The sequence below is a fragment of the Bifidobacterium sp. ESL0690 genome (genome assembly GCF_029392315.1).
GTDB lineage: Bacteria > Actinomycetota > Actinomycetes > Actinomycetales > Bifidobacteriaceae > Bifidobacterium.
In genome coordinates this window covers 1-57,671 of record NZ_CP113939.1, presented here as the reverse complement: position 1 = coordinate 57,671, position 57,671 = coordinate 1, and the positions used below count along the sequence as shown (strand labels likewise).

General features: G+C 54.9%; 41 protein-coding genes and 2 tRNA genes. 17 read left to right on the top strand and 26 right to left on the bottom strand.

All coding sequences use genetic code 11. From position 1 onward, the window contains the following. Nucleotides 1-432 precede the first annotated feature (432 nt). Nucleotides 433-930 carry a DNA starvation/stationary phase protection protein gene (locus tag OZX62_RS00215; protein WP_277176062.1) on the top strand — a complete coding sequence of 166 codons (498 nt, stop codon included), beginning with the start codon at nt 433-435 and terminating at the stop codon, nt 928-930. Between the two features lie 378 nt (nt 931-1,308). On the opposite strand, the gene OZX62_RS00210 is transcribed toward OZX62_RS00215, so the two are convergent. Both OZX62_RS00210 and OZX62_RS00205 read right to left on the bottom strand, forming a co-directional pair. Beyond that, a complete protein-coding gene (locus OZX62_RS00210; protein WP_277158475.1) occupies nt 1,309-2,136 on the bottom strand; it encodes an SDR family oxidoreductase in 828 nt (275 codons plus the stop codon). 159 nt (nt 2,137-2,295) lie between these two features. Beyond that, nucleotides 2,296-3,000 carry a SprT family zinc-dependent metalloprotease gene (locus tag OZX62_RS00205; RefSeq protein WP_277176060.1) on the bottom strand — a complete coding sequence of 235 codons (705 nt, stop codon included), beginning with the start codon at nt 2,998-3,000 and terminating at the stop codon, nt 2,296-2,298. A gap of 261 nt (nt 3,001-3,261) precedes the next feature. Between OZX62_RS00205 and OZX62_RS00200 the strand changes: the two genes are divergently transcribed. The 6 genes from OZX62_RS00200 to OZX62_RS00175 all read left to right on the top strand — a co-directional run bounded on the left by OZX62_RS00200 (nt 3,262) and on the right by OZX62_RS00175 (nt 7,703). Then, nucleotides 3,262-3,335 (top strand) — tRNA-Ile (locus OZX62_RS00200). A gap of 57 nt (nt 3,336-3,392) precedes the next feature. Further along, nucleotides 3,393-3,465: transfer RNA gene (locus OZX62_RS00195), tRNA-Ala, on the top strand. A 270-nt stretch (nt 3,466-3,735) separates the two neighbouring features. Then, a complete protein-coding gene (locus OZX62_RS00190; protein ID WP_277176059.1) occupies nt 3,736-4,257 on the top strand; it encodes a hypothetical protein in 522 nt (173 codons plus the stop codon). 243 nt (nt 4,258-4,500) lie between these two features. Further along, nucleotides 4,501-4,740, top strand: a complete 240-nt coding sequence (locus OZX62_RS00185; RefSeq protein WP_348519296.1) for a ferrous iron transport protein A — start codon at nt 4,501-4,503, stop codon at nt 4,738-4,740. Nucleotides 4,741-4,779: 39 nt separating this feature from the next. Next, nucleotides 4,780-7,332 (top strand): ferrous iron transport protein B, encoded by a 2,553-nt coding sequence (gene feoB, locus OZX62_RS00180; RefSeq protein WP_277176058.1) that lies wholly within the window; start codon nt 4,780-4,782, stop codon nt 7,330-7,332. Beyond that, on the top strand, nt 7,329-7,703 hold the full coding sequence (locus tag OZX62_RS00175) for a hypothetical protein (RefSeq protein ID WP_277176057.1): 375 nt from the start codon (nt 7,329-7,331) through the stop codon (nt 7,701-7,703). The genes feoB and OZX62_RS00175 overlap by 4 nt, the downstream gene beginning before the upstream one ends. A gap of 166 nt (nt 7,704-7,869) precedes the next feature. Here OZX62_RS00175 and yicI read toward each other — a convergent pair whose 3' ends face one another. The 11 genes from yicI to mscL form a co-directional block, all read right to left on the bottom strand. Beyond that, nucleotides 7,870-10,287, bottom strand: coding sequence for an alpha-xylosidase (gene yicI / locus OZX62_RS00170; RefSeq protein WP_277176056.1), 2,418 nt, complete (start codon nt 10,285-10,287; stop codon nt 7,870-7,872). Beyond that, the gene (locus OZX62_RS00165) at nt 10,288-11,157 is read right to left on the bottom strand and encodes a carbohydrate ABC transporter permease (RefSeq protein ID WP_277177098.1); all 870 of its coding nucleotides are present in this window, start codon (nt 11,155-11,157) and stop codon (nt 10,288-10,290) included. 23 nt (nt 11,158-11,180) lie between these two features. Further along, entirely contained in the window at nt 11,181-12,089 is a 909-nt protein-coding gene (locus OZX62_RS00160) for a sugar ABC transporter permease (RefSeq protein ID WP_277176055.1), read from the bottom strand. Between the two features lie 161 nt (nt 12,090-12,250). Further along, on the bottom strand, nt 12,251-13,567 hold the full coding sequence (locus OZX62_RS00155) for an extracellular solute-binding protein (RefSeq protein ID WP_277176054.1): 1,317 nt from the start codon (nt 13,565-13,567) through the stop codon (nt 12,251-12,253). A gap of 114 nt (nt 13,568-13,681) precedes the next feature. Continuing rightward, complete coding sequence (locus tag OZX62_RS00150) at nt 13,682-14,704, bottom strand: LacI family DNA-binding transcriptional regulator (RefSeq protein WP_277176053.1); 1,023 nt, start codon at nt 14,702-14,704, stop codon at nt 13,682-13,684. Between the two features lie 107 nt (nt 14,705-14,811). After that, nucleotides 14,812-16,212 carry a GH1 family beta-glucosidase gene (locus tag OZX62_RS00145; protein WP_277176052.1) on the bottom strand — a complete coding sequence of 467 codons (1,401 nt, stop codon included), beginning with the start codon at nt 16,210-16,212 and terminating at the stop codon, nt 14,812-14,814. A gap of 213 nt (nt 16,213-16,425) precedes the next feature. Further along, nucleotides 16,426-19,857, bottom strand: a complete 3,432-nt coding sequence (locus OZX62_RS00140; protein WP_277176051.1) for a CshA/CshB family fibrillar adhesin-related protein — start codon at nt 19,855-19,857, stop codon at nt 16,426-16,428. A gap of 228 nt (nt 19,858-20,085) precedes the next feature. Then, a complete protein-coding gene (locus tag OZX62_RS00135; protein ID WP_277176049.1) occupies nt 20,086-23,475 on the bottom strand; it encodes a CshA/CshB family fibrillar adhesin-related protein in 3,390 nt (1,129 codons plus the stop codon). 557 nt (nt 23,476-24,032) lie between these two features. Further along, the gene (locus tag OZX62_RS00130; protein ID WP_277176048.1) at nt 24,033-27,980 is read right to left on the bottom strand and encodes a CshA/CshB family fibrillar adhesin-related protein; all 3,948 of its coding nucleotides are present in this window, start codon (nt 27,978-27,980) and stop codon (nt 24,033-24,035) included. 420 nt (nt 27,981-28,400) lie between these two features. Beyond that, nucleotides 28,401-29,402, bottom strand: a complete 1,002-nt coding sequence (locus tag OZX62_RS00125; protein ID WP_277176047.1) for a helix-turn-helix domain-containing protein — start codon at nt 29,400-29,402, stop codon at nt 28,401-28,403. A 337-nt stretch (nt 29,403-29,739) separates the two neighbouring features. Then, nucleotides 29,740-30,243, bottom strand: a complete 504-nt coding sequence (gene mscL, locus OZX62_RS00120; RefSeq protein ID WP_277176046.1) for a large conductance mechanosensitive channel protein MscL — start codon at nt 30,241-30,243, stop codon at nt 29,740-29,742. A gap of 393 nt (nt 30,244-30,636) precedes the next feature. Between mscL and gdhA the strand changes: the two genes are divergently transcribed. The 10 genes from gdhA to OZX62_RS00070 all read left to right on the top strand — a co-directional run bounded on the left by gdhA (nt 30,637) and on the right by OZX62_RS00070 (nt 38,763). Beyond that, on the top strand, nt 30,637-31,983 hold the full coding sequence (gdhA, locus tag OZX62_RS00115) for an NADP-specific glutamate dehydrogenase (protein ID WP_277176045.1): 1,347 nt from the start codon (nt 30,637-30,639) through the stop codon (nt 31,981-31,983). A gap of 215 nt (nt 31,984-32,198) precedes the next feature. After that, nucleotides 32,199-32,681 (top strand): hypothetical protein, encoded by a 483-nt coding sequence (locus tag OZX62_RS00110; RefSeq protein WP_277176044.1) that lies wholly within the window; start codon nt 32,199-32,201, stop codon nt 32,679-32,681. Further along, entirely contained in the window at nt 32,681-32,986 is a 306-nt protein-coding gene (locus OZX62_RS00105) for a hypothetical protein (RefSeq protein ID WP_277176043.1), read from the top strand. Before OZX62_RS00110 ends, OZX62_RS00105 begins: the two co-directional genes overlap by 1 nt. Before the next feature lie 22 nt (nt 32,987-33,008). After that, nucleotides 33,009-33,278, top strand: coding sequence for a hypothetical protein (locus OZX62_RS00100; RefSeq protein ID WP_277176042.1), 270 nt, complete (start codon nt 33,009-33,011; stop codon nt 33,276-33,278). Between the two features lie 76 nt (nt 33,279-33,354). Beyond that, nucleotides 33,355-34,584 carry a hypothetical protein gene (locus OZX62_RS00095; protein ID WP_277176041.1) on the top strand — a complete coding sequence of 410 codons (1,230 nt, stop codon included), beginning with the start codon at nt 33,355-33,357 and terminating at the stop codon, nt 34,582-34,584. 113 nt (nt 34,585-34,697) lie between these two features. After that, the gene (locus tag OZX62_RS00090) at nt 34,698-35,369 is read left to right on the top strand and encodes a hypothetical protein (RefSeq protein WP_277176040.1); all 672 of its coding nucleotides are present in this window, start codon (nt 34,698-34,700) and stop codon (nt 35,367-35,369) included. Nucleotides 35,370-35,429: 60 nt separating this feature from the next. Beyond that, nucleotides 35,430-36,101 carry a hypothetical protein gene (locus OZX62_RS00085; RefSeq protein ID WP_277176039.1) on the top strand — a complete coding sequence of 224 codons (672 nt, stop codon included), beginning with the start codon at nt 35,430-35,432 and terminating at the stop codon, nt 36,099-36,101. Beyond that, nucleotides 36,098-36,778, top strand: coding sequence for a hypothetical protein (locus OZX62_RS00080; RefSeq protein ID WP_277176038.1), 681 nt, complete (start codon nt 36,098-36,100; stop codon nt 36,776-36,778). The genes OZX62_RS00085 and OZX62_RS00080 overlap by 4 nt, the downstream gene beginning before the upstream one ends. Nucleotides 36,779-36,809: 31 nt before the next feature. Then, a complete protein-coding gene (locus tag OZX62_RS00075) occupies nt 36,810-37,484 on the top strand; it encodes a hypothetical protein (RefSeq protein WP_277176037.1) in 675 nt (224 codons plus the stop codon). A 577-nt stretch (nt 37,485-38,061) separates the two neighbouring features. Continuing rightward, complete coding sequence (locus tag OZX62_RS00070; protein ID WP_277176036.1) at nt 38,062-38,763, top strand: hypothetical protein; 702 nt, start codon at nt 38,062-38,064, stop codon at nt 38,761-38,763. A 305-nt stretch (nt 38,764-39,068) separates the two neighbouring features. Here OZX62_RS00070 and OZX62_RS00065 read toward each other — a convergent pair whose 3' ends face one another. From OZX62_RS00065 to dnaA, 13 genes are all read right to left on the bottom strand, one after another. Further along, nucleotides 39,069-40,226, bottom strand: a complete 1,158-nt coding sequence (locus OZX62_RS00065; protein ID WP_277176035.1) for an ATP-binding protein — start codon at nt 40,224-40,226, stop codon at nt 39,069-39,071. Nucleotides 40,227-40,301: 75 nt separating this feature from the next. Then, a complete protein-coding gene (locus OZX62_RS00060) occupies nt 40,302-40,556 on the bottom strand; it encodes an ATP-binding protein (protein WP_277176034.1) in 255 nt (84 codons plus the stop codon). Nucleotides 40,557-41,096: 540 nt separating this feature from the next. Then, entirely contained in the window at nt 41,097-41,870 is a 774-nt protein-coding gene (locus tag OZX62_RS00055) for a hypothetical protein (protein WP_277176033.1), read from the bottom strand. A gap of 319 nt (nt 41,871-42,189) precedes the next feature. Continuing rightward, nucleotides 42,190-43,323, bottom strand: a complete 1,134-nt coding sequence (locus tag OZX62_RS00050) for a VanZ family protein (RefSeq protein ID WP_277176032.1) — start codon at nt 43,321-43,323, stop codon at nt 42,190-42,192. Between the two features lie 71 nt (nt 43,324-43,394). Beyond that, nucleotides 43,395-44,090: a signal peptidase I gene (gene lepB, locus OZX62_RS00045; protein WP_277176031.1), complete on the bottom strand. Its 696-nt coding sequence runs from the start codon at nt 44,088-44,090 to the stop codon at nt 43,395-43,397. Between the two features lie 61 nt (nt 44,091-44,151). Further along, entirely contained in the window at nt 44,152-44,700 is a 549-nt protein-coding gene (locus OZX62_RS00040) for a DUF3566 domain-containing protein (RefSeq protein WP_277176030.1), read from the bottom strand. A gap of 310 nt (nt 44,701-45,010) precedes the next feature. Further along, nucleotides 45,011-46,597: an SIR2 family protein gene (locus tag OZX62_RS00035; protein ID WP_277176029.1), complete on the bottom strand. Its 1,587-nt coding sequence runs from the start codon at nt 46,595-46,597 to the stop codon at nt 45,011-45,013. A gap of 307 nt (nt 46,598-46,904) precedes the next feature. Continuing rightward, on the bottom strand, nt 46,905-49,589 hold the full coding sequence (gene gyrA, locus OZX62_RS00030) for a DNA gyrase subunit A (protein WP_277176028.1): 2,685 nt from the start codon (nt 49,587-49,589) through the stop codon (nt 46,905-46,907). A gap of 72 nt (nt 49,590-49,661) precedes the next feature. Further along, a complete protein-coding gene (gene gyrB, locus OZX62_RS00025; protein ID WP_348519314.1) occupies nt 49,662-51,704 on the bottom strand; it encodes a DNA topoisomerase (ATP-hydrolyzing) subunit B in 2,043 nt (680 codons plus the stop codon). A gap of 252 nt (nt 51,705-51,956) precedes the next feature. After that, nucleotides 51,957-52,454 (bottom strand): DUF721 domain-containing protein, encoded by a 498-nt coding sequence (locus tag OZX62_RS00020; protein WP_277176027.1) that lies wholly within the window; start codon nt 52,452-52,454, stop codon nt 51,957-51,959. Further along, a complete protein-coding gene (recF, locus tag OZX62_RS00015; protein WP_277176026.1) occupies nt 52,451-53,869 on the bottom strand; it encodes a DNA replication and repair protein RecF in 1,419 nt (472 codons plus the stop codon). The genes OZX62_RS00020 and recF overlap by 4 nt, the downstream gene beginning before the upstream one ends. 111 nt (nt 53,870-53,980) lie before the next feature. Continuing rightward, nucleotides 53,981-55,102, bottom strand: coding sequence for a DNA polymerase III subunit beta (gene dnaN, locus OZX62_RS00010; RefSeq protein WP_277176025.1), 1,122 nt, complete (start codon nt 55,100-55,102; stop codon nt 53,981-53,983). Nucleotides 55,103-55,633: 531 nt separating this feature from the next. Continuing rightward, nucleotides 55,634-57,667, bottom strand: coding sequence for a chromosomal replication initiator protein DnaA (gene dnaA / locus OZX62_RS00005; protein WP_277176024.1), 2,034 nt, complete (start codon nt 57,665-57,667; stop codon nt 55,634-55,636). Between the last annotated feature and the right edge of the window lie 4 nt (nt 57,668-57,671).

The window sequence follows — 57,671 nt, the reverse complement described above, 5'->3', positions numbered from 1 at the left end:
GACGGCGCATAGCTGTCGACACGGCCTTGTGCAGAAAGGCTGAAACTGCATTTAGATAATTTTTACTTGAATCCAAAATTTTTGATGCAAACAAGTTGAGAAAATTTGTAACACATTCGACATAATTGAGATGCGGAACAAGGCGCCAAGACATCAGAACACCACGGAGCACAATCAAAACCCGTAAAAACGCAACACAAATCTGGACGTTGCTCAACATTTTGTACTACAAAATTGCAGATGGCGTGGCGAACCCTTCAATACACGCAAACTTTGGGCTCGATAACCCGCAATGACCCTGCTTTGTTACCTCAAAAACCGCGACATTTCAAGGCTTTCAACGATATTGGGCTAAAGACGAACCACTGAGACGCGCAACACAATTCATTAGAATAGGAACTAGCAATATTCGCAAAAGGAAGGAAAATTACCATGGCAAATGAATTTTTGAGCCCCGGCATTGATCAGGCAGCATCCGATAAGATCGTCTCGATCTTGCAGAACCGCTTGGCGCAGGAGGAAGAGGCTTCGCTGATCTTGAAGCACGCTCACTGGAACGTCGCGGGCCCGAGCTTCATCGGCGTGCACGAAATGATTGACCCTGAGGTCGACGCCGTGCGCAACATGGCCGACGAGACCGCAGAACGCATCGCCACCCTCGGCGGCAGCGCCCAAGGCACCCCGGAGTCCATCATCAGCAACCGCACTTGGTCCGAGTTCAAGCTCATGGGCCGTCAGAACACCCAGGATTACCTGAAGGCTCTGGTCGACTACTACAGCGACTTCATCGTCGCCGAGCGCAAGGCCTACGAGGAGCTCGACCCGATCGACGTCATCAGCTCCAACATCATGCAGGACCACGTGCAGGAACTCGAGCACTTCAACTGGTTCATGAACAGCCACCTGATCGAAGAGCAGGCCCACGCCTGAGCTTCAGGGCTGTCCCCAGTCGTTGGGTTTTCGGCAAATTTGCGACAAATTAATTCGTAAGTTTGCCGGAAACCGTACATTATCAATGCCTTGCCGTTCACTCTCATCCTGAACGGCAAGGCATTTTGCGTTGTATAGCGGCGCATAGCACCGTACAAGCGAAACCTCTATACGCAAGGGCTAGAATGAACTATTAGCTGCGCTCATCCTGATAATGAGTAGACGCCTGCATATTGATGCACGGAAGAACCGAAAAAACGCCGCATTTTGCAGTAGATAGCGCAACAAGCATTGTGCCTTCACCCAATGAATCTGGATGAAGGCACAATGCTGTATTTACGCTGTATTTACGCTGTATTTACGAAGTTTCACGCAAACTCAGTCTTCGCGATAAACCCGCTGAGCCGAGGCCTCCGCACGGGGCCGAACCACAAGCGAATCGATGTCGATATCATCGGGAAGATCAAGCGCCCATTCGATACACTCGGCGATATCATCGGCATTCAGCGGATTCGGCACGCCCTTATACACGGCATCGGCCTTGGCCTTGTCTCCATGGAAACGGTTGAGGGAGAACTCCTCGGTATGCACCATGCCCGGAGAAACGTCAATGACGCGCAGCGGTTCGCCGACCTCCTCGTAACGAAGCGTGCGGGCCAGCACACGCTCGGCGGACTTGACCCCGCAGTAACCGGCACCGTTCTCGTACGGTTCGATGCCGGCCGTCGAAGAAACGACAACGACCGTTCCGCCGCCGGTCGCCCTCTTCAGGGCCGGCAGCAGCTTCTGGGTGATACGCAACGTACCGAGCACATTGACGTCATACATCTTGCGCCAATTTTCGACATTGCAATCCTCAATCCGATCTTTGCCAATCGCACCTCCAGCACAATTGACCAGCGCCTTCACCGGCCCGCCGCGCAGAATCCTGGTGACCGCAGCCTGCGTCGAGTCCTCATTGGTCAAGTCGCAAACCACGTATTCGCAGGCGTCGCCAAGCTGGTCAGAAAGCTCGATAAGCTTGTTCTTACGCCGCGCAAGCGCCACGACCTTCCAACCGACCGAGGCCAACTGCAATGCCGTCGCGCGCCCGATGCCGCTGGATGCGCCCGTGACCACCGCCCGCTTGGACGTAATGGTGTTGCCGAGCCGAATCTCGGATTTTCCTTCATTTTCCGCCGTATTGCCGGCCAGTGTTCCCACCATCGAGAACCTCCTCGCTGCTCTTTCGAGCGCGTCATATGCCATGCCGCCGCGTCGCCGAGGTGGCCATACTTCAGTATTAACGCTACCGCAAAATGCGGCGTTTAACCCTCGGCAATACACGTAGAAACGTATAAATATTCCGAGAATTTTGCACGCTTTTTATCGCCAAACCATTTCGCGGTTCAAATCGCGACGCAGCGTCCGCCAGTTCGGCAGATATGTGTCCATAAGTCGCTGGAACTTCGCGCCGTGGCCGCTTGCCCACAGATGCGTCATTTCGTGGACCAGCACATATTCCAGGAACCGCGGATCCATCAGCCCAAGCTGCAAGTTGAGGCGAATCCGGCCGGTCGCGGGCGTGCACGAGCCCCAGCGTGAGGTCATCAGCCGCAGGGTGATATGGGTGGGTTTGCGACCGATAATTGGCTCCCAGTGTTGCAACAGAGCCGGCAATTGCGTGTCGAGATTGGACTTTGCTAAGCGTTTGCGCTCGTCCGTCCACTCGAATCCGATGCCACCGTTTTGCCCGGCAATATTGCCAGCAGAACCTGTATCGGAATCGCCTTCACGCCCCGATTGTGCACCGGAATGCTGCAAACCATCGAAGCCAACGGGGATGCGCTGCTGAGCTTCCTCTAATCTCCGGCGCTGCCGTTCAATCCAGTTCCGGCGCTCCCGTACGAAATCCGCGATTTTTTGATCGCTCATTCGTACCGGTGCACTCACTTCAACGTTGCCGGCTGGTGGCTTAATACGCAGATACATATTGCGCATAGCTTTCCGGGTCACGCTGACGTCCAGATCATCGACGCGCAGCATGGTGCGTGAAACGGTTCTGGCTTTCAAGCGGCGGCGATAAGGCATATCCGCATTGTCTCGCGTGCGATTGACCGGATTGGCTTGGCAGCAGTCTGCAGTGGAATATGCTTTATATCGTTATTGCACAATATCAGCAATCGCGAAGTACATAAATAAAACCAACCAAACCACATCGCAATTTGTACTTCTGCATGAACCACTCGCTTAATATCTTCAACAAACGTTCACGACACGCAATGCTGTCGGGTTGACTATCATCTCTCAACTGGTAAACTATCTCCTTGTACGTCTCAAGACGTGCTGATTGGGCCCGTAGCTCAGCTGGTTAGAGCGCATCCCTGATAAGGATGAGGTCGGAGGTTCAAGTCCTCCCGGGCCCACGCAAGGTTCTCAAGTTCAAATCCCAAAGATTTCCGCTTAAGAATCGTTGTGTTTCTGGGGCTATGGCGCAGCTGGTAGCGCATCTGCTTTGCAAGCAGAGGGTCGCCGGTTCGAACCCGGCTAGCTCCACTACGAAATCCGCAGAATATCAATGTTCTGTGGGTTTTTCTGTTTTTAATATCTCGGCAATTTTGACCAGCATTTCGCATATTTACGCAAGTCAAGAGATGCACAAGGGGTGCAAGGCCGAAGTACAAGCTGATATTGATCCTTGTATAACCCCGTCATCGCTCATACCACAATAGCCGCGCGGACTGGACCATAAGACTACGTATAATCCATATCCAGATAGTTACAATCGTTCTGTCTATTAACCAATCAAGAAATATGGGAGAAAGTATGCCTTCAAAGCACACTGAAAAAATCAACAACTGGATCAGGCAGCACAAAATCAAAGCCGCCCTGCTCACTTTGCTAACCGCTCTCGTTCTTACGTTCCTCCTTCTATGTCTTATCGGACAGCCAAACACCAAACCAACCGCCACAGCAAACGCCAAGACAAGTGCGGAAGCGAACACAGGCAAGACGCAAGCCAAATCCCAAAACGAAACCTCAACCTCTTCCAAGAGCGATGCAGGTCAGTCCAACACGGGTGAGTTCGTCACCAGCGGAGGCATCGACTATGGCAGCGCCGTGGTGGCCTGCGACGGGGCCGCGCAAAGCCGGCTCTTCAGTGGCAGAACATACAACAGCCACGCCATATGGGGACAACAGAAATGGCAGCAAGGTCTCGGGAAAGAACAAGGCCTGGCCGTCTACAATGCGAAAGTCGACGGCCAAAAGACCGGCGTAAGATGCCTCGTGGACGGGACGAAAGCAAACGTCAACGTCATCACTGTCAGTATGGGTGAATGGCGCTAGATCAGCTATTGATCATGGTTGAATCGTCGATTTATTAGAACCTTAGAACATGGCCTTAGCTCATTCAACGGGCTAAGGCCTATCGGTATCAATTCCCTGCGCTCACGAAGCGTGCTGGCATATAAGCTGACGACATCGCAATTTATACTTCTTAAACAACGTTCAATTATCAAATTTGAAAAATAATAAGATTTTAGGGAAAATCGCTTTACTCGACACGCACAATGAACTATTGTCCCAAGTATGGCCGAATCGTTACGAACCTGCCCGCTTGGTGTGGACGTGGAGATATGCAAGATGGATTTCGAGGCCCGAAGCCGCTTCAGGTTGAACGAGCTCGGGTTCCGTTTGCATGAGCCGATTCGCGTAATCCAAAAGGCAATGTTCGGCGGGTGCGTGGTAGCACACGGCGGCGAGCGCATCGCCATCGACGGCGCCACGGCTCGGCATATTTTTGTATCCCCTCGACCGCAACGTTTATAGTATCGAATAGTAATAACGACAAAACCTGGCGGGCAAATTATGGACAAAACAACTACGGCCACATCACCCGCAAAAACTCTCAATGACGACAATCCCAACGACCCTGATCTGATGCCGGAACCAGCGGATTGCTGCAGTTCAGGCGGTTCCGTCAGCGGGCCTGAAGGCGGTCACGGCGCAGGCAGCGCAGGCGACGCAAGTAGCGGAGACGAGGAGCACGCAGGGCACGGCGGCCATGGCGGACATCACCATCGTCGCGGGCTCGCGGTGCTGCTGCCGCAATCACACCACCATCACGGCGGAAAATCCGGCTCGATGTCCGGCATGGCCGGAATGGAAGGCATGAAGGGCATGGCCGATAAATCCGGCAAACCTATGCATGCCAACCCGCGCATTGTTTTCGTCGGCAATCCCAACGTAGGTAAATCCACACTGTTCAACGCAGTGCTCGGCGCGAGCGCGACTGTGATGAATGCGCCTGGCACCACGGTTTTGGTCGAGTCCGGCAGCTTGGAACGCGACGGCGAACGCTGGGACTTTATCGATACCCCAGGCACAGCGTCACTCGATGCCTACAGCCCGGACGAACAGGTTGCGGGGGAGGCGGCGATGGGTCGTCGCAGCTACGCGAAACCCGACATCATCGTTTTTACATTCAACGCGACCTCACCTTCGAAATCGTATTATCTTTTGAGCCAGCTGATGGATCTGGGATTCCCGATTATCATCGCGGTCACCATGCTGGATCTGGCGGAAAAGCAGGATTCGCCGGTAACGCTCAAACGGCTTCAGCGCACGCTTCCCGGCATTCCGATGATCCGCGTCGACGGTCGCACCAGCTATGGCAAGGCGGAATTATTAGACACTATCGCAGCGACCTTGACCGAGATCAAAGCGGAAGCGGGACAAAAACAAGAGACAAAGAAGCTGGACAGCATTGCCGATACGTCTCGAAAGGCAATCAAATCCGCCGACTCGGCCGCGCAGACCACGCCAGAAACAGCTAAAGAGGCCGTAAGCGAAGCTGCACACAAAGCCTCAGAAGTCGTCGAGACCACGTTGGAGAAAGCGGAAAATGCAACACCACCTTTGGACGGCGGCGGAGCCGATGTTTCCCGCGAGATTCATGTGCAGCTCACACCGACACCAGTCACCAGTATTCCCGCACCATCTACGAGCGCCACGCAGGAGGAAGTCTCGCAGTGGGTACGCGCGACTTCGGACGAGCGATTCGAATGGATTGCCAAGAAACTCAAGGAAATCAACAAAGGCCTTCCGCAAGGTGCCGTGACCACGGCGAACCGCGAGACCTTCTCCGACAAGCTCGACCGCGTGCTGCTGCATCCAGCGATCGGCCTCATCGTTTTCCTCATCACGATGTTCCTTGTTTTCGAGGCGACCACGACGCTCGCTGGCCCGCTGCAGGACTGGTTCGATGTCACGCTGCGCGGCTGGTGCACCGACGGCATCGCCTGGATCTTCACCGCTATCGCAGGCAAGGGCTCGCTTGACGGATGGCTCTATTCGCTTATCGTCGATGGGTTCCTCAACGGCGCGATCACGGTCTGCACGTTCATTCCGCCGATGGGCATCATGTTCATCATCCTTTCGTTGCTCGAGGATTCCGGCTATCTGGCGCGCGCAGCATTCGTAATGGATCGCGCGATGCGCATGGTCGGCCTCGACGGGCGGGCGTTCCTTCCGCTGGTGGTTGGCTTCGGCTGCAACCTGCCGGCACTGGCCTCAACACGTACGCTACCCGATTCACGGCAACGCTTATTGACAGGCCTGTTGATTCCGTTTACCTCCTGTTCGGCACGTCTAAGCGTCTACGTGGTACTGGCTTACGCGTTCTTCGGCAAATACGCCGGCCTCGCCATTTTCCTGATGTACGTCAGCTCCATCGCCATCATCCTCGCGGTCGGCTTCGCATTGCGCAAGACGCAGTTCAAGGACCTCAAAACCCAGCCGTTCGCCATGGAATTACCGCCGTACCAGATGCCACGGCTGCTGCAACTGTTGAAATCTGTGCTGCAGCGCCTCTGGTCGTTCATCACCGGCGCGAGCTCTGTGATCGTTACCATGCTCATCGTTGTGTGGGTGCTTTCCGCCATCCCGATTTCCGCAGGAGCGGCCGGCACCAATTCCTTCGGCCATGTCGACAAAGTCGAAAACTCCGTTTTCGGCGCGGTTTCGACGTCCATCGCACCGGTCTTCAAGCCGGCCGGGTTCGATGATTGGCACGCCTCGGCCGCGCTGGTCACCGGTTTCGTAGCCAAGGAAGTCGTGGTCGGCTCGCTTTCGCAGAGCTACGCCATCAATGATTCCGGCAACCAGTCCGAGCAGGCCGAAGGCCAGGGGAGCCTCGGTCAGGCGGTGCATAAGAGCTTCGAGAAGTCCAGCGACGGCCATCCGAATGCTGCGGCCGCAGCGTTCATGATCTTCATCCTCGCCTATACGCCGTGCCTGGCGACGGTGGCCGAAATGAAGCGACAATACGGCATGAAAACCGCGCTGCAATCGGTGGGCACGGGGCTGATAGTGGCTTATATTCTCGCCATTATCGTCTTCCAAGTCGGGCGATTATTATGACAACCAGGCTTATCAACAATGATGGTTTTCGCAAAATCTCCAGCAGTCCTACAAAACTATCAAACCCCGATAATCAAACCTCTGCATCGGTTTCTGAGAAAGTTATTTCCGGTCTCACCCGCGGCCAAACCCCACGTATGATTGCCGTTAATCTCAATCTGCCGCTGGATTTCGTCGACCTCGTCATCGAACAAGAACGCGCTGCGGGCCATATTAACATTTACGATCTGCGTTCGTGCAACTCCACCACAGGCGAAGGCTGCAACCCCGATCCGGATTCCCTGGTCTGCGCCGGTTGCCCGATTCTTCCAAAGGCCATCCGCCAACGTCAGTCTGTTTTCGGCCGTCTCAAGGCGAAGTTGAGCAAATAAAGTAACCCAAGATAAAGTAAGCCATTGCGACAGACAATATTCGCGAAAAACGTCGGTACGCCTAATCAGGCTGCATATATAAAAGTCGGGACGGCAAGAGTTTCAATTCTTGTCATCCCGAATTAAATTTAGCAATCTATGATTTTACTCAGAGATCACACTTCATTCAGCCACGCAGAACAACTACTCCATCTACGCTCGCAACGGAATCGCCGCTAGCCAACCGGGCAGTGAAGTCGCAGCCATCGGAACTCGTGACTTTGACGCCGTCGGCGGTCTTGACGGCATCAAACGTAACGCTCGAACCGTCTTCCTCCACGACCTCGACCGAAGCGCTGCCGACCTGATCGAGGTAGACGCGCACCTCCGGGTTCCTGCCGAACTCATACTCCGCCGATTCGGCTCCCGGATGGGTCACGATGACGCTGCCGTCGCGCACCCAAAGCGGTATCGAGTCGAAATCGTGACGTTCATGGCGCCATACCCCGGCATCCGTCCGCACCGTCTCGCCGGTGAACCAGTTGACCCAAGTCCCTTTCGGCAGATAGTAATCGACATCGCCGGAATAAGTGAAGACGGGCGCGACGAGCAGGCTCGGGCCGAACATATACTGCCGGTCGAGCGGACGTGCGGTCAGATCGTCAGGGAATTCCATGAACATGGAGCGCATGACCGGCGTGCCGTTGCGGTGCGGCTCAAGCCCGATGCGGTAGATATACGGCATCAGCGAGAGCTTGAGCTTCGTGAACTTGCGTACCACGTCGACGGCAGTCTCGCCGGGGCGCAGCGCGACGCCGTTCTTCTCGTCCTCTTCATCGAAGAGCCACGGCACACGGTATACGGTCGATCCGTGCATACGCGAGTGCGAGCCGAGCAACCCGAAGGCCGACCAGCGCTTGTACACCGCGGAATCGGGTTTCGCGCCCTCGAAACCGCCGATATCGTGGCTCCAGAAGCCGAAACCGGAGGATACCAGCGAAAGGCCGGCACGCAGCGATTGGGCCATGCCGTTGAACGTCGATTCGCAATCGCCGCCCCAGTGGCAAGGCTGTCTCTGGCCGCCGACGGTGGCGGAACGGGCGTAAAGCACGGCGTTGCCCTTGCCGCGTTCCTCTTCGATCGCCTTGAACACGGTCTGGTTGTATAGCTGGGTGTACCAATTATGCATCGAGAGCTTGTCGGAACCGTCGTACCAGACGACATCGCGGGGGATACGCTCGCCGAAATCGGTCTTGATGGCGTCCACGCCTTGCCGCAGCAGATGCTTCACCTTGTCGGCGAACCAATCGCAAGCCGCGGGGTTCGTGAAATCGACCAGGCCCATGCCGGCCTGCCACAAATCGGTCTGCCAGACGTCGCCGTTGGCCTTCTTGACGAGATATCCCTTCTGCTTGCCTTCCTCGAACATCTTGCCGCGTTGGCCGACGTACGGGTTGATCCAGGCGCAGATATGCAGGTGCTTCTCGTCGTGGAGACGCTTGAGCGTGGACTCGATGTCGCCGAAGAAACGCTTGTCCCACTCGAAATCGCACCATTGGAACTGACGCATCCAGTAACAGTCGTAATGGAACACGCTCAGCGGGATGCCGCGATCGGCCATGCCGTCGATGAACGAGTTGATGGTCTTCTCGTCGTATTTCGTGGTGAAGGAGGTCGTCAGCCACAGGCCGTAGCTCCACGCGGGAACGTTGGCCGGCCTGCCGACCAGCCCGGTGTAGCGCCGCAGGATCTCCTTGGGCGTCGGGCCATAGACGACGCAGAAATCAACTTCTTCGCCGGGCACGGAGAACTGAACGGCCTCCGTATCCTCGCTGCCGATCTCGAAGGAGACATGACCGCGGTTGTTGACCAAGACGCCATAGCCGTTCGAGGTCATATAGAAGGGGATGTCCTTGTATCCCTGCTCGCTGGCCGTGCCGCCGTCCTCGTTCCAGATATCGACGCTCTGACCGTTCTTGACGTACGCGCCGAAACGCTCGCCAAGGCCGAAGACCTGCTCGCCGACGCCCAACGAGAGCTTGACCGCGCTGAACACGTCCGACTCGTCGAAGGCGCTGCCGTCCGTGGTGACGCCGAATTCACCGACCGGCTGGGCCGAAACCGCAGACAGCTCGTTCAATTTGAACCTTCCGATACCTTTGTTGAGCGAATGGGTGATGGTCTTGCCGTCCGCTTCAAACGAAAGGTTCCACGGGCTGCCTTTGGTCACTTTCACCGAAAGCGGGCCGGAAGTCAGCGAAACGCTCGCGCCGTCCTCGCCCACTTCGCCGTCGCCGTTGCCTTGCGCGTCGGTTGAAACATACTCGCGATGCTTGTCGGCGTCGACATTCAGCGGGAAGCCATATGCCTGCGTGGCACCGTCCCAATGCCGGGCGACAACCCTGATGATGCCCTCCGCCGGCGTGGTGATGTGCACGTCGAACGTCGGCAGGTTCAGGATGTCGTTGCGCCCACCAACAGGTTTCGTGGTCGCGAGGATATCGAGGCTTTCCCCGTCGTCACCGACGCGAAGCTCATAGGCCTCGCGCGCGTAAAGCGCTTCGACGTTCGGACGGGTGAGCCAATAACCATTGGTAAATTTCATTTATTTCACAGCTCCTACAGTGATTCCGCGCGAAAGCGTGCGCTGGAAGATGAGATAGAAAATCAACGTCGGTACGATGCTGATAAGCGACGCTGCGGCGGTCGTCGTGACATCCATCAGGCGGTCTCCGGAAAGCGAGCTTACCGCAATCGGCACGGTTTGCGTGGCGTTGTCTACAAGGAATGCCATCGGGATCATGTATTCGTTCCAGGTCCAGATGAAGAAGAACACGAGCAGGACGCTCAATGTCGGCCTGGAGATCGGGAAGACAATGTCCTTGAAAATACGCCAGCGACTTGCACCGTCGATGGCCGCCGCCTCCAAAATAGCTTTGGGGAACGTACCGTAAACGGACGACAGCAGGTAAGTACCGAACGCGCTTTGTATTACGCTAAATATGATGACGATCGACCACTGGGAATTGTACAGCCCCATGGCCTTGAACATGATATAGAGCGGGTATAGCAAGGCTTCCTGCGGCATCATATTGGCCAGCATAATCAGCAGGGTGATCCAACGACGACCCTTTACGCGACCGATACCGAGCGCGAAGGAGTTGAACATCGAAAGCACCACGCCGATAATGGCGACCAAGCCGGAAATCCAGATGCTGTTCCACACCTTTTCCGGGAAGTTGACGCGGTTCCAGAACTTCATCAGACCGACGGTGCTGAATTCCTTCGGCCAGCTCAACGGGCCCGAGGAATTGTAGTCGATAGGGGTCTTGAATGCATTGAGTAACAGGACGATGAACGGGAAGAGCATGATCACACCGCCGATAATCAGCAGCGCAAGTATCACCCAGTCTCCGGGGGCACGGTTCTTTTTCCCTTGGGGGATACGGGACTTGGACTTATGACCAGTTTGCATTTCTACGGTTGCACTCGACATAATTACTCCTCGTCTTCCTTCTCAACCTTTTGCTGCACGGCAGTGAAAGCAATGGAAACGATAATGATCAGGATTGTCAGCGCAGTCGCGATGGCGGCACCATAACCAACTTGCTGCGACTGGAAGAACTGTGTATATGAATAGTAGGAAGGCACAATCGTCGACGTGCCAGGTCCACCCTTGGTCAACATATAAACCGGGCCGAACACCTTCAAGGCGGCGATGGTGCAGGTAAGCGCGACCACGAAGATCTCCGGCTTGATACTCGGCAACGTGATGGCCAGGAACCGCTGCCACCAATTCGCCCCGTCGAGGCTCGCCGCCTCGTAGAGTTCCGGATCGACGCGCTGCAGGCCAGACATGAAGATGATCAGCGGGTAGCCAAGCTGAATCCAGATCATGATGATCATCAGGAAAATCAAGGCCGTATCCGGAGCACCAAGCCAGTTGTGCTGGAATTTGCCGAGGCCGATATCCTTCAGCAACGCGTTCAAAGCACCGTTCTCAGGACGGAAAATCCATCCCATGACCAGAGACGCAACCGCGATTGGCAGCAACTGCGGGAAGTAATAAACGGCTCTCAGGGTCGATGCGGTCTTGGCGCCGAATTTTTTCTGCACAACGTCGAAAATCAGCGATGCCAGAATAAGACCGATCAAAATAGGAATAACCACCATCGCGATGATCATCCACACCGAATTGCGGAAGGACACCCAGAAGGTCGAGTCCTTCATCAGACGGGACCAGTTGGCCAGACCTGCCCATACCGGCGGCTTGATACCGCGATAATTCGTGAAACTCAGATAGATGTTCCAGCAGGCCGGGATGACGATGATCCACAGCAGCATTATCAGTCCAGGGACCAGATACAACCAGAAACGATTCGACGGATTGCCCGGTATCCTTGACATATTTTTCTCGTCCGTATGCTTCTCGGGACGATTTTTCGTATTTTTTCGCGAGCTCATCAGTAGGATTCCCCTCACTCGACAAATCTAAATCAAACAAATAAATGCCTGTGACTTTGTTCAGAGCCACATCAACAGAGCCACAGGCATAAAGAGGGCAGCTATCAGGACTTCACTCCGGCTGTCTGGACACCCTTGTCGTAATTCGCCTTCATCTGATCCAGAACGGCCTTCGGATCAGAGGTGCCATTGACCAGTTCCTGCAACGAAGCATTGAGCTCGTCGTAGAAGGTCGAAGTGGGCCAATCGGGATAGAAACCGAGCGCGTTGTCCTTGAGAACACCGTTGTAGGAGACAATCAGTTCCTTGGTCTTGGGATCGGTGATCGCATTGGGCTGGGCGGCAATCGGCAGACCGCCGGAATTGCCCATGAGGTTCTGGATTTCGGGGCTCAGCGTGATGTTGATGAACTTCGCGGCGAGATCCTTCTTCTTGGAACGATCCGGAATCACCCAGACGTTACCGGAGGAACCCACGACCTTCTTGGTCTCGGGGAAGAGGGAAGTCGTCCAGTTGACCTTCGGGATCTCCTGCTGGAAGCGGCCGAACCACCAAGTGCCCGAGAAGAACATCGGATAGGTGCCGTTCATGAAGCCCTGGCCCGCATCCTCGGCCTTGAGGCCGGTGCAGTCCTTGGAAATATAACCCTTCTTGACCCAATCCTGAATCGTCTGGGTGGCGTACGTCATGGCCGCTCCGTGCCAATCAACCTTGCCGTCATACATCTCATAAGCCTTGATAAGCTGGGGGCTCGCCTTTTGCAGAACCAGCTGCCACCACAGATGCTGCAGCGGATATTCCGCAACACCTTCGGAAAGCGGGGTCACGCCATTATCGACGAACTTCTGCATCGCCGCTTCAAGCTCGTCCATCGTCTTCGGGATGGCGATGCCGTACTTGTCGAACATGTCCTTGTTGTAGTACATCATGATGTCTTCGCCGTAATTGGTGATGCCATACCAATTACCGGAGCCCATGACGCCCTTATCGTTGTATTTGCCGGTATCGGCCAACGTGCCCTTGATCTTGCTGTCCCACTTATACTTCGAGACATAGCTGTCGAGGTTGGTCAGCAGCCCCTGGCTGGCAAGCAGGCCGGCCGTGGCGTTGCCCTTGTTGTATTCCATGACGTCCGGGGCCTGGTCGGAATTGAGGATCTGCGAGGCGTTCTGGCGAATCTGCTCGAAGGATTTCTTCTCGAACTTCACCTTGACGCCGGTCTGCTTCTCAAAGACCTTCATGGCCTGTTTCCAAGCCTTGCCCTGAGCGCCGTTGTCTTCCTCGTAATGCCAGATTTTGATGGTCTTGGGGTCCTTCTCTTGCGCGGAATCAGAACTATTCCCGCAGGCGGACAGGCCCAAAGTGCCAAGAGCCGTAGCAGCCGCAAGTGCCGCGGCCACAAAGCGATGTAGCGATTTCATCGTTCTCCCTTTCTTTATGCAACTTTGCAATACCGAGCCAACTTCGCTCGTAAGAGTTAGTTTATTCAACTTACTAAAGAGAACAGAATTATTTCGATACTTTTCGACAGTGCCTCAGCTTTTTCTGGCTTTAACCATCGACCCGCGCTTGAGATATTTAGGAGGAATCAGTTCAACTGCCCCAATATCGCTGCGTTTGCCGGAAAGCATGTCCATCAGCACATCGACGGAACGCCCGCATGAGACGAAAGGCATCATCGGAATCTCGTCGACGGGAATGGTCATCTTGGCCGTGTTGCCGAACGTACCAAGCGCGAGAATCGACATATCGCGCGGCACGTCGAGCCCACGCCGCTGAAACGAGCGAATCAGCATCTCGATCTGCTCGAGGTTGCACTGCGCAAAGACCACGCTGAGTTCAGGGTCCTGCCTGAAAGCGTCTTCCACGGACTGCTCGATATCCTCCATACTGCCACTGTGGATATAGTTATGAACGACATTCATGCCATGTTTCGCGGCGGTCTCATCGACGGATCTTTCCGTGCGAATCAGGAAATTCGAACCCTTCGCATAGGCCTCCTCGTTGGAACCCATCATCAGCACGTGCCGGTGGCCGAGTTTATAGGCCTTTTCCACCGCCCACTGACCCATCAACTTGAAGTCGAGATCAATCGAAATCACACCTGAACCGTTGTTTGAATAACCGATGGAGACCACGGGAATCCGGGCCATCTTGGCCTGTTCGACCCGCGGGTCGTCGAGTTCGACATCGAGCAGCAGCAGGCCATCGACCATGCCGGAATCCGAAATCCGCTTCAAATCGTCGTTTTCCTCTTCCCCCATCAGCAACAAAACGTCATAGCCGTAATGCTGTGCACGCTGGGCGACGCCGAAAAAGAACGCCGAATAATTCGTGTAATCCGTCCAATCATGCTCCGGAGAGCTCAACGCGAGCATGTTGGTACGGGTGCCGCGCAGGACGCGTGTGCCGCCTCGAGGAAAATAATTCAACTCACGGGCGGCTTGCAGCACACGGATTTTCGTTTCGACCTTGACCGAGCGCTTGCCGCTCATCACATACGAAACCGTGCTGATGGATACGCCGGCACGCTTGGCAACATCCTTGATTCCCGCCATTGGTGACCTCGACATCAAATCGACAGCAGATACTTCATCATATGACAAAAGAAGGAGACGTGCGTAATTGCGCGGCTCCTCCTTAAATCGGCCTGATTCAGATTGATTCAGATGGCATTCGCCTTGACGATCTGGGCATAACGCAGGCCGGAATCCTTCCAGATACGCTGCTGGTTGCTGTAATCGACACGAACGATGCCGAACCGTTTCGTATAGCCCAAGGCCCATTCGAAATTATCCAGCAGAGACCACGCGAAATAGCCGATGACATTGGCACCGGCCTCCATCGCGTCCGCCATTGCGCGAATGTGGGCGTTCAGATAGGCCACGCGATCGGGGTCGTGGACGATGGCCCCATTGGGCATCGACGCATCCGCCTCAACGGTGTCGTCCCAGGCGGAACCGTTTTCGGTAATCATCAGCGGGGTATCCGGAAAACGCTTGCTCAGCTCTACAAGCAGCTGCGTCAACGCGGCGGGTTCCTGATTCCAGCCCATCGCCGTCAATTGGCCTTCCGGCGGCAAAGTCTCGACCATCTGTTGCGCAGGCATGGCGCCAAAATGACGGTCGTCCTCATCAGCTTCGGGAACGCTTGCGGCGCGACGGACATGATTACTGGAGTAATAATTCACGCCCAGCGCGGCCAGCGGCTGACGTATCGTCTCCATGTCGCCGTCCCTGACGAAGTCCCAATCGATGATGTCGCTGGTGGCTTCAGCAATTTCCGGGTCATAGCGGCCTTCCAGCATCGGCCCCAAAAAGACCTCGTTGGCAAACAGGTCGGCACGACGTTTCGCGGCGATATCGTCCGCGCTGTCGGAAACGGCGATATTGGCCGCAAGATTCAGCGTCACGGAAACCTTGGCATCGTCTCCGAGCTCATGGTGCACGGCCTGAGCCGCCAATCCGTGGGCCAAATTGAGATGGTGCACAGCCTTCAGCGCCTGCTCGTAGTCCTGGATGCCGGGGGCGTGCGAGCCGTTTCCATAACCGAGATAAGCCGTGCACCAAGGCTCATTGAGCGTTGTCCAAGTGTCCACGCGGTCGCCAAAAGCCCGGGCAAGGGCCTGCGCATAATCGGCAAAACGCAACGCCGTTTCACGAGACGGCCAGCCACCCTGATCCTGCAGATATTGCGGCAAATCCCAGTGATACATGGTGAGCACCGGCTTGATATCGGCCTCACGCAAGGCATCGAGCAGGCGAAGGTAATGGTCGATGCCGCGCTGGTTGATTTTGCCGTCGGCGCTGGGCACGATACGCGGCCAGGCCACCGAAAAACGATAGGCCCGCACCCCGAGCTTTTTCATCAGCTCGATGTCTTCGGGATAGCGGTGATATTCGTCGCAGGCCTCCTTGCCGGAGGACTTGTCGGCAATCCTGCCCGGCTGGGCGCAGAACGTGTCCCAAATCGAGGGCGCACGGCCGTCTTCTTCGATAGCCCCTTCTACCTGGTACGCCGCGGTTGCCGTACCCCACGTGAAATCGTTCGGAAATTGAAACGTCATCTTTGTGTATCCTTTTCCTTTTTTATTTGAGATCGGAAGTCTACTGGCACGCAGCAGACTTCGCATTCAGGGTAGCAATACATGCCTAAATCGGAAAAGAAGCACCGATGGGAATCGGACAAAATCGAGCAGATAAAAGCTGCTCAGTCACCGTTGGCATCGGCTGAGACTGAGCCAAGTAAAAACTTGCTCAGCCCCAGCTGATACCGGCTTTTATAGGTCGCTGGTTTGGCAATCGCCGTAACACTTGATGGCGGCGGAGAGAGACATGCCCAATAGCAGCGTGAACACGGCGACGAACGCCACCAACGCTACGCTAGAACCGGTTTTAGTGAGGATGCCGTTACCACTGGCACCATTGGCATTCGCACCATTCACGGAATTACCGGAATCGCCAGAATTACCCGCACCCGAAGGCGCGACGGGCGGTTTGCCCTCGCGGAAGGGGACAAACGCGGAGAGTCCGACGGCACCATGACCCGATCCAAGCGTCAGCGTGAAGGGCTGCGATCGCTGGTAACCGACCGGAGCCACGGTTTCGGTGACGGTCCACTTGCCCCACTTGAGGCCGTAAATCCTGAATTTGCCAGGCGTTGGATCCCGATCGACCCCGATGCAGACCTCGGCGGTGCAATCCTCGACTTCAAGGCTTTGGCCTTCAGGACCGGTCAACAGCCATCTGGAGCCGCGCAGCAGAGTCGTGCCATCCTGGTCGAAACGGGACCATCCCAGCGTGCCGGGCTCGTCCACGTTCTTCAACGTGACGATGACATCTGCATCGGCAGGCACCTGGAACGTGCCGTCGGGATTGATCGTAATCGGGGTGCCGTCGGCAAGTTCCGCCTTGATATCGCTTTGCTTGTAGCCCTCATTGAGTAGCTGGCGCACGGAATAAGTGCCGTCACTGACGTACTCAGGCTGGTCGAGCGCAACGTCACGTTCCGCACTGCCTTGCGGAGTCAGCATGACCTGAGAGCCGTCACCGGCCGCCGTGCCACCATAACGGTAATCGCGTTCGCGCTTCACGGTGAGCCTCGACCGATGGGTGGTGACCTTGCGGATGCCGGTCACGCTCTCGCCGTTAGCCAGCGCCGTCTTTGCATCGGCCAACGTCAGCGGAGTGGAATGAGCGGTATCACTGTTCTTGTAATACATAATGTTGCCAACCTGCACATAACCGTCTTTAGCAGAACCGGTAATGCTGGTAATGTTGCCGGCCGAAATCTGCGGTGCGCCTTCCGTATAGGTTGCAGGACCACCACTGGTCGGAGCCACAGTAAAGTTGAAGTCGCCGGGCTGCGCGTCGCCACGTTCCACCTGCGTCTTAAGCGTCAACGTCGCATCCGTCTGCGGCGCCACGGTCTGCTCGCAGACAACGCTGTCGCCATTTTCGAGCGCTACAGTTGCATCCGTAACGGTCACCGGCGTCGAACCGATTCTGCAGGCCAACGGACTCGTAACCTTGTAGCCCGGTTTGCTGCTCATATCCGTCGTAATCTTGTAGGAGCCTTCAGAGAAAGGCACACCGGTACTATCAGGCATCGTAGTTGCGCTCCCGCTTGGCCTAGGAGTCGCTTTTACCGGGAAGTCGGCAAGCGTCGCCGTGCCTCCACCGGCGATATGCGTGATCACCTTCAATGTGGGGTTCGAACGTATCAGCTTTTTAAACGTGCACTGCACGTTGGAATCGGCGGGCATAGTAAATTTGCCGTTGGCATCCGTCGATACCGCAGCGCTGCCGTGGGCCAAATCAATGCACGAAAGCTCGCTGGAATAGCGGCTTTCGGTGCTCGCCGAGCCACCCGCAAGCGGGGCGGAAATCGTGTAATCAACGCCATTGGTCAGATATTTCGGGCCGACCTGTTCGTTTTGAACGCCAAACGAGGTTCCAGCTGTAGTCGCGCTACCGACTTCTGCGTTCGAAGGATTCTTAGTGGACATCGCGAACTGATCCAAAGGATTGTGACGGCCATCAGGCAGGTTCACGCGCACATTGAGCATCGAAACGTGCACATCGGCCGCGTAGTCTTCAACCTCGCCGCCCGTGGTCACGCCGGTGGGAGTAAGCCGCATAATGCTACCGCCACCTACCGTTTCATCGGTGATGCGTACCCGCTCGAACGATTGCGTCTGCGTGCCTTCGCCCTTAACAGCTGGCTGGGCACTTGCGGGCACATTCCACGTCAATGTTGCCGAAGAACCGGTGGACGAACCGGAATCAGTGACGCAGGCCTGTTGGTCACTGCCTTCAGTGGCATTGTCGAAATATCCGTCATGATTCCAGTCAATCCAGCCTTTTACCTCGGCGTCCGCGGTGGATTTGCATGTCACCTTCTGAGTGAATGTACCATCGGCGGCGGGATTGATCTGCACATTGGCGCCTGGGGAATAAGCCACGCCGTCCTCATCATCTTTGATGAATCCCGAAATTTTATCGCCGCTGACATCATCACCGTCGGCATCGGCGGAATGATGGCCGTCCGATTCGGAGTCCTCATGTACCCCCAAAAGCGGAGTCGGCTCATCAGAATTGGCGAGTTTGGCCGAATTGGAAGCAAACTGGTCTTTAGCGTCTGAAAGATTGAACAAAGTGCCACCGACCATACTGTCCCCGGGAGCAGTGTCCGGGTCAATCGGATCCCCTGTATAAGTGGTGCCAGTAATATCCGTACCAAGTTCGCCACCGGCCCATTGTGGCTGAAACAGCGAGCTGGCAGCCCCATAACTTGCCGGCGCATCGCCGAAATCGGAAAGCGCGATACTACCCAGCGCCACGGCCGTATTGCCACCACCCTTAAGAGTGACGCGTGCACTCTGCGAATTCTGCAGGAACATCACCGAAGCGGGGCCAACGCCTCCAGAATTTGAGCATTGCTCTCCATTGGAACGGAAACGCATAGTGTTGACCTTAAGTTCCGCAACCGAATCCGTAGCACATCCTGCATTACGATAACTATCAATCAAACGCCATGTCGGAGTCTTTCCAGGTAGATTACTTTGCGGCGTCGCCTTGATGTATTCCTGTTGGCTGTAGCCAAGGCGATCAACCCAATTATTGGACTCCGCATCCGCAAAAACAAGGCCCTGCATGGGAACATTCGTAAATGGGGCAGTATTTGTGGACGCATCAAGCGTTGGAGAAGGAGTCGAAGAAATCAAATATGTAGCGCAACTAAAATCAAAAGTCACTTTTCCGGCGTCATCTTTGTTCTTCAAGCCAGTGACCATCGTATTCGAGCCACCGGAACCACCCTGGTTGTACATATATGGCAAACCATCACCGGGCCAATCGCCGGATTTATAGGTCGTCAATGGATATGTTGTCGAAAGTGCGTTATTGACACCACCAGTGGGGGAAGTCACAGCGCAACGCGTGGAAATCCAATGGTCATCGCCAACTTTGGAAGGGGTGGTCCACACTACTTTGTCACTGTCGATTTCTTCTTCACTGCTGCTCCATTGCACCCAATCGATGGCATTAAGCATCCGGCCCTCACCACCGGTCGCGATGATCTGCGGACCAACCGACGGCTGGCTTCCCGGCGGATCCGCAACTGCCGTTCCCGTCGCCGTAATGCCGGCCAAACCCATGGCAAATACGCCGATCGCACCCGTTAGCTTAGCAACAACTCTGTGCCCAGCCATCTTTCCGGCTCCTCTCATTGAACCTCACGGAAATGCGTACAACTCTGGATTACAAATTGAATTACAAATTCTATTATCAATAATAGTACAAATTAAAAGTGTTTATATAATTATACAGTCAACGAATTTGGAGAAATAATTTGGCCGGTTTCCGTCCGATTTTCTGGGAAGGAAACCGGCCAAATATGTTCAACTGCCTAGCACGGCAGGTGCAGCCTTACTTGCCGCTCACTCCTCGCGACGGCCCATCACCTTGGCAGTGCCCGTTGCGAGCACAAGTCCCAGAGCCAAGGTCGCGAAGGCAATCACCACAACGATTGCGATGTCGGAACCAGTGGCGGAAAGCCGCGGACCGGGCTTGCCGTCCTTGAAGCTGGCGAGCTTGAGCAAACCGTTCTTGCCTTCGGCGGGGTTGAGCGTCACGGTGACAGGGTCGGCAAGCGTGTGGCCGGCCGGAGCGACCGTCTCGGCAATGGTCCACTTGCCCCACTTGAGGCCGGTGACACGGAACTTACCGGGTGTCGGGTCCTTGTCGAGACCGGTGCAGACCTCGGCGGTGCAATCCTCGATGTCGAGCTTTTCACCGTTGGGGCCGGTAAGCTGCCACTTGGAGCCGGAAAGCAGGGTCTTGCCATCCTGATCGAAGCGGGACCATTCCAGCGTGCCGGGCTCGTCCACGTTCTTCAGCGTGATCACCACGTCGGCGTCGTCGGGCACATGGAACGTGCCGTCAGGATTGATCGCGACCGGCGTGCCATCGGCGAGCGCCACCTTGATGTCGCTCTGCTTGTAGCCTGCCCTCAGCAGCTGAGCCACCGAATAGGCGCCTGCGGCGACATACTCCGGTTGGTCAAGCGACATAGCCTGGACACTGCCGCCCTGCTGGTTCAGCGTGATCTTGGAACCATCGCCCGAGGACGTGCCGCCGTAGCGGTAGTCCCGGTCGAGCTTGACGGTGATCTTGGGCTGGTGAGTGGTGACCTTGCGGATGCCGGTCACGCTCTCGCCGTTGTTGAGCGCGATCTGCGCCTCGGCCAACGTCAGCGGAGTGGTGTGATTGGTGTCGCTATCCTTGTAATACACAATCGCAGCAGATTCCACGTAGTTGGCCTTGTTGGAACCGACCACGCTGGCAATGCCACCGGCCGGCGGGGCTTGTGGCACACCGTCTGCGTACGTCACCGCAGCGCCCGTGGTCGGGTTGACGGTGAAGTTGAAATCACCGGGCTTCGCGCTGCCGCGTTCCACTTCCGTCTTGAAGGTCAGCGTCGGGGTCTTGGGCGCCACGGTCTGCTCGCAGACCACGCTGTCGCCGTTGGACATCGCCACCGTCGCGTCAGTAAGGCTGATCGGCGTACCGCCCAAGGTGCAGGCCAGTGGGCTGGTCACTTTGTAGCCGGGCTTGCTGGACATGTCGGTGCTGATCTTGTAGGAGCCTTCCGGAAGAGGCAAACCGGTTCCGTCAGGCAGAGACACAGCGGAACCTCCAGCTGTCGGCTTCGCAGTCACCGGGAAATCGGCAAGCGTTGCCGTGCCACCGCCAGCGATATGCGTGGTCACCGTCAAGGTCGGGTTGGAACGTATCAACTTCTTATAGGTGCATTGAATATTGGAATCGTAGCTTACCGGCGTCGTGATCTTGCCATCCGTCACCGTCACCGGTGTGGCCGGACTGTTGGCCTGATCCTCGCAGGTAAGTTCGGTGGAATACCTGCTCTCGCCACTGGCCGAACCGGCGTCGAGCGGAGCCGCGAGCGTATACTGCGAATTCGAATTGACGCTTGTGGGCGCAATCTGAGCACTCTGCACACCTGACGCGCCACCAGTGGTCGTGGCGCTGCCGACGGTGCCGTTGGTGGAATCCTTGACGGTCATCGCGAACTGATCACTGCCGGCGTATCGTCCGCCAGGTAGATCCATCAACACGCTGAGCGTGGGGATATAGACGTCGACCGCATAATCCTCAACTTCGCCATTAGTGGTGGTGATACCAGAAGCGGCTAGTGTCCCAACCGAACCGGGACCAAGAGGACCGGTGTCGCCGGCGATACGCACGCGCTCGAACGTCTGGCCGCTTGGAGTCTCGCCCTTAACGGAACGCTTGGCATCATTCGGAATCGTCCAAGTCAACGTAGCAGTGCCTTGAGAATAATTACCCCCAGATGGAGCCGAACCCACGCATTGCACCTGATCGCTAGCTTCAGAACTCTCGTCAAAGACACCATTGTGGTTCCAGTCGATCCACCCTTTCACACGTGCGGCCGCAGTATCCGTTGCACAACTGACCACTTGGGTAAACGTGTTGCTCGTTGGCAGAATTTTGACATTCTTATCAGTCGGAGTGTTGTTGTGTGGCGCGGCATCCAAACCATCCTCGTCACTCACTGCCTTGGTCGGATCAGTGGAATCGGTTTTACCATTCAGGTCATCCCAATCGGCATCGGTAGAGAAATGACGCCGAGATTCCGGATCCTCCCACACACCGAGCCTAGGTACGGAAGCGGCCATATCAGCCACCTTATTGTCAGCACGCGCTTGAGACAGGTTAAACATCGGTGAACCAATCATAGATGGATCAGGATCCTGAGGATCATTCGGGGTGGTAGTGGTGGAAAGAATATCGCTCCCGAGTTCTCCGCCTTCCCACTGCGGCTGCATAAGGGCGCTGCCGACTTTGTAGTTGGGGGCACCAGGCGAAGGCGTAACACCGGGATTGACGCCGGGCGCATCACCAAAATCAGTGGCCGCTACGACACCAAGGGCTATGGCGGTGACACCTCCACCTTTGATTTCCACATCGGCCTTTTCCGAATTCTCAAGGAACATGACCGAAGAGGGACCCTTGGAAGGTCCGCTGTTAGCACACTGCTGATCATCAGAGCGGAAACGCATGGTGTCGCCACTAAGATCCGCCACAGAATTGGTGGAGCACCCACTTGTGCGATAGCTGTCAATCAGACGCCATTTCGGCGTTTTGCCGACTTCAGGTACGGGCGTAGCTTTGATGTACTCGTGCTGGCCGCCTGACTGCCAGTTATTGGACTCCGCATCGGCAAAGACCATACCTTGGAGCGGCACTTCTTGATACGGCGAGGACGGCACGGTTTCAGTGGTATATACCGGCCGCGTGCTGGACTGAATGAGATATGCCGTGCAGGAATACTGGAAACTGACCTTCGCGGTCGGTGTCGCATTCGCCAAACCAATGGTCAATGTGTTCTCATCGGCAGGATTCGAAACCCTATTGTTATACATTTCAACCAAACCGTCACCGTACCAATCACCTGACCGGTAAGATTCCAATTGGTTCCCTGCACTCATCGGGAAACTGCCGCTCGGATCTATTTCGCAGCGGGTATTAAGCCAGTATCCGTTGCCGGCATCCGTAGCTTTCATCCACTTCGCAGTTTGACCGCTGAAGGTAGTCCCAGAGCTTGTATCCCATTCCACCCAGTTGATAGCAGCGCTCAGACGGCCGTCACCGCTGGTGGCTGAAACTCGTGGACTGATCCCGGGTGGATTCGCGTTTGCGGTGCCGGTCACCACCATGCCTGTCAGGGCCATGGCGGTCGCGCCGAGAATACCGGCCAATTTCGCCAAATTCTTGTGTCTGAACATCTTCCTCTCCTTCCAAAGAGGCCAGTAACGGTAGGTGAGTAACCGCTGTACCAAAAACTCGCCTTTGAATTACATAAGTACTGGTTCAATGATGACACAAATCAACAATCTGCGTTGGATTATGCATATGACGAAACTTTTACTGCGTAATTCGAAATCTGGAAAATACGACATCAAGCGATATAACTATTGACGAAACAATGAAATCTAGCGAATTTGCATAAAAGTATTAAAACGAAATACAAACGACGCAGTTTTCGGGCCGATGCAATCCGCGATTAAACAAAGAAAAATATTGAGGCTATAATGTAGCGGTTTTTGTTTGCACGTTCGGCTTTATTTTCACTAATTTATGAGATTCATCCTTGAATCCCCTCGACGTTTTTCACAAAAATAAGTGAGGCAACGGAAAGTGCCTTCCGTTGCCCCACCAGAATCGTGGGCCGGCTGTGTTTGCAATGCCGACCCACGAAATCTCAACGCCTCAGCGCCTAGCGCCGCAGTAAATCGGTGCTGCGGCTTCGGGCCTTGACCGCTTGGGCGGTTACCGCCTCACCTCACTCGTGGCGCGCGTGGCGTGCCTTGCGCGATGCTCCTGCTGCAAGGATGCTGAACGCCAGCATCAATGCAACCAACGCAACCACGGCAATCAAAGCAACCGCAGAACCCGTCGTCGAAAGCTTCGGCGCGGCAGGCTGCTGAGGCTGAGGATGACCCAAAGCCGGAGGCTGGGCGCCGGGGGTGACGACCGGCTTCTTGCCGTTCTGGAACCGGGCGTGCTGCTCAAGCCCGTCGGTCGGATTCAGCGGCAAGTGCGCCGGCGTGGTGAGATCATGGCCGGCCGGAGGAGTGACCTCGGTGATCGTCCATTCGCCCCACGGGAGGTTCGGTACCTTGAACTTGCCAGGCGTCGGATCCTGGTCGATGCCGGTGCATGGCCCGGCCGTGCAGTCGGGAACGTCCATGCTCGCGTTGTTCGGACCACTCAGATGCCAAGTGGAACCGGGCAGCAGCGTAGTGCCGTCCTCGTCGAAGCGTGACCATTCCACGGTTCCCGGGATGTCCTCGTCGGTCAAGGTGATGACCACATCCGCATCTTGAGGCACATTGAAAGTGCCGTCGGGGTTGATGGCAATCGGTGCCCCGCTGGCGAGCGCAACGTGGATGTCGGTCTGCTTGTAGCCGGCGTTCAGGAGCTGACGAACCGAATAGACGCCGGAAGGCTCGTACGTGGCCGCGTCGAGCGTTACGTTCTTCGCGCTGCCGCCCTGCGGAACCAGGTTGATTCGCGAGCCGTCACCCGCCGCCGTGCCGCCGTAGCGGTAGTTGCGCACCAGATGCACCGTCAGCTTGGGCTGGTGGCTTTTGACGGTTCGCACGCCGGAGACGCTCTCGCCGTCGGCGATGGCGGCCTGCGCCTGGGTAAGCGTCAGCGGGACGCTCGGGTCGCTGTCCTTGTGGTAGACGATGTCGCCGACCTGCTCGTAATCGGGCTTGCTGCTGCCGACCACGGTGAAGTTGCCGGTGGGCGCGTCCTGCGTCACACCTTCGTTGAAGGTCTCACCGCTGCCACCAGCCGGGGTGACAGTGAAGTCGAAATCGTTCGACGTTGCGGTGCCATCGCCCTGAACCACCGTGGAAAGCGTCAGGTGGGCTCTGCCCGGCGTCACCTCCTGGGTGCAGACGACGTTCTGGCCGTAGTTGAGCGGGACCTTGCCACTTGCCAGAGGCAGCGGCACGGAATCGTTCAGCACGCACTTCAGATCGCTGCTGATGGTGTAGCCGGGGCGGGCGCTCATGTCCGTGGCGACTTCGTAGTTGCTGCCGGGGAAGAGATGAGAGGTGCTGTCGGGCATGGGAACCGCGGAGCCACCAGCCGGGGTGGCCGTTACGGGGAAGTCTGCGGGAACCGCGCTGCCGCCGCGAACCACGGTTTTGATGGTGAGGCTTGCGGGTTTGCTGGCCACCTTGCGCACACCGGTGACCGACTGGCCGTTGGCGATGGCGATCTGCGCCTCGCTCGGGGTCAGGGGATTGCCAGTAGCGTCGTCGGTGTAGGTGATGTCGCCCATCTGAACGTAACCGGGAAGCGCGGAGCCGACCACCGTGTACTTGTTGGCGGAAACCTCTTTCTGATCGTTTTGGTTATAAATGACCGTATCGGTTTCATTGCCGCCGTCGGGCGTCACGCCGAACTGGAAATCGTTGGGTGTTGCGGTGCCGCCGTTGGCGTTGTCGACTTCCGTCTTAAGTGTCAGCTTGCCGGGCAAATCTTCCAGCACACGGAAGCCGAATGCCTTGTGGCCTTGGGCGAGCGCGAGTTTGGCGGCGCTGAGCGTCAATGGGTTACCGTTTTCGTCAACATAGGTGATGCCGTTGTCCTTGTAGCCAGCGGGAACGGCAGAGCCGGCAATCGTATAGTTGGCGGGAGCCACGGTATGCGAATCGCTGCCGTTGGTGCTCTGGTAGTTGTAGACGTGCGCGGGATTGCCGTCATCGGCGGTTGCGGTGAAGGTGAAATCGCTGGCCTGCTTGGTGCCGCCGTGGTTGTTGTGCACCACCGTGGTCAAAGTCAATGCCGGATCGGGAGACGACGTTTTCAGGTACACGCACTGCACATCCGAATCGAAGCTGGTGGGCATGGTCAGATTGCCGCTGCTGTCAATCGGCACGTTGGCGTTGCCGTTATTGATATCAATACACTTGACCGATGAGGTGTAATCGGCCGCAACGCTGGTCGAACCGGAGGCAAGATTGGAAGCGAGAGTGTACTCGTAGCCGGGCCCGACGCTTCTGGGGCCGACCTGCACGTGCTGGATGCCGTTATCACTGCCGGTGGTGGTTACATTGTTGATTTCCTGACCACTGCTGGTGACGTGCACCGTCATGTTGAACTGGTCGTCGGCGTGCTTACGATCGCCGGCGATGTTGGTGAGCACGCTGATCGTGGGAACATGCACATCGGCCTTGTAATCCTCGACCTCGCCGGAACCGCTGGTCATGCCGGTCGGCTGCATATCCATGATGTTGCTGGAACCGGGAGCCTTCTGGTCTGTAATACGCAAACGCATATAGGAAGGTGCTCCCTGGCTTGAAATCTGGCGCTTCGCGTCGCCCGGTAGCTTCCAGGTCAGTGTCGCGGAATAGCCGGTGGACGAGGTGCCGTCGGCCGTGCAGGCCATCTGGTTGCTGGCTTCGGCGTTCCTCTGAGCATTGGAAGTCGCCTGATCCGGCTCGAAAGTTCCGTCGTGGTTCCAATCGATCCAGCCGCGCACGTCGCCGGAACCGTAACAGCGGACCTTTTGGCTGAATGTGCCGTCCGCGGCGGGCATCACATCGATGGCGTGGGTGGAGCTGGGAATATCGACGCCATCCTCGTCGTTGACCACATCGCCGGGGGCTGCGGCGAAGGCCGAATCGCCGTTGGCATCATCCCAGTCGGCGTCGGCATCGAAATGAGGCGACGCCTCGCCGTCCTCATGCGCTCCGAGTCTGGGGCTCGGCGCCTCGGCTTGGGCGACCAGATTTGCGTTGGCGCCCATTCCATCCTTGGCTGCGGAAAGGTTGAAAAGCTTGCCACCGACCATGCTGGAGTCGGGGTCGTACTGGTCCTTGGTGCTGTAATCGGTGCTCGGAATGTCGCCATTGCCGAGCTCGCCGCCTTGCCAGGAAGGCTGGAACATGGAACCGGCCACACCGAAGCTTTCAGGTGCGTCACCGAAATCGGTGGAGACGATGCTGCCCAGGGCCACGGCCGTCTTGCCGCCGCCCTTGAGCGTCACCGTCGCGTTGGTGGAGCCTTGAAGGAACATCGTCGAGGACGGGCCGGTGCCGCCGGAGTTGGCGCACTGGCCGCCATCGGAGCGGAATCGCATCGTGCTGCCCTTGAGTTCGGCCACGGAGTTGGTGGTGCAGCCGGGAGTGCGGTAGCTGTCGAGCAGACGCCAGGCCGGGCTGGTGCCGTTCTTCGGGGTCGCCTTGATGTATTCGCTCTGGTAATACGTCCAGTTGTTGGATTCGGCGTCGGCGAAGACCAGACCCTGCAGCGGGACGTTGAAGAAGTCGCTGCCGGAGGTGTTGGTGGATTCGTTGAGGTTGCCGCTCGGGTCGCCGCTCGAGTTGATCAGATACGCGGAGCAGCTGAAGTCGAACGTCACCTTTTCGGCGTCGTTGGTGGTGGCCAGGCCGATTTTCATATTGTTGCCGTAACCCGGTGCGCCGTCGAAGTACATCTGGCCCAAGCCGTCGCCGCCGTAGTGCCCCGGCCTGTAGACCGTCACGGAGTTGGACGACGAAAGCGCATCGGTTGCACCTGCCGTCGGCTCCAGCGAGCATCTGGTCGACATCCACTTGCTGGGGCCCGCCTCAACAGGCTTGGTCCAGGTCACTTTCGAGCCGGAGATGGCGTTGCCTTCCGCGCCCCATTCCACCCAGTTGATGGCCGTGCCCATACGCCCGTTGCCGCCGGTGGCGGGAATGGCGTTGGCGGTATTGGTGAACGCCACGAATCCTGTCAGCAGCATGGCTATCGTACCGACAATTGCAGCAATTTTAGTGAATAATTTATTGTATATTCTGTGAGAAGTTAAGTACTTAGGCACTTCTTCGTCTCCCGTCGCTTTCTAAGAACTTTGCGAGAAGCAAGCTGTTTCAAGTATTTTCAGCTACTTTTAACTTTGTCACAAGAAAGTATTCAGCATTACAAAAGATGCATATTATGCGTCAAGCGAAGTCATATATGCATAAGTTGTATAACAAAATGGGTTTTTAAAATGTATTGCGCAATACAATAGGCAGTTAACAGAAATGAACTAAATTACACATGAAAGCGACACGCCCGGACATAACAGACCACCGGAATTAGCACAATCAATCAGGAAAAATCAATGGACAACAATCACTGAAGAACGGCTACTTACGAGCGATCATTCTTCGTCTTCGTCGTCTTCCATTTCCTCATGGATCTTCAACGCGCGGCGCAGCGACGAAACCGAGCCGAACCCGCAGCGGTCGCCAATTTCCACCAACGTCAGCGACGGCTGGCTCTTACGCAGCTCCAAGGCCGCTTCGGTGCGAGCCCTGCGAACCAAAGCCGTGAAATTGGTATCCGCCTCCTGCAGCGCAAGCTGGACGGTGCGCACGGAAACGTTCTCATGCTCGGCCGTCTTGGTGACACTCAACGCAGGATCGGTGTAGTTTTCGGCGACGTATTTGCGCACCCGCTCGATCAACGGCATCACGCTCATGCCCTGGCCGAAGCACGCGATGAGCAGCGAGCGCGCGACGTCGTTGGCCACGGTTTCCAGCGTATCGACCATCTGCGAGTGCTGGTTGTTCAGGTTGCAGGCGCTCACCACGAACGCGAGGAGCGGCTGCAGCGAAACGACGTCGAGCTTGGAATTCTGCCCCATCATCGAATAGGTCTTGTAATCAGGAAGAATCGTGGCGAACAGGCGCGAGGAAAGGCTTACCCCAATGAGCTCGTTGGCCGTTGCACTGGTTTTAAAGACGGCATCCGCGGTTTCCGGCGGAATAAGGAAGACTCCGGGGCGGCGCTTCAAGATCTGGTTTTCGGCCGTGCTGATTTCGACGTGGCCGTGGAGCAGGAAAACCATGGTGGCCATTTTGGCCGTGGACTCATCGCGGGTCCATTCCATGACAGTGGCCGGCAGGGTGATGTGCGAGAAGCTGACTTCGGGGAACGCGGCGGAACGCGCAGGAATCCTTGCGTGCTCGCCCGCGATGCGGATATGTCCGCTGCCTACGGGATCGGCGGTGTCGACGCGACGGCCGTTCTGGCCGGCGGGGGAGTAATCGGAGTTTCTGACGGAATTGGCGGCATTGGTACGCAACGTATTCACGCCTGGTTTCGCGGAACGCACGTCATCGGGCCTTCCGTTCCTCAGCGAATCGTTACGCACAAACATATCTGAATCCTACCGTCCCTTACTCAGTCCGAGCCACGCCCGTTGAAACAAGCATAGTAACCAATCGGGCCAACGTAACCCCCATTGCCAAAGTTTATCGTATTGCAAAAGCTAGCGTATTGCAAGACTGCTGTTTCGCGGTTTGCGTTGCATCATTCTCTTCGATTCGGGCTAGTTTATTATTGCGGGTCCAGGCTACATTATCATTGCCAGATTATTGCCGGATCATTGCCGGTTTAACTTTCTTTATTATCGTTTATTATCGTTTTCTTCATTGCTGCCATTATTGCAAACTTGGCCTCCGCCAGTACCTCTTTCTTTATTACCTCTCTTATTATCACTCAGCCTGATTTCCATTAGCTTCTTTTTCCTTGTTATGCGCGGCTTGGCTTCCATCAGTATCCCCAATCTGTTTTCCGCCATTATTGCCGGACTTGATGTCCTTGAGCTCGGCGGAAATCTCCTTCAACAGATCGACGGTCTGCTGGTCGGTGCTGATCTCCTTCTTCTCGTCCTCGTCGTCTTTCTTCTTGAAAATCGACTCGGACATATCGCGAAACTTGTTGATCGGCACGAGAATGCAGAAATAGACGGCGATCGCGATCATCAGGAAGTTGAGCAACGCGCCCAAAATCGCGCCGAACGAGATGGTGGAGTGGTTGAAGGTGAAGGTCAGCAGGTTGTTCATGTTCGGCTTGCCGAAAATCATGGCAATCAGCGGGTTGATGAGGCTGTTGACGATCGAATTGACCACGGAGGTCACCGCAGCGCCCATAACCACGCCGACGGCCATGTCGATCATGTTGCCGCGCGAGATGAATTTCTTGAATCCTTTGAACATGCTGGCCTCCTGGCTTCGTATTACCTACATTCTATCGGTTTCGGGCCGCAGCACCATACGCAAAGGGCGCTGTTTCGCCCAATCTGCGCGCACTTATTCACAGGTTGCTTAATATTTATCGATGTCGATAATCATAAAAACACTACGGTGCACTACGCAAACACCATCAACCCCAGAACCGTGCGATTTCGAAATGCTATATATAGAATTATCGGACTTACTATTTCACAATGAAATTCATCAGAATTTACTTACATCTATACATCGTTATTTATGTTTCCATTCCGTTAACAGGACGAAAAAATATCCGCTTTTTTTGAACGCGCCCTTTCACCAGACTCGCCGAATTCTTACAATAAAAATCGGCAATACCAACTCAACAATGGAGTATCAATGCTGAATAATGCATACGTCAAGCGCGTCTATGCGCAAGTCGAGAAGCGAGACGGTGACCAGCCGGAATTCCTGCAGGCCGTTCGCGAGGTTTTCGAAACGTTGGAACCGGTTGTCGAGAAGCATCCGGAATATGAGAAGAACGGCATCCTCGAGCGCTTGGTCGAGCCTGAGCGCGCCATCAAGTTCCGCGTCGCCTGGGTCGACGACGAGGGCAAGGTGCAGGTCAACCGCGGCTACCGCATCCAGTTCAACTCCGCCATCGGGCCCTACAAGGGCGGCCTTCGCCTGCACCCGACGGTGACCGAATCCGTCATCAAGTTCCTCGGCTTCGAACAGGTGCTGAAGAACTCGCTGACCGGCCTGCCCATGGGCGGCGCCAAGGGCGGCTCCGACTTCGATCCGAAGGGCCGCAGCGACGGCGAGGTCATGCGCTTCTGCCAGGCCTTCATGACCGAGCTGCAGCGCCACATCGGCCAGTTCACCGACGTTCCCGCCGGCGACATCAACGTGGGCGCACGCGAGATTGGCTATCTCTTCGGCCAATACAAGCGCATCCGCAACGAGTATTCCGGCGTTCTGACCGGCAAGGGCCTTGAGTTCGGCGGCTCGCTCGCCCGCACTGAAGCAACCGGTTACGGCCTCTGCTATTACACTGCCGCCGCTTTGCGCACTTTGAAGAACGATTCGTTCGAAGGCAAGACCGTGGTCATCTCCGGCTCCGGCAACGTCGCCATCTTCGCCATCGAGAAGGCGCAGGAAATGGGCGCGAAGGTCGTCACCTGCTCCGATTCCAACGGCTATGTCTACGATCCGGACGGCATCAAGCTCGACGTGGTCAAGGACATCAAGCTCGGCCACCGCGGCCGCATCAAGGAATATGCAGATCGCGTCGCCGGTGCCGAATACCACGAGGGCAGCAAGGGCGTCTGGACCGTTCCGTGCGACATCGCGCTGCCCTGCGCCACCCAGAACGAGGTCGACGGCGAATCCGCGGCCGCGCTGGTGAAAAACGGATGCAAGGTCGTGTGCGAAGGCGCGAACATGCCGTCCACTCCTGAGGCAATCGAGACCTATCAGAAGGCCGGCTTGCTCTACGGACCTGCCAAGGCTTCCAACGCCGGCGGCGTCGCCGTTTCCGGCCTCGAGATGAGCCAGAATTCGTATCGTCTCTCCTGGACCTTCGACGAGGTCGATGCCAAGCTCAAGGACATCATGGAGAACATCGTCGCCACCTCCCTGGCCGCCGCCAAGGAATACGGCCACGAGGGCGATCTGATGCTCGGCGCCAACGCCGCCGGCTTCGTCAAGGTCGCCAACGCCATGGTCGCCCAGGGCGTTTGCTGAACCCATATCCTTCCACTAAACCGAGCGTATCTGTTCGACTACTGAGCAAATCCGCACGCTCGTAACGACGAAACCCGCCGCTGGCACACGTCAGTCGGCGGGTTTATTATGTTCGCCTTCCCAAGATTGTTATCATAAAATAATTTAATTCAATATATAATAAAACACATTGATGAGTTTCTTTTGCAATATCAATAGATCGTCCGAGGAGCAACGTGGCATATTCCGATACAATCAACGCCAAACTGGCCACCCTCGAGCGGCGAAGCCAGAAGGTCGAAGCCCAACGCCGTGAGGCCGAACAAAGCCTGTCGGCTTGTCAAGATATCCGCAGTCATCTCAAACAGCAACGACAGGAATTCGAAGACCGCCAAGACCAGAGGCGTGCGGCGCTCTACCGCTTGCGAGAGGACGCCCCGCAATGCCGCGGAGCCGAGCTTTTCCTCGATATGATGACCAACCAAATTCAGGGAAGCCCCTACATCAATGTCGCCGACAGCTACGACGAAACCCTACACCACATCGACGGCCAGGTCGAAGAGCAGGAACTGCAAATCAAGGATTGCAGACGTCAGATGGACGATATCGAAGAAGACAAAACCTATTACAAGAAAAAGCTGAAACGAGCCAAAGAGGAAGAGCAGGAAATGGCAAGAAAACAGCAAAGGCTTGAATCACAAAGGAAAGGGGAACGGTGATGGCAGAAGATCCGAATCTGGTAATCGACGACAGCTACGTCAACAAGGTCGGCAATTCATGCAACAGCAAGGGAGGGTCTGTGGATTCCCTCTTTGAAAACTATCTGAATATTCTGCAATTCGTCGCCGATGAAGGCGTGCCCGCAGGCCAATTCCATGACGCAATCGTGGCTTTCAAGAACGTGGTCTCAAGCCTGTACGGCAACAGCCAGTCCCGCCGCCTGCAGTCTATTGGAAAATCCTTCTCAACCGCCACCGATAATTTTATCAGTCAAGTCAAAAACGACGGCAAACCACTTTACTGATTATTGAACGCAAAGAGGAAAAATGGGTAAACCAATATCAATGAGCATCAGCACTATGGATGATGCCATCAAACTGCTTCGCATACTCGCCAACGATTGTGCTCCTTATAACGCAGCCGACAAACAAGGTGGCGGTGCGGTAATCGACACCATACACGGTGTAGACCAATCGTACAGCACCATGGTGCAACAAATGGAAAATCTGTTCTCAAGCACCGCTACCTTCCTAGAAAAAGCCCGAAACTCTTACAAAAACAGCGACGACAGGGCCTCCTGGCAGTTCAAAGGCTGACACAGCAGATTACCGAAACAGCACAGGACAGCCACGATAAAAACATCCGCAAGACAATACAACAGGGGCAAAAACCATGGTAAGCAGAGACTTCCGCGAAAGCACGAAACAAAAATACCTGCATGACGTCGACCAAGTGTGCGCTGATCAGGGAAGCAGGCAGGATAAATTCTGGGATGGAGTCGGCAAATTCCCTGGCATCGGCTGGCTTATCAACGAAGGTATCAAAGTCTTCCAAGGCCAAGACGAGTATGAAAGCCATCTGATAGATATCAACAACACGACCCGCCAACAAATCCAACAGATCTGGGACAATGTCAACGGCGACGCCAGAGGTTATATGACAAAATTTGCGGCAACCGGTGCCGACATAGATGGTTTCACCAATCAGCTCAAGGCTCTTACCGACACCATTAAATCAAAAGGTTCATTCACCGCCGCCAACATCAACGGGAAACTCAAAGCAGGAGTCAACGACTATATCAACATCGAAAAATATCTCGCAGAAATTGCCGGCAAAGGTCTTGATGTGAACACCGCAACGAAAGACCCTCATACTGCCGTTGAAACGCTCAAAGCCATTGCGCAGTTTGCGCTCGACCACTCGCCGAGCCTCAAAGCCAATGAAACATGGACCATGGACCTCGGCGGGGGACTGCTAATAATAATCGGTTTTCACGTTTCCGACTACAACGGAGGCAAAGGCACCATAACCCTCGATATCCCGGATGACGTTTTTGAGAACGAAAAACTCCGACTTAGAGACATGCTTTCTGCGAGCAAAAATGGTATTCACATTGACACTGAAGGCAGACTGGACACTAATGGGTGGGTGAGTGATAACAACAACAATGGCGTTGATTTCGACCAACAAACAGGCACTATTACTGGATCATGGCACAAAACCGATCACGGTCAGACCGAAAAAGTCGCTTTAAAATTCAATTTCAATACACACGAACTCACTATAACCTCAGCCGTTGAAGACCAACTGCCCAATGGCACCACCAGTACAGATATCACAATGCAGACCACCAAAGATTTTCACTGGCATATTCCAAATAACCCTCCTGCACCCGTTACAGTAACCGACCCTGTAGTAATGAAAGCCCTAGATCGAATTAAGGCAGCAATGGCAAACCTACATGCCCCTGCTGTAGTAATAACCTATGTCATTGATGATCTTTTCATCCACTTGTTGACTCCACAAATGGCAAAGGCCATCGTCAACATGTCCGAAGCCGCGCTCATGGCATGGCTTATTGCATCTCTCATCGCAGCCGGGATACTTGATCCGGTGAAATAAACACAAATTGATGTTCATTAGCATTCTGAAGCATATCTATTCCATTGATAGAAGACTGTCAATTTTGTTATATCCATCGTTCCAAACGAAATGCAATTAGAAAGAACGGTATCATGCATACAAAAACACGACTTAAATCAACCATCATCTTGATGATTACGGTTTTATGCTTATCTGTTTCTCTTGCCGGATGCGGTACCGGCACACCAAGCACGGAAAACCAGAGAGCTCAATCACAGAACACAGCACCCAAGGAAGAGGATGCCGACAAAAGCAAAACCAAAACCATCACCTACGACAAATTCTTCGTCAAAAATTACATGTTTCTGAATGACAGAAACACTCCCGAAAAAGTGGCCAAAGTACTCAAAGACCAACACGACGATTACACCGACGCGTACGCCACACCCGACGGTGGCATAATCGCCACCGCAACCGAAAAACAATTGAAAAACAAAATCAACGAAGGCCTCAAGGAACGCAAAGAATTCGAACAGACCTTCAACAAAGACGCCAAGGAAAAACACAACGGCTACCGCTTGCAGATCAGCAAAGACGGCAAAACCCTCTCGCTATGGTGCGACAACCAAGTCAACGACAAGGAATACCTCACCACCCTCGGCAGCATACCCAAAATCAACGGCGACCTCTACTACCTGAACGGCGGCACCGGACCATGGGACATGCAGATCAACCTCTACGACTGCCACACAGGACAGCCAACCCGACAATACCTCTGGTCACAGGATCCATACGGCAAAGGCAACGGCTGGCACAACCTATAACCAAAAGCTAAAATTCCCGAATTGATGCAAATGACGACACCCATAAAAAGAACGGCACAGATGAGCACTGAAGTAGACGACATTCCCAACACTGACACCACGATAACCATTCTCGACGAAGCCGTCGCGATACCGCTGCCGGACAACTATGAGCAGCGTCCGGCCATCCAGACCAGCGACAAGGGGGTAGCCGATTACCTGGCGATATACGACAAACTAAAAGCTAGCGGAATTCCAAGCGAACCAGACGGCAAACCCGACGGCAAGACCATCCAACTCATACTTGATGCGCTATCGAAAATCACCGTCCTGCGCTGCAAAACGGATACGGCTTACGTCATCGCCCAGCCAAGCGAACGGCCCTGGCAAAAAGACACCGACACCGGACTCGCCGCCCTACGCCAAACACTCACCGAAAAGAACCCGAACGCAGAAATCATCCAATACGCCACCAAGCACTACAGCGATTTCACAGAAGAGGGCACATACAACAGCAATGACATCGGTATGCTTGGCTACCTTACCAACCCCAAGACACCGGATTCCCGATACAACGTCACGATCATCTTGCCCGCGCACGGCAAGGAGGCAATGATCTCCATGACCTCCTCCACCGAGCACCTGCTCGCCCGAGCCATGGAATTCAACCACATCGCCGACTCCATACAGCTCCTCGAACCCAACGAGCCTGCCGGACCCGAACCGGACCCTCCCGAGGATGCCACGAAATGACAAACAGATACCACCACACTCTCCGAATCGCGATAATCCTTATCACGACTATGCTTGCCGCCGTTCTGCCGTTGGCCGCATGCGGCACAGCCACACCAAGCACGAAAAGCCCGAGAGCTCAATCACAGAACACAGCACCGAAGAAGAAGCAGGCCGACAAGAGTAAGACCCATATCATCACCTTCGACACCTTCTTCGTCCAACACTTCATGTTTTCAAAGCAATTCACGACTGCGGAACAGGCAGCAAAAGGCCTAGAAGAACAAGGAAAGGACGCCTTTCCAAAAGCCGATGCCCAACCCGACGGCTCCATTACCACCACACTCACCGACAAACAGCTCAACAACGATATCGATTGGTACACCAAAGGAAGACAGCAAAGCATAGACCTCTTCAAGCAGGCACACACTAGCACACCACCCAACTACCACTACCAGCTCTCCAAAGACGGCAGAGAACTCACCGTCTGGCTCGATAAAAACATCGCCCAAGGCAGCTACATGGCTATCCTCTTCGACATCCCAGTGACCACAGGCTACCTCTACTACTTGCATGGCGGCACCGGACCATGGGACGTACACGTCACCATCAACAACGTCCACACCGGCCAGACCGTCCAGCAATACCTCGCCTCACAGGCTCCCAGCGATTTCGATCGCAACACCTTCGGCGACTAGACACCAAACCCATCCACCAAAATGCATAAATATGAGTAAACGAATACAATATCTTGCCACGATTCTTATGATCTTAAGCGTTATGGTGCTGCCAATGCAGGGATGCGGCCTCGGTTCGAAAGATATTAGCAATCAGACGGACAAGCAATCCACGAGCCAATCCAAAAAGCACACAGAAAACAGCCCGGACAACACCAAGACGCAGGATATCGTCTTCGACCCATTCTTCGTCAAATACATCATGAGCGGCGAAAAGCAGGATACCGCCCAAAAAGTAGCGGCTGACATGCAAACCAGGGTCCCCGAAGACTACACGAAAATCACCGCCGGACAGGACGGCAGCATCGTGGCCACAGTCACCGAAAAACAACGACAGAAAAACATCAAATGGCACCAGGAAATGAACTCAAAATTTGAGCAAACCTTCCTATGCAACGGGAAAAAGCCATGCTCCTACCGATACAGGCCCTACGAAAAAGACAGAAAACTATCCGTCTGGCTCGACAAAAACATATCGAAACTAGGTGCCAGTGCCATTCTCTATGGCAACCCTCTCTCATACGGTTATCTTTACTACCTCAAAGGCGGCACCGGACCATGGGACATGCAGATCACCGTCTACAACTGCCACACCGGCAAGATGGTCCAACAATTCATGGAATCCCAAAGCCCCGGCGATTTCGACCCCAACACATTCGGCGCCTAAACACTGTCATCAAAACGTCGGAATTCCAACGATTTCCTTTTTGCTGCTCATTTTCATTGTATTGTAATATATGAACTCCACAATGAAAAACGAACGCCAAAGAATATGCATAAGGCTCAGCCAAAGCCTGCTGTCAAAAATATGCACCCTGGCTTCCGACAGTCATCGCGGCCACCGATAACGTTGATAAACAATACATATCGGAATATAATAACCGCATCAACCGTTTGCAACAGCGCAACTGAGGAGCGACGTGAATAAAGCACCGGAAACCGAAGACGCTCAACAACCGAATGAGTGTTACAGGAACGATTCAACCCCGCCCTATCCCGTATACCTTAATTTGTTGATCACCAAAAGAGTTAACCGATTTCACCGTAGAGCGGGGTGGATTCTACTCGTCGCCGGATGCCTCATATTCGTAACGGGTTTCTCTATATTGCTTACCACAAGCCCCGGTATTCCAAGCTTTTTAGCTTTTCTATGCATGCTGGAATCGATTCCCTTCGCATGCTTGGGAATCGTGGAAATAAGGCGAACTAAGAAGAAAACGAAAAGAAACGCATTGTGGTACTCAATGATGGGGAACCTTGCCATTGCAATCTCAGGCACATCATTTCTTTTATTGCCGGTAGTCGTAGTTGGTTTCCCTTCTTATAGTTTGTGGTCTCTTTTGGTCACGGCAATAGGGTTGATCCCTGCCCTTTTTGCGATTATCTCGCAACGTAAAGTTGACGATAAAGCCCAACGATTTTTAGACGACAAAGAAACGCTGTTGCAAGAGCGAACGCCAACGCCAAAACTTCCCACAGAAGCTGAATCAGCTTCGTCAAGATTGCGTTTCAAAGATGAATTCGCCGGCGAAGATCTTAAACCGAATGATCTGGATTCCAAAATTCAATACAAATATTCCGGCTGTCAACGTTTGATGCCTTATATCGTCATTCTTTCTTTAATGGCAATTTTTATTTTGACCCTTTGGGAAATTACCGCGGAATTGCAATTCCTCTCGCCGATATCGTGGTCGGTTTCAATTACACAATGCACCATTATCGCAATGGCATGCGTTGGTTATTACCGAATATATCTGCATCCAGATTACAGATGGCTTGCTGCCTTAAAAGGCACAATGTATCTCTCCGTTCTATTCGGCGTCCTGTCCATTCTCGTAGCCATATTCCTGCCCAAGTTTGTTCCGCAAACAATATGCGCAACGGCATTTACACTATTCATCATTTTTCTCTACAGATGGCTGGTAGCCAACACCGAACGGTATTAAAGTTGCAGAATCCGGCCGAGATTGGCCGAGCCCAAGGTCTTAACCATCATGCTCATAGCCAACGTAAGCCGAGATATTGCAAACTTCTAAAAATAATTAAGAACTTTTGGCATAAACTTCTAAAAATTTTTTAGAAGCTACAACGAGAACGGACAAAGCCAAAAACGGAACAGGGACATTTTGCTAAACTTCTTCATCCACAAGTTAAGCTAAAACCGCTGCCATTCCCGTTCAGTGGCTTACCTTAGCTCAAAGGCAGATTTAAATAATACATACTCGGAAATTACTCGGCAGCTACTCGGCAATTACTCGACACCATCGGATTCACCGAGCCCATTATTCAAAGAATAATACTGAGAAGGATCGTTCGGACTCGAACCATGCCATTGCAAAACATTTTTATCTCTCAGCCCCTTCAAAACTGTCCGAACCGTTCTGGGACTACGATTAATGCGCTCAGTTAATTTTTTTACCGTTATCCGTCCTTCAGCATAAGCTAACTGCACTGCAGCCATCTCATACCCAGACAAAGCATGTAGCACTTCCGGACTAATTTGTCGCTCAAGAGAATCATTGTTGCGCAACACGCGAGAGGTAATGCTATTCTCCAACGTCAACTGAACTTTCGCATGCTCAGGTTCCGAATAAACCGGATCGTTCAAAAATGCGCTCTGCATCTCGGTATAAATACGCTGTACACCCTCATTAAGTTCTCGAGCCCAGCCAAATTCTACTAAAGCACGGGCAATACGCGGATTACGAGCATAACGCGTAGTACGCATATTATTGAGAGTGACAATGTTAGGCAACGGACCAGGACTTAATACTTCCAATCTGTCGTCATACATAGAGATACGGATATAATCACCTTGGAATGCGTAATCACGGTGGATAACAGCATTGACCAGGCCCTCAAACCATGCGAATTCAGGATATTCGGGAATAGTTCCAAAACGACCATCTTCACCCAAATACTGGAATTCCCTGAGCATACTAGATATCAATGCAGATGCATTTTTGATTGTTTTCGGTATAGGACTATCAAATGATTGATCTTTCAAAATATTGATTTGCCGACCCGTCCTCATATGATTACCTTCGAATCGAAGGACACGCACTCTCGCCTGAGGAAGAAATTGCGTCGGATCCTTTGCGAATAAAAGCACTCCAGCATTGGTAAGATGATCTCCTATCAAGAATTTGCGACTTCGAAGTACTTGCTCATCCGAAAGATTATCGCCGTGAATTTTTTGCTTATAATCATCAAGCACTTCATGGTCGATATCTTCAATATCCGACCATTGAACTATTTCGTCTTCAAATATGCGCTGATTCTTATCGTATTCCAGACGCATAATCTGACTATGAGTCAGCGCAACACTTTTATCACCGACACGTAAATAGACTTTCTTGTCATCTTTACGATGAATCACACAATCATCTGAAGCAGCAACATCTAACAATAACACTTCATCATTCTCACCGTTGTCATTAACTACGGGAATATGACGCGTTGAAACGATTGGTGCCGGCTCACACTAAAAAATATAACAGCGTTGAATCTCTTCAATATCCTGAGAGCCATCAAATTTGAAACCGCTTACTTTACCGTCATCCTCAATTCCTACAGCAATAGTTCCACCTGAAGCATTGGCAAAGGCGCAAATATGCCGTGCAAGATCATTAAGATGAATACGTGCACTCTTCCGGTCAAAATACTGGCCCTCTGGCAAGGAAATCAATTGCGCAATATTAGAAGATACGACCGCTCGTTTCTTATCACTACGTTTCACGATTGCTATCTCTTCCTCAACAGTCCCAGCTTTACCAACAACAAATAAATATGATAACTATCATAATTCTATATGATTGCTCGATGCACGATTTTGGTATTAAGAGAATTATCAATCTCTACTTTACTCGGCAATTACTCGGCAATTACTCGGCAATCCGCTCTACCTACATCTTCGCCAAGCCTGCCATTACCACAACACACAAGTTTCAATCTCTTAAAAATAAGTGATAGGCAAATATTCGGCATTGGCTCAACATCGCTGTTATCACACAAAAGCACACTCACAAACCGATTCATACCAAACTCAGCAATATGCAAATACCTACTCGGCAATTACTCGGCAATTACTCGGCAATTTGAAAATAAATCCGTTCTTAAGAACCTCAAACTTGTGCGTTTCTACCTAAGGATGTTCTTAACTTCTGAAATTTTTAGAAGTTATGTCTTTGCCGTCGCCGAAATCTTCAGCAACCTGCTTCAACGGGGGTGCGGGCGATTAGTTGGAGACGTTCCTCACTCTGACATCTGAAAAACGCGATCAAAGGCCCCACCGCGCGAGGCAGTTCGAGGCGAGGAAGAGTATCAGCAGCGACACGATGACTGTCCGCAGCAGGAATCCGGCAATGTTCATGGTTCTGAAGTTCTGCGCCAGATGGGCGAGCATCCTACTGATTCTGCCCTTTTGACGGACGCCGGAAGCGCAGCATGCCGCATACATGCCCACGGAATCGCAGATCGCGAACACAAGGAACGTGAGGCAGAGAATCATCGCGAGCATCAGCTGCACGACTTCAAAAAGGCCGCCCATTCCGATCTGGGAGACTCTGCTGCCGATACCGCCAGCCATGCCGGCCCCGTGCGCCCGATTTCCGCTTCCCCCGAACAGCTGGGTGAGCACGCCACCGCTACGGGCTTTTATCGCACGCGTGATGGTGTATGCCGTAACGCAGATAAGCACCAGCGCACGCACGCCGCGGGCTGCAAAGCCTTTCCACAGGGAGCCGGCAGCGATGCGTTTGCGCCCCACGCGGCCGATAACCACGAACTGCAGCAGCACGACAACCATGAGCGCGACGGCCACGAATTCGTAAAAGCCAAAAACGAAAGCCGACACGTCCATCAGCAACATGACCACAACCGCTACGGCAACGATGAAGATAACGGCATCGGACGATACGCGATGCGGACGCTCAGGCTTATCACTAGCCAGACTGTCATCTCCACGATTTTCGGTCGCGCTCTTCTGGAAAAGGCACACGAAGCATTCCAATACCAGCCCGGTGAGCACCTGGGCGACGCTTTCCAACACCACTTTGCACACTACCTTCCGCAACGAAAGACACCGTAAAGAGCCCCATCCCAACAGTTCGTCGGCGAGCGCGAACCGCTTGGAAACGTCCCGGACATCCCGGAAAACAAGCCAACTTTACGCATACAAAATACTAAATTATAACTATAGTTATCGTATTATAAAATAGCGAGCCACACTGCACGTCCATTAACGAACGCACAGTTCATGGTTCATTGCTCATCGTTGACGGTTCGCGATTCAAGCTTCATCGCTTATATCATGGCTCACGATTCACGGCTTTTAACTCATCGCCCATGATTCATAACCCATAATCCGTCATTTACCGACCAAAGCGCCCGTCATCATAATACTCATAATTTCCGTTACGATAAATATCATTCCAATCGCGACCGGGGATGAGGTCATAGGGCATCTGGTGGGCGAAAATCCAGAAGATCACGAGAATGACCAGGACGATGACGCCGAGTTGGCGGGTGGGGGCAGCGAAGAGCATGGTGCCAACCATCAGCACCAGCAGCCGCGCGACATAGAACGCGACGCGAGCGCCGCCGTGCCGCTCCTTGGTCTCGCAGCTCATGTGCGTGAACATACCGCCGAGCGTCTGACCGCGGTGCGTCACCGGAATGAGCACTTCGAAAATGACGAATGAAAGCAGGGTGAAGAACTGGGCCAGGCCGTCCGATACCCCGGTGCCGAACGCGTGGCCGAGGAACATATACGTGCCGTCGGGAAGGTATTTCGACGACTTCTGGAAGAGGTAAATCGAGCCCAGTGTCAGCGAACCGTCCGCGACGACGATGAATACCAGATCGAGCATCAGCGCGACGGCCCGGTGCACCAGCCCAGGCTTTTCGATGACTTCGCTACGGTCCTCCACAGTGCGCACCGGCACCAAAGCCCCGTAAATCCACGCGATGAAGCAGCCGATGATCGCGCCCAACGTGTTGGTCAGCAGATCGTCGACGTCGAACTGGCGGTAGGCGCAGGGGTAGATGCCCCAGACGCCGGTGAGCTGCGAGGTCTCGATAAGCAGGGAGACTGCGAATCCGGCGGGAATCACGGCGTAGAACTTCCAGCGCGCCCAGCGGGAAAGCGCGAAACCAAGCGGGATGAAGAAGACGATGTTGAGCAGGAGCTGCAGAGCCGCCGCCTTGCTACCCGTCGCCAGATCGCTCATGAATTGCATCACATGAAGCTGTGGGTGATGCGCGTACGTCAGGCAGTATGTGGCCGGATCGTCAGGCATCGGGTAAAGCGTGAACGTGACCAGCCCGAGCGCGTATAGCACGCACAGATACGCCGCGAGCACCGCGCTGGAACGCAGGCGATGGTAGCGGTGGTACATTCCCGCCAGAATCGGCAGGGTCAGCAGGGCCGAAAGAAACGGCCAAATCGTCATCGCGAGGATGAACGAGGTGCTGAAATTCCTGATGTAGGCGATCACATCGGCCACTTTAGCGGAAGCAGCTTACGAAATGCTGCAAATCCAACTTACGAAACGCGCAAATCTCAACATTCCGCAACTCACGAATGCGCGACTCCGCCAACTTTCGCGAACACCTCGTGGTGCGCTTGAACCACCCCGAACCTGCTGACGGGCAGGTAGGTGAGCATGGCGACGCCCTTGATGCGGTCGAGCGGGACGAGCCCGTGGTTGCCATCGTTGGTATGGTAGCGGGAATCCGCGGAATTGGCGCGATTGTCGCCGAGGACGAAGACGTTGCCCGGCGTCACCTTCATTTTGAAGGGGAAGCTGCTCGGCTGTACTCCGGCTTTCAGGTACGAGGTTTCGTCGATTGGCACCCCGTTGATCGTCACCGGCGCGCCGTTGCCCTTGCAGGCCACCGTGTCTCCGGGCAGGCCAATCAATCGTTTGACTAAATCGTTGGAGGCAAAAACATTCTCGGAATTCAGCCAGTTTGCGGGGTCTTTGAACACGACGACATCGCCGCGCTTGAGTTTCAGAATGGGCTTGGCAAGCCGGTTGGTGACGATGTGGTCGCCGATATTGAGCGTGGTTTCCATGGAACCGGACGGCACGACGTAAAGGCCAATGACGAATATGCGCAGAAGGCTCACCACGATGACCGCGATGAGGCAGTAAATGAGGACGGACAGGACGTCCTGAACCGTTATGCGGCCGGAAGTGTCCTTCGCATGGGCAGGACCGGATTTTTTCTTTTTCTTGGAAGAATTGTCGCCGGCAGCACGTTGTTTCAAGCCGCTCGTTGACCGTGTGTTTCCCATTTAGTTGCGTCCCAAAATCACTGATTGCGCATTATCAGTCATCACCGAGGGTAACGTGCACACCTCCCACGAGCTGGCTGATGACATTGTAAAGAGCCGCGATGATGACCGCGAACAACGTCGCGACCACAACTTCGACAATCGAAAGAATCGTGACAGTGCTCAAGACGGTGCCGAGCGAGAAAATGCTCGCAAGGTTGAAACCGCCGGTGTCGAGGCCGGTGGAGGAAACGATTTGCGTGACCTGGTCGAAGACGCCGACCACGTTCAAGAGTGCCCAGATAAGCGCGACCGCGACGATCTGGATGATGCCAAACGCGACGGAAAGCAGCAACGTCACCTTGGCCACGGACCAGGCATCGACGCGGGTGAGCGAAAGGCTCATACGGCGTGCGCGCGGGATTCGGCTTTTTTTCTTGCCGGCCGATTTGCCATTCAGCGGCCACGGCGCGGCTTCCGACTTGGAACCGGTGCCTTCGCCAAGGACGGAGCGGGCAACGCGAGGTGAGCGTTCGGATTCGGGCGCGCCAGCACTTGCGCTTTTTGCCTGACGCAACAGATTCTCGTCAACGTTTTCGTCCATTATTGCTCCTTGACATGCCGCGCGGGCCACATAAAATCGCCTGTTTCCGCACAAAACAACCTGCTACGAGGCTATCAGTCTTCGGGGACGAAAAACGACGGTAAGAACCTTGCTTCTCTTGCTCGACAGAAAGTAATCATGTTTCACCATAAGCTGTTTGCAAGTGATATCAGAGATGGCATGTATACTGGCCTCAGACTTTACAGGGGTCGTTTCTGTAGGTCGGTGTTAGCGGAGTTCCCACTGAGATTTTAGGTGGTTGATTATTCAATTTCACTATTGGAATTGACTGTGGGAGCTCTCTTTCTTCTTATTTGTTTTTGTTTACAAATATTGGATGATATCTTAGAAAATCATAAATTTTAATAGACTTCCTCAGCGGACTCGTGATATCTGAATTCTCATCCAACTGTTTTCGCGCAGCTGAGACTAATAATTCATGCAGGGCATCAATATCGGCAAGTTCTTCTTGTGTAAGTACAAGTATATTTTCTGCAGCTTTTTCCTGAAATCTTTCTTTCAATGCAGATAAAGTCTTATCTTTTAATTGTTTTCTGATACGCGTGCGTAATTCCCGATCGCTTTTTGATAAATACGAATCCATTGTTTTATGTTTTTGTATTTCCGAAATAATCCGTTCCCCAGTTATGGGTCCGTCATATTGTGAAAGAATTTTAAACATGGGTAGGCCTCCTGCATTCGATCCCAATGCTTTGTTGAGGTAGCTGCCCACAACTAGTGAAGGCTTAAATGACTTATTACCGAACAATACATCTTCATATAAATCAAGCGGATTGACCGGTTTCCCATACCCATTAACACCAATAGCGGCAACAATGGGTTTATCCGCAGGAAGTTTATTCAAATGCTCAAAATTATCAAGCACCAATGTTGATGATGGTTTGCCTGTCATAGCAATGTTATAGACCTCACGGGAAAGCTGATTCAATACTTTTGGAGCATATAATTGCTTGTTCTCTCCGATGGCCTGATACAACGGCGTAAAGTTGGCGGTAGAAATGGCGGTCATCGTAACATAATGACCATGACCGACATCAAAACTATGCTCTGTTACTTGGCAGTCCGATGTTGAATAATTGACAAAGACGAAACGCTTCGCAAGTTCTTGCGCTTTGTTCGCTCCAGCAAATCGCGCAAGACTTGAGATGACATCACGAACATTCTGATCTTGTAATGAATAACCCAGAAAGATAACCGGGTACTCGCCGAAAATAGTAAGAATCTTCGAAAGCAGGTAATCCTGGTTTTCTTTATAGCGTGAATAATCCTCCTCAGTAAAAACCATGGATTCAGGTTTATCCACTGAACCATGAATCTTATAGATTTCGCCGATTCCGGTCGGGTTCGAAAACAGCAAATCTTCTTGTCCCACATAACAATCGTAATCAGGGAAAATATTCTCAAGCAAATCATCGTAGTTAGTCGTGATGATACCTGCGATCTCGCGAGAGGATTTTCGTAGCTCTTCCAATTCGTCTAAACTTGCAGTAGGTTTCGAATGAAGATGCTCGGAGATATACAACTTCAGCGCAGGCACGCCTTTGGAAAGTAATGAATCATGTTTTTCACTCCAATCCTTTAATCTTGGAGACGAGAGTGCTTTGACAAAATCAGCTTGTATTTTACTGGCAATTCTCGGAAAATTAGGTCCTTCTATATCGACATCATTTGCAGCCTGAACATAATCACGATATTTCCCGAGTGGCTCACCTACCGAAGAACAAATCCACTTTAATAAATCTTCCCAATTCTCATTTCCCGTATAACGACGAGATATTCCAGACCCTACGAAAAGATATGGAATTCTATTGACATCCTTTAATAATTCGCTTATTTGATCATGAATTTTCTGATCGTTTTCTTCATAACTTGTCATACAGCACCTCACAGCAATGTATAAGCACTTTCATTCTCAAAATTGGATGTCTTCTATAGACGATAGTTTACCCTGTTCCCTACAGATGAAAGCAGCTCACCGTTGGCTATATAAAGATATCGTCTGAAAGCTATCGATTTCATATTTAAACGGAGCTATCTGGCAGATACTTTCATAACGATACAAATGAATCAATAGAGCTTGCTTCTTCAACGCAATTATTTCTAGCAAAGAGGCCGTTGATACCCGCAATTCTTGGATATCAACGGCCGTAATCATATCGGACGTATCAGTGATTCAACTTTGTCTATTCTTCAGTCTCACCTTTATCATCAGCTTGTGAAGTTGTCGTGTCTGCTGAATTGGTATCTTTGGAATCGGCATCCGCATTATCAGAGTCATCCTCGTCATCGTCCGTATCGGTGTTGCGGGCGATGGAGAGGATCTCGTCGCCCTTGTCAGGCTTGGCGAGCGTCACACCCTGCGTATTACGACCGGTGCGCTTGACCTCGGAGACGTCAGAACGGATGACCTTGCCGGACTTCATGATGGCGAGAATCTGGTCGGAGTCGGCCACGATGACCGCACCCACGAGTTCACCGCGGCCTTCGTTCATCTGCAGCGCCTTGACACCGAAGCCGTTGCGGCCCTGGAGGCGGTACTGGCTGATGGAGGTGCGCTTGGCGAAGCCCTCGTTGGTGACCACCAGGAGGCTCAGCTCGTCTTCCATATCGGCACGGACCACATCCATGGCCAGCAATTCGTCGCCGTCGCGGAACTTCATGCCCTGCACACCGGCGGTCTGGCGGCCCATCGGGCGCAGCTGCTCGTCGTCGGCCTTGAATTTCAGGCTCATGCCATGCTTGGAAACGAGGATGATGTCGTCGTCCGCGTTGCACAGCGTCGCGCCGATCAGCTCGTCGGCCGGCTCGCCGGTCTCCGGGTCCTCCATCAGGCGCACGGCGATCAGGCCGCCCTGACGGGTGGAATCGTACTGCGCCAGCGGGGTCTTCTTGACCTTGCCGGAGCGGGTGGCGAGCACGAGGTACTTGGCGACTTCGTAATCGGGGATGGAAAGCACGGCCTGGATGGTCTCGTCGGGGGAGAGCTGCAGCAGGTTGGCCACGTGCTGGCCCTTGGAATCGCGGGAGCCTTCCGGCAGCTCGTAGGCCTTCAAGCGGAAGACGCGGCCGCGGTTGGTGAAGAAGAGAATCCAGTTGTGCGTGGAGGTGAGGAAGAAGTGGTCGACCACGTCGTCCTGACGCAGCTTGGCACCCTTGATGCCCTTGCCGCCGCGGTGCTGGGCGCGGTATTCGTCGGCCTTGGTGCGCTTGACGAAGCCGGAGTGCGTCACGGTGACGACCACGTTTTCGTCGGCGATCAGGTCTTCATCGCTCATCTCGCCGGAGAACGGCAGAATCTTGGTGCGGCGTTCGTCGCCGTACTTGGCCACGATCTCGTCAAGTTCGTCGCCCACAATCTTGCGTTCGCGTTCGGGGCTGGCGAGGATGTCGTTGTAATCGGCGATCTTCTTCATCAGCTCGTTGTGCTCGTCGACGATCTTCTGACGTTCCAGAGCAGCGAGACGACGCAGCTGCATGGCCAGAATCGCGTCGGCCTGCACATCGTCGACGTCGAGCAGGTCTTCGAGGCCGGTGCGGGCGGTTTCGACGTCCTTGGAGGCGCGGATGAGGGCGATGACCTCGTCGATCATGTCGAGAGCCTTCAGATAGCCCTGCAGGATGTGGTCGCGGTCTTCGGCCTCGCGCTTCAAATAACGGGTACGACGGTCGATGACTTCCATCTGGTGGTCGACCCAGTGGCTGACGAAGGCGTCGAGCGAAAGGGTGCGCGGCACGTTGTCGACCAGCGCGAGCATGTTGGCGCCGAACGTCTCCTGCAGCTGGGTGTGCTTGTAGAGGTTGTTCAGCACAACCTTCGGCACGGCGTCGCGCTTCAGAATGAGCACGAGACGCTGGCCGGTGCGGCCGGATGTCTCGTCGCGCATGTCGGCGATGCCTTGGATCTTGCCGTCGCGCACGGCATCGCGAATCGAGGCGGCGAGGCGGTCGGGGTTGACCTGGTAAGGAAGCTCGGTGACCACGAGGCACATGCGGCCCTTGATCTCCTCGGTGTTGACCACAGCACGCATGGTGATGAGGCCACGGCCGGTACGGTAGGCCTTCTCGATGCCCTTGTGGCCGAGGATCGTGGCGCCGGTGGGGAAGTCCGGGCCCTTGATGCGCTGCAGCAACGCTTCGAGCAGCTCTTCCTTGGTGGCATCCGGATGATCGAGTGCCCAGTGCACGCCGTCGGCGACCTCGCGCATGTTGTGCGGAGGGATGTTGGTGGCCATGCCCACGGCGATGCCGGAGGAGCCGTTGACCAGAAGGTTCGGGAAGCGGGCGGGGAGTACCGTCGGCTCCTGCGTCTTGCCGTCGTAATTCGGCACGAAATCGACGGTGTCCTTGTCGATGTCGCGTACCATTTCCATCGCGAGCGGCGCCATGCGGCATTCGGTATAACGCATTGCGGCCGCGGGGTCGTCGCCCGGAGAGCCGAAGTTGCCCTGGCCATCGACCAGCATGTAGCGCATCGACCAAGACTGGGCCATACGCACCAACGTGTCGTAGATGGCGGAGTCGCCGTGCGGGTGGTACTTGCCCATCACGTCGCCGACGACGCGGGAGCACTTGTTGTAGCCGCGGTCGGGGCGATAGCCGCCGTCGTACATCGCGTAGATCACGCGGCGATGCACCGGCTTCATGCCGTCGCGCACGTCGGGGAGCGCGCGTTCGACGATCACGGAAAGGGAGTAGGCGAGATAGGACTCGCGCATCTCCTGGCCCAAGTCGATACGCTGGATGCGTTCGCCTTTCATCAGGCCGTAATCGGTGTTGTCGGCCTCCTGCGGGCTCAACGGCTCGAGCGCGCCACCGGGGATGTACTCGTCATCGCCGCTGTCATTGTTGTTATTGTTTTCGTCTGCCACTGTAAATCCTTATATCTTTAAAAATCATTCAGTTAGATTGCTATTCATTCGTTTTGAACAGCATCAGACACGTTAAGCGTCGATGAACTTCGCACTCGGAGCGTTGCGCTGGATGAACTCGCGGCGCGGTGCGACCTCGTCGCCCATGAGCATGGAGAAGGTCTCGTCGGCCTGGGCCGCGTCCTCGATCTCGACCTGCTTCAGGATGCGATGCTCTGGATCCATGGTGGTGCCCCACAGCTCCTGATAGCTCATCTCGCCCAAGCCCTTGTAGCGCTGGATGCCTTCGCCCTTCGGCAGCTGGCGTCCGGCCTCCTTGCCCTCTTTCAAGACACGGTCACGTTCGGCGTCGGTGTAAACGAAGCTGTGCGGGCCCTTGGTCCACTTGATTCGGTACAGCGGCGGCATGGCAACGTAGACGTAGCCGGCGTAAATCATCGGGCGCATGTAGCGGAAGAAGAGCGTCAGGTTGAGCGTCGCGATGTGTGCGCCGTCGACATCTGCATCGGCCATGATGATGACCTTGTGGTAGCGCACCTTGTTGATGTCGAAGTCCTCACCGTATCCGCCGCCAACGGCCGTAATCAGGGCTTCGATGGTGTCGGATTTCATGATGCGGTCGATGGAGGCGCGCTCGGTGTTCAGGATCTTGCCACGAAGCGGCAGGATGGCCTGCGTGATCGGATTGCGGCCCTGGATGGCGGAGCCGCCTGCGGAATCGCCCTCGACGATGAACAGCTCGCATTCCTCGGGGTTGTTGGACTGGCAGTCCTTCAGCTTGTCGGGCATGCCGGCGGTCTCGAAAACGGACTTGCGGCGCGTGTTCTCGCGGGCCTTCTTGGCGGCGATACGCGCGTGCGAGGCCTCAAGCGCCTTCTGGATGATGTTCTTGGCATCGCTCGGGTGGGAGTCGAACCAGTCGCCGAGGCGGTCGGTCATCACGCGCTGCACGAAGGTCTTGGCTTCGGAATTGCCGAGCTTGGTCTTGGTCTGGCCTTCGAACTGCGGGTTGGTGAGCTTGACGGACACCACAGCGGTGAGACCTTCGCGGACGTCGTCGCCGGAGAGGTTGTCATCCTTCTCCTTGAGGAGGTTCTTGTCGCGTGCGTAGCGGTTGACCAGGCTGGTCAGCGCGGCGCGGAAGCCCTCTTCGTGGGTGCCGCCTTCCGTGGTGGAAATTGTGTTGGCGAAGGTGTGCACGGCCTCGGAATAGGCGGTGGTCCATTGCAGCGCGATTTCGGCGGAAATGCCGAGGTTCAGGTCTTCGGCCTCAAGGTCGATGACCTCTTCCTCAATCGGTGTGGCCTTGCGGGACTTGACCAGATAAGCGACGTAATCCTTGATGCCGTTCTGGTAGCAGTAGGAGACGGTCTCCGGCTTTTCTTCGGTGGCATCGTCCTCACCGGCGACCTCATCGCCAGCGACATTGTGCTTGCGCTCGTCGGTCAATGTAATACGAAGACCCTTGTTGAGGAACGCCATCTGCTGGAAGCGGGAACGCAGCGTCTCGAAGTCATATTCGGTGGTCTCGAAGATCTTCGGATCGGCCCAGAAGGTGACGGACGTGCCGGTGGACTCGTCTTCGGCCATCGACGCACCCTGCTTCAACGGGGCGGTGGCCTTCTGGTCCTTGAAGCTTTGCGTCCAGTGATAGCCCTGGCGGCGCACCTCCACGTCGATTTCGGTGGAAAGCGCGTTGACCACGGAGATACCAACGCCGTGCAGGCCGCCGGAGACCGCGTAACCGCCGCCGCCGAACTTGCCGCCTGCGTGCAGCTTAGTCATCACCGTCTCAACGCCGGAGACGCCTTCGCCGGGCACTTCATCGACCGGGATGCCGCGGCCGTTGTCGACCACACGTACACCGTTGTCAGGCAGGATGGTCACTTCGATATGCGTGGCATAGCCGGCGAGCGCCTCATCGACGGAGTTGTCGACGATCTCGTAAACCAGGTGGTGCAAGCCGCGCGGGCCGGTGGAGCCGATATACATACCCGGACGGATACGCACGGCCTCCAGGCCTTCCAAAACCCTCAGATCGCTGGCGTCATAATGCTCGGGCGCAAGAGAATCATCAAGTTGCGCATCTTCCAAGGCATCGGTTTCAGCGGCAATCTGCGCTTCGGTTTTGGGTTCGTTGCTGCCATCATCGGCGGCATTGGTATTCTCATTATTCACTTCAGAGTCTGCCACAAGGTTCCTTCCTGGATTTTCCCTCGCACGAAAGGCTTTCTGCGCGGGCGATACACTCTAGAAAGCAAATAACGGGGCCTTCTAGGGGTTTAACCATATAGTGGTCATTTTACTCGGATATGGGGACTTTCAAGGCATTGCCCCCAAAATATGAAATTTTAGATTTTATAATTTTTATCGCCGCATATAACGGTTTGGATAGCGTCGGCCAGCGGCCCCGCGGCGGAAGTTGTGCGATTGTGGGCCGGTGACGCGGATTTCGCGGATTTCCAGGCCTTTGAGCCGCTGACGGATGGTGGCTGTGAGCTGGGGGATGAGGTAGGTCAGCTGCGTGGCCCAGGCGTTGGATTCGGTGTTGATGGTGAGCACGCCGTCGCGGAAATCGATGACCACGGAATGGCTGGCGATGGCTGGGCCGACCACCTGATCCCAGTGGTTGCGCAGTTGCGCGAGCTTCAGGTGTGGGGTCCAGTCGCCGTCGGCGGCGATGACGGACATGACCCCGCCGAGCTTGCCCGGGTCGCGCCCCGGCTTGCCGAAGTTGTTCCACGCGCTCTCCTCGCGCACTTTCCACTCCTTGCGTGCGCCTGCTCGCGACGAGAGGCGGTTGAAGACTTCGGCGGGCAGTTTGCGCTGATCAAGATGCAGTTGTTCGGCAATCGGCGGTTTCATGATTCCGCCCCGTCGGTGTCATTATTGTTTTCCCTCGCAGCTTGCAGTTGCGCCACCAGATTCGCATTCTCGTCCTCACTGCCGGCCTTAAGCTCGGCGACGTCGATGATGGTTGCTTTTCCGGCCTGCGTGGCATTTAACGGGATATCGCCGGCGGCAGCAACGGTGATGAGCACCTGGTCCTGCTGCATCGCGAAGTCGAGAATCTGACGCCGCCGGGTCTCGTCGAGCTGTGCGAAGACATCATCGAGGATGACAATGGGCTTGACCTGCTGCGCTTCGGCGATTTCGTTGAACAGCGCCATTTTCAGCGCGAGCGCCATGGTCCACATCTCACCGTTGGAGGCGAATTCGCGGGCGGGCATATCGTCGAGCGTCAGGGTCATATCGTCGCGATGCGGGCCGATAAGGTTGCGTCCACGTGCGATTTCGCCGGCATAGAGCCGCTGATAATGTTTGCTGATTTCTGGCTCAGGCTGCTCGAAGTCCAGCACTTCTTCGAACGAAGGCGCGTATGAGAGCCCGGCGTGCTGCGGTTTGCCGGCGAGTTCGTCGTAAATGCTTGAGAACGGTCCGGCCAAGCGCTCAATCAATCCGGCGCGAGCGCGGGTCAGGGCAACTCCGACACCGATGAACTGCCCGGTCCATATTTCCAACCCGTTAAGCGCGGCATCTTGCGCATCTGCGGGCTCATTGCGTTGCCCGAGCTGCTTCAACAATGCTGCCCGCTGTTTGGCGATTTTGTTGGCATTGGAGAGGTTGGCGGCATAGCCGGGAATGAGCAACGAGCCAGCCTGGTCGAGGAATCCGCGCCTTCCCGCCGGGTCGCCCGCCACCAGTCGCTGATCATCGGGCGTAAACGAGACGCTGGGCACTTTGCCCACGATATCGCGCATATACAGCGAGTTTCCGCCGTTGATGCGTCCACGGTTGGCTCCTCGCGCCGCGATGGTTACCTCGTAGGTGGTCTCACGAACATTGCTATCCGCCGGGTACTTGTTACTCTCAACGCTTTCCTGAGTCGTAGCATCACCAATGAGTGCCCCGCTACCTCGTTCTTCACTGCTTGACTGCTTAGCGTTTGCAGCAAACCCATCAATCGGCGAATTTACAGCAACCTGAACGCTGTCGTTGTTGACGGATTCATAAGTAGCTTCGACATCATTGTCGTCATCATTACCGTTGGTTTCGTTGACATTGGCACGGATGGTTGCCTTGGCCTCGCCGCGTTCGATCAACGGCAGCGTGCTGGAGACACGGTGGCTGGAGCCGGTGGAGAGCACTTCGACGGCTTCGACGATGTTGGTCTTTCCCAGGCCGTTCGCGCCTTTGAGAATGGTGACCCCGGGGATGAAATCGACGACAAGGTAAGGCCATGAACGGAAATGGTCAAGCGCGAGCCGCGAGATATACACCCGAACCCCTTACCTTGTCTGTTTTAATAGGAATAAACCGGAAAAGAAAAATATCTTACGGTGTTCAACTTTATTGGTTAACACCGTAAGATAAATTTCATATCATCACAATCAGTTGAAACGCATCGGCACGAGCAGGTAGCGATAATCCATCGATTCGTCGGAATCGGCTTCCTGCTGCCCGTTGAACTCGACCGGCTTGACGGCGGTGGTCATCTTCATGCGCACGAACGGTTCAGTAATCGCGCTCAGACCTTCGATCAGGTATGACGGATTGAAAGCAACGGTGATGTTCTCGCCGTCCATGTCGATATCGAGCACTTCCTTGGCCTGCGATTCGTCGGCGGTTCCGGCGGAAAGGGTCAGGGTCGAGCCTTCGAAGACCATGCGAATCGGCGCATTACGTTCCGCGACGAGTGCCACACGTTTGATGGCGCCGAGCAGCGCTTCCTTGGAAATGACGGCCTCGATCGGATATTCGTCGGCGAAAAGACGGTCGACCGCAGGGAATTCGCCGTCGATCAGCTGCGAGGTCGAAACGCGTCCGGCGTTCTCAAAACCAAGCAATGACGGGCTTTCCGGGTTGAAATCGATGACCACGTTCTGATGTTCGTCGACAGCGCGGGCCACATCACGCAGAAGCGAGCCGCGAACCAACGTTTCGGTTTGCAAATCGCTGTCCTGCGGGGTCCAAGTGAAGCTGGAACGGGAAAGACGGAAGCGATCGGTCGAGGTCATCACGACTTTTTCGCCGTTGAACTGGATGCGCACGCCGGTCAGAACCGGGCGGTTTTCCTCATGCGAAACCGCAACGGAAGCCTGCGAAACCGCCTGAACAAAGGTCGGAGCATCGACCTGTCCGAGCATCGCCGGGGCTTCGGGCAGATCCGGATATTCGCTTTCCGGCATGAGCTGCAGATTGAAGGTCGACTTGCCCGACGTGATCGTCAATGTGGTGTCGGTGGTGGCAAGATAGGCTTTTTCCTGCGGCAGCGACTTGGTGATATCGGCCAGCAGCTTGCCTTGGACGAGCACTTTTCCTGCTTCGTCGACACCGGCTTCGATGTGGTGGCGCGCGGAAATCTCATAGTTGAAGGCGGAAAGTTGCAATGTGCCATCTGCTGCTTCGAGCTTGATGCCGGCGAGAATCGGGTTGGCCGGTCGTGCATCGATGACACGGGTGGTCCAGGCAACCGCGTCCGCGAGTGCGGTGGAGTTGATTTCGACTTTCATAATGCTCCTACTTTGGGTGATAACTGGTTTCTATTCTAGTTGCTTCTTTTCATCGTGAGATGCAGATTCAACTTGCTCACTTTGCTTGCGATGATGAAACGTAAGCTTGCTCTAGTAATCAGGATAATAAGCACTGTGAATATGTGGATAACTGCTCAAACCGCTTACGAACAGCGTTATCCACCGCCCGTGTCTATGTGGATAACTCTATGACAATTTGTGGATAAAACGCCAAGTTATCCACCGTCCGGGCTTCATGCTTTTTCTATCCACACTTTCTGAAGACTCATCCACGACTTTTCCACAGCCTTTTCTGGGGGTATCCACGGTTTATCCGCCGAGTTTTTCCCCATTTGTGAATAACTATGTGGATAAATTTTCTGATTTTTCTTTCCACAATCGGTGTGTCGCAAAGTGGATAACGCAAAAACCGGCCAAAATCGTCTGACAGAAGCGCTGTGACGGACGGTGAATAATGATGCGAATATTGTATATATGCATTACACGCGGAAGTCGCCGCGACGTCGAAAACTAGTCTTCCGGGTGCTGCTTCAAGCGGACGGTGAGTTCCATGACGTAGTTGTAGATCTCTTGTTTTTCCTGCATTTCGTTGGAGATGCGGGTGTAGGCGTGCATCACGGTGGTGTGGTCGCGGCCGCCGAAGACCTCGCCGATGTCCACCAGGCTCATGCTGGTCATCTCACGGGCCAGATACATGGCGATCTGCCGCGCTAGCGCGACGTTCTTGGTGCGTGCGCGGCCGACGAGGTCGTCGAATGTCAAGTGGAAGTATTTGGCCACCTGGCCGATGATGTCGGTCGGCTTGATCTCGACGTCGGTGGTGAAGAAGTCCTGCAAAGTCTGCTCGGCCAAAGCGCGCGAAACCGGCTGGTTGCTGAGCGACGCCACGGCGGTGACACGTGTCAGCGCCCCTTCGAGCTCGCGGATGTTCTCCGTGAAGCGTTCGGCGATGAGGTCGAGCACGTCGTTGGGGATGTTGGAATGATTCATCGAAGCCATCATGCGCAGGATGGCGATGCGGGTCTCGAGGTCCGGCGGCTTGACGTCGACGGTCAGGCCCGATTCGAAGCGGGAAATCAGGCGCGCCTCGAAGCCCTTCAGGTTCTTCGGCGCGACATCCGAGGCGATGACGATGCGCTTGCCGGCCTGGTAGAGCGCGTTGAAGGTGTGGAAGAATTGCTCGAGCGTGGCTTCCTTGCCGCCCAGGAACTGGATGTCATCGATCAGCAGCACGTCGACCTCGCGGTAGCGGCGGTTGAACGCGGCGATCTGGCCCTGGCTCTGGTTCGGGGTCTGCAGCGCCTCGATGAACTCGTTGGTGAATTCCTCGCTGGTGACGTAGCGCACTTTGAGTGTGCTGTCTTTGACGAGCGCGTAGTTGCCGATGGCGTTCAGAAGGTGGGTTTTGCCCAGCCCCGAGCCGCCGTAGATACACAGCGGGTTGAAGTCCTTGCCGCTGCCCTCGGCCACCGCCAGCGCCACGGTGCGGGCGAAACGGTTGGAGTCGCCGGGCACGAAGGTGTCGAAGGTCGCGTTCTTGTTGAGGTGCGTCTGCGGGTCGCGCGCGGTTTTCTGGTCGTCCACCTCGAACGGCTGGACGGGCTGCGAAACGGGCTTGGATGCCGGTTGCGCAGCCGGTTGGGAAGCGATGGATTGCGAGGCCGACGGCTGCAACGCCCCGGATTGCCTCTTTTGCGCCGGGATATTGCGGTTCTGCTGGGTGCCGGAGGCGGGATTGCCCGCGAAATTCGCGTTGTTTTCCCGATTCCCGGACTCGAAGGAAGGCTGGGGAGCCGGGAAGCCGGACTCGCGGGGGTAGGCCACCCCGCTGCGGGATTGGCGGGACTGATTGGCTTGGTTGGCCTGATTGCCGAAGTCGTTGCCGTAACCGTTTGCGCCGGCCGCTGGCCTGCGTTCCGCGAACTCGGGTTCATCGAACGAAAGCTGCGAGGCCTGCGGGGCGTTGGCCTTGGGCGCGTAACGATTGTAAGGATCGGCTTGGTTTGGACGCCCGTATGGGTTGGCCGGCTTGGTGGGATTGGCCGATGTGTTCATTTCGCCCATTTCGTCGGCGCCGTAACCGTTTGCGCCTGTCTGGCTTGGGTTTTCGAAACCGTTGCCGAAGTTCTCGGAGGTTGCGCCGGCGTTCTGACCGGTTGGGGCGGTGCCTTCGTCGTTGGCCTGCACGCTCTCGGGAGCGTTGGCAGCAGGGGCGTTGGCAGCGGAGGCATTGGCAGCGGAACCGCTGGCTTCAGGGATGCTGGTTTCGGGCGCGGCGATTTTGAACGCGGGGAACATGTCATGCCCGGTAGCGAGCTTCAGAGCCCCGAGCAGCGCCTGGTTGAGCTCGCCCTGCAGCGCCTGCTGGGTGGCCGCGTTCGTCACGCACAACACGATGGTCGGGCCGAAAACGCCCTCGGGCCGCACGCCTTCGAGCCAGCCCTTGCTGCGCGGGGTGATCGAACTGTCCTGCTGCAGCACCGCCAGAGCGTCGTTCCAGATGCGTATGGCTTGGGCTATCGGGTCGTTCGACTCATCTGCCATGGTG

Excerpts from the sequence above, each read along its gene's own strand:
- OZX62_RS00215 (WP_277176062.1), top strand. The coding sequence starts at position 433 with ATGGCAAATGAATTTTTGAGCCCCGGCATTGATCAGGCAGCATCCGAT.
- OZX62_RS00210 (WP_277158475.1), bottom strand. The coding sequence starts at position 2,136 with ATGGTGGGAACACTGGCCGGCAATACGGCGGAAAATGAAGGAAAATCC.
- OZX62_RS00205 (WP_277176060.1), bottom strand. The coding sequence starts at position 3,000 with ATGCCTTATCGCCGCCGCTTGAAAGCCAGAACCGTTTCACGCACCATG.
- OZX62_RS00190 (WP_277176059.1), top strand. The coding sequence starts at position 3,736 with ATGCCTTCAAAGCACACTGAAAAAATCAACAACTGGATCAGGCAGCAC.
- OZX62_RS00185 (WP_348519296.1), top strand. The coding sequence starts at position 4,501 with ATGGCCGAATCGTTACGAACCTGCCCGCTTGGTGTGGACGTGGAGATA.
- feoB (WP_277176058.1), top strand. The coding sequence starts at position 4,780 with ATGGACAAAACAACTACGGCCACATCACCCGCAAAAACTCTCAATGAC.
- OZX62_RS00175 (WP_277176057.1), top strand. The coding sequence starts at position 7,329 with ATGACAACCAGGCTTATCAACAATGATGGTTTTCGCAAAATCTCCAGC.
- yicI (WP_277176056.1), bottom strand. The coding sequence starts at position 10,287 with ATGAAATTTACCAATGGTTATTGGCTCACCCGTCCGAACGTCGAAGCG.
- OZX62_RS00165 (WP_277177098.1), bottom strand. The coding sequence starts at position 11,157 with ATGCAAACTGGTCATAAGTCCAAGTCCCGTATCCCCCAAGGGAAAAAG.
- OZX62_RS00160 (WP_277176055.1), bottom strand. The coding sequence starts at position 12,089 with ATGTCAAGGATACCGGGCAATCCGTCGAATCGTTTCTGGTTGTATCTG.
- OZX62_RS00155 (WP_277176054.1), bottom strand. The coding sequence starts at position 13,567 with ATGAAATCGCTACATCGCTTTGTGGCCGCGGCACTTGCGGCTGCTACG.
- OZX62_RS00150 (WP_277176053.1), bottom strand. The coding sequence starts at position 14,704 with ATGGCGGGAATCAAGGATGTTGCCAAGCGTGCCGGCGTATCCATCAGC.
- OZX62_RS00145 (WP_277176052.1), bottom strand. The coding sequence starts at position 16,212 with ATGACGTTTCAATTTCCGAACGATTTCACGTGGGGTACGGCAACCGCG.
- OZX62_RS00140 (WP_277176051.1), bottom strand. The coding sequence starts at position 19,857 with ATGGCTGGGCACAGAGTTGTTGCTAAGCTAACGGGTGCGATCGGCGTA.
- OZX62_RS00135 (WP_277176049.1), bottom strand. The coding sequence starts at position 23,475 with ATGTTCAGACACAAGAATTTGGCGAAATTGGCCGGTATTCTCGGCGCG.
- OZX62_RS00125 (WP_277176047.1), bottom strand. The coding sequence starts at position 29,402 with ATGTTTGTGCGTAACGATTCGCTGAGGAACGGAAGGCCCGATGACGTG.
- mscL (WP_277176046.1), bottom strand. The coding sequence starts at position 30,243 with ATGTTCAAAGGATTCAAGAAATTCATCTCGCGCGGCAACATGATCGAC.
- gdhA (WP_277176045.1), top strand. The coding sequence starts at position 30,637 with ATGCTGAATAATGCATACGTCAAGCGCGTCTATGCGCAAGTCGAGAAG.
- OZX62_RS00105 (WP_277176043.1), top strand. The coding sequence starts at position 32,681 with ATGGCAGAAGATCCGAATCTGGTAATCGACGACAGCTACGTCAACAAG.
- OZX62_RS00100 (WP_277176042.1), top strand. The coding sequence starts at position 33,009 with ATGGGTAAACCAATATCAATGAGCATCAGCACTATGGATGATGCCATC.
- OZX62_RS00095 (WP_277176041.1), top strand. The coding sequence starts at position 33,355 with ATGGTAAGCAGAGACTTCCGCGAAAGCACGAAACAAAAATACCTGCAT.
- OZX62_RS00090 (WP_277176040.1), top strand. The coding sequence starts at position 34,698 with ATGCATACAAAAACACGACTTAAATCAACCATCATCTTGATGATTACG.
- OZX62_RS00085 (WP_277176039.1), top strand. The coding sequence starts at position 35,430 with ATGAGCACTGAAGTAGACGACATTCCCAACACTGACACCACGATAACC.
- OZX62_RS00080 (WP_277176038.1), top strand. The coding sequence starts at position 36,098 with ATGACAAACAGATACCACCACACTCTCCGAATCGCGATAATCCTTATC.
- OZX62_RS00075 (WP_277176037.1), top strand. The coding sequence starts at position 36,810 with ATGAGTAAACGAATACAATATCTTGCCACGATTCTTATGATCTTAAGC.
- OZX62_RS00070 (WP_277176036.1), top strand. The coding sequence starts at position 38,062 with ATGATGGGGAACCTTGCCATTGCAATCTCAGGCACATCATTTCTTTTA.
- OZX62_RS00040 (WP_277176030.1), bottom strand. The coding sequence starts at position 44,700 with ATGGACGAAAACGTTGACGAGAATCTGTTGCGTCAGGCAAAAAGCGCA.
- OZX62_RS00035 (WP_277176029.1), bottom strand. The coding sequence starts at position 46,597 with ATGACAAGTTATGAAGAAAACGATCAGAAAATTCATGATCAAATAAGC.
- OZX62_RS00020 (WP_277176027.1), bottom strand. The coding sequence starts at position 52,454 with ATGAAACCGCCGATTGCCGAACAACTGCATCTTGATCAGCGCAAACTG.
- dnaN (WP_277176025.1), bottom strand. The coding sequence starts at position 55,102 with ATGAAAGTCGAAATCAACTCCACCGCACTCGCGGACGCGGTTGCCTGG.
- dnaA (WP_277176024.1), bottom strand. The coding sequence starts at position 57,667 with ATGGCAGATGAGTCGAACGACCCGATAGCCCAAGCCATACGCATCTGG.